At 33.1% G+C, this 57,671-nt stretch carries 56 protein-coding genes, 3 pseudogenes, 1 riboswitch and 2 other annotated features (1 of these 62 running past the window's edge); of the genes and pseudogenes, 40 read left to right on the top strand and 19 right to left on the bottom strand.

Annotated features, from left to right (window positions below):
* The 5 genes from BAU28_RS21275 to BAU28_RS21255 all read left to right on the top strand — a co-directional run.
* A protein-coding gene (locus BAU28_RS21275; RefSeq protein WP_071719884.1) for an amino acid adenylation domain-containing protein crosses the window boundary here: on the top strand, positions 1 to 4,844 show its 3' portion. It extends 2,317 nt beyond the left edge of the window; 4,844 of the gene's 7,161 nt are visible here — the last part of the coding sequence; its start codon lies off the left edge, out of view; its stop codon occupies positions 4,842 to 4,844.
* Entirely contained in the window at positions 4,841 to 5,065 is a 225-nt protein-coding gene (locus BAU28_RS21270) for an MbtH family protein (protein ID WP_002171891.1), read from the top strand. Before BAU28_RS21275 ends, BAU28_RS21270 begins: the two co-directional genes overlap by 4 nt.
* Entirely contained in the window at positions 5,065 to 6,507 is a 1,443-nt protein-coding gene (locus BAU28_RS21265) for an MDR family MFS transporter (RefSeq protein WP_071719883.1), read from the top strand. Before BAU28_RS21270 ends, BAU28_RS21265 begins: the two co-directional genes overlap by 1 nt.
* Before the next feature lie 64 nt (positions 6,508 to 6,571).
* On the top strand, positions 6,572 to 7,321 hold the full coding sequence (gene sfp / locus BAU28_RS21260) for a 4'-phosphopantetheinyl transferase Sfp (RefSeq protein ID WP_071719882.1): 750 nt from the start codon (positions 6,572 to 6,574) through the stop codon (positions 7,319 to 7,321).
* 35 nt (positions 7,322 to 7,356) lie between these two features.
* Positions 7,357 to 7,899, top strand: a complete 543-nt coding sequence (locus tag BAU28_RS21255; protein ID WP_071719881.1) for a cold-shock protein — start codon at positions 7,357 to 7,359, stop codon at positions 7,897 to 7,899.
* Between the two features lie 43 nt (positions 7,900 to 7,942).
* Here BAU28_RS21255 and BAU28_RS21250 read toward each other — a convergent pair whose 3' ends face one another.
* On the bottom strand, positions 7,943 to 8,215 hold the full coding sequence (locus tag BAU28_RS21250) for an HU family DNA-binding protein (RefSeq protein WP_001043905.1): 273 nt from the start codon (positions 8,213 to 8,215) through the stop codon (positions 7,943 to 7,945).
* Between the two features lie 209 nt (positions 8,216 to 8,424).
* Here BAU28_RS21250 and BAU28_RS21245 point away from each other — a divergent pair, with 209 nt between their 5' ends.
* The gene (locus BAU28_RS21245; protein WP_071719880.1) at positions 8,425 to 9,192 is read left to right on the top strand and encodes a DUF3891 family protein; all 768 of its coding nucleotides are present in this window, start codon (positions 8,425 to 8,427) and stop codon (positions 9,190 to 9,192) included.
* A gap of 62 nt (positions 9,193 to 9,254) precedes the next feature.
* Here the strand turns inward: BAU28_RS21245 and BAU28_RS21240 are convergent, their stop codons facing one another.
* A complete protein-coding gene (locus BAU28_RS21240; RefSeq protein WP_025150724.1) occupies positions 9,255 to 10,622 on the bottom strand; it encodes an alanine/glycine:cation symporter family protein in 1,368 nt (455 codons plus the stop codon).
* A gap of 107 nt (positions 10,623 to 10,729) precedes the next feature.
* Positions 10,730 to 10,850: riboswitch (glycine riboswitch) on the bottom strand.
* Positions 10,851 to 11,071: 221 nt separating this feature from the next.
* Positions 11,072 to 11,647 carry a hypothetical protein gene (locus BAU28_RS21235; RefSeq protein ID WP_071719879.1) on the bottom strand — a complete coding sequence of 192 codons (576 nt, stop codon included), beginning with the start codon at positions 11,645 to 11,647 and terminating at the stop codon, positions 11,072 to 11,074.
* Positions 11,648 to 11,718: 71 nt separating this feature from the next.
* On the opposite strand from BAU28_RS21235, the gene BAU28_RS21230 reads away from it, so the two are divergent.
* The 12 genes and pseudogenes from BAU28_RS21230 to BAU28_RS21175 all read left to right on the top strand — a co-directional run bounded on the left by BAU28_RS21230 (position 11,719) and on the right by BAU28_RS21175 (position 25,435).
* Positions 11,719 to 12,063: a hypothetical protein gene (locus BAU28_RS21230; RefSeq protein WP_071719878.1), complete on the top strand. Its 345-nt coding sequence runs from the start codon at positions 11,719 to 11,721 to the stop codon at positions 12,061 to 12,063.
* A gap of 160 nt (positions 12,064 to 12,223) precedes the next feature.
* Complete coding sequence (locus BAU28_RS21225) at positions 12,224 to 12,610, top strand: DUF4440 domain-containing protein (RefSeq protein WP_071719877.1); 387 nt, start codon at positions 12,224 to 12,226, stop codon at positions 12,608 to 12,610.
* 432 nt (positions 12,611 to 13,042) lie between these two features.
* Positions 13,043 to 13,862: pseudogene (locus BAU28_RS21220) on the top strand (nucleotidyltransferase).
* A gap of 60 nt (positions 13,863 to 13,922) precedes the next feature.
* Positions 13,923 to 14,801 carry a PhzF family phenazine biosynthesis protein gene (locus BAU28_RS21215; protein WP_071719876.1) on the top strand — a complete coding sequence of 293 codons (879 nt, stop codon included), beginning with the start codon at positions 13,923 to 13,925 and terminating at the stop codon, positions 14,799 to 14,801.
* A 12-nt stretch (positions 14,802 to 14,813) separates the two neighbouring features.
* On the top strand, positions 14,814 to 15,434 hold the full coding sequence (locus BAU28_RS21210; RefSeq protein WP_071719875.1) for a DUF4937 domain-containing protein: 621 nt from the start codon (positions 14,814 to 14,816) through the stop codon (positions 15,432 to 15,434).
* 185 nt (positions 15,435 to 15,619) lie between these two features.
* Entirely contained in the window at positions 15,620 to 16,327 is a 708-nt protein-coding gene (gene rluF, locus BAU28_RS21205) for a 23S rRNA pseudouridine(2604) synthase RluF (RefSeq protein WP_025150719.1), read from the top strand.
* A 123-nt stretch (positions 16,328 to 16,450) separates the two neighbouring features.
* Positions 16,451 to 16,674, top strand: a binding site (T-box leader).
* A gap of 36 nt (positions 16,675 to 16,710) precedes the next feature.
* Positions 16,711 to 16,933 (top strand) — a binding site (T-box leader).
* 44 nt (positions 16,934 to 16,977) lie between these two features.
* Positions 16,978 to 18,897: a threonine--tRNA ligase gene (gene thrS, locus BAU28_RS21200; protein WP_071719874.1), complete on the top strand. Its 1,920-nt coding sequence runs from the start codon at positions 16,978 to 16,980 to the stop codon at positions 18,895 to 18,897.
* Between the two features lie 251 nt (positions 18,898 to 19,148).
* Entirely contained in the window at positions 19,149 to 19,916 is a 768-nt protein-coding gene (locus tag BAU28_RS21195) for an ABC transporter ATP-binding protein (protein WP_071719873.1), read from the top strand.
* 12 nt (positions 19,917 to 19,928) lie between these two features.
* Positions 19,929 to 21,812 (top strand): ABC transporter permease, encoded by a 1,884-nt coding sequence (locus BAU28_RS21190; RefSeq protein ID WP_071719872.1) that lies wholly within the window; start codon positions 19,929 to 19,931, stop codon positions 21,810 to 21,812.
* A gap of 432 nt (positions 21,813 to 22,244) precedes the next feature.
* Complete coding sequence (locus BAU28_RS21185) at positions 22,245 to 23,507, top strand: MFS transporter (protein WP_071719871.1); 1,263 nt, start codon at positions 22,245 to 22,247, stop codon at positions 23,505 to 23,507.
* A 55-nt stretch (positions 23,508 to 23,562) separates the two neighbouring features.
* On the top strand, positions 23,563 to 24,429 hold the full coding sequence (locus tag BAU28_RS21180) for an ABC transporter permease subunit (protein WP_071719870.1): 867 nt from the start codon (positions 23,563 to 23,565) through the stop codon (positions 24,427 to 24,429).
* A 1-nt stretch (position 24,430) separates the two neighbouring features.
* Positions 24,431 to 25,435, top strand: a complete 1,005-nt coding sequence (locus BAU28_RS21175; protein ID WP_071719869.1) for an ABC transporter permease — start codon at positions 24,431 to 24,433, stop codon at positions 25,433 to 25,435.
* A gap of 49 nt (positions 25,436 to 25,484) precedes the next feature.
* Here BAU28_RS21175 and BAU28_RS21170 read toward each other — a convergent pair whose 3' ends face one another.
* Together BAU28_RS21170 and BAU28_RS21165 are read right to left on the bottom strand one after the other, a co-directional pair.
* Positions 25,485 to 27,185: a pyruvate oxidase gene (locus BAU28_RS21170; RefSeq protein WP_071719868.1), complete on the bottom strand. Its 1,701-nt coding sequence runs from the start codon at positions 27,183 to 27,185 to the stop codon at positions 25,485 to 25,487.
* An 82-nt stretch (positions 27,186 to 27,267) separates the two neighbouring features.
* On the bottom strand, positions 27,268 to 28,005 hold the full coding sequence (locus tag BAU28_RS21165; RefSeq protein ID WP_071719867.1) for a ZIP family metal transporter: 738 nt from the start codon (positions 28,003 to 28,005) through the stop codon (positions 27,268 to 27,270).
* A gap of 135 nt (positions 28,006 to 28,140) precedes the next feature.
* Here BAU28_RS21165 and BAU28_RS21160 point away from each other — a divergent pair.
* From BAU28_RS21160 to BAU28_RS21150, 3 genes and pseudogenes are all read left to right on the top strand, one after another.
* Positions 28,141 to 28,929 (top strand): annotated as a pseudogene (locus BAU28_RS21160) (class I SAM-dependent methyltransferase).
* A gap of 49 nt (positions 28,930 to 28,978) precedes the next feature.
* A complete protein-coding gene (locus BAU28_RS21155; protein WP_071719866.1) occupies positions 28,979 to 29,608 on the top strand; it encodes an immunity protein Imm33 domain-containing protein in 630 nt (209 codons plus the stop codon).
* Positions 29,609 to 29,720: 112 nt separating this feature from the next.
* Entirely contained in the window at positions 29,721 to 30,587 is an 867-nt protein-coding gene (locus tag BAU28_RS21150) for an MBL fold metallo-hydrolase (protein ID WP_071719865.1), read from the top strand.
* A 96-nt stretch (positions 30,588 to 30,683) separates the two neighbouring features.
* On the opposite strand, the pseudogene BAU28_RS31610 reads toward BAU28_RS21150, so the two are convergent.
* From BAU28_RS31610 to BAU28_RS21130, 4 genes and pseudogenes are all read right to left on the bottom strand, one after another.
* Positions 30,684 to 30,851: pseudogene (locus BAU28_RS31610) on the bottom strand (SMI1/KNR4 family protein); the annotation flags it as partial.
* The gene (locus BAU28_RS21140; protein WP_071719864.1) at positions 30,838 to 31,779 is read right to left on the bottom strand and encodes a nucleoside hydrolase; all 942 of its coding nucleotides are present in this window, start codon (positions 31,777 to 31,779) and stop codon (positions 30,838 to 30,840) included. The gene BAU28_RS21140 and the pseudogene BAU28_RS31610, both read right to left, overlap by 14 nt.
* Positions 31,780 to 31,812: 33 nt before the next feature.
* Positions 31,813 to 32,415, bottom strand: coding sequence for a DUF2441 domain-containing protein (locus BAU28_RS21135; RefSeq protein WP_071719863.1), 603 nt, complete (start codon positions 32,413 to 32,415; stop codon positions 31,813 to 31,815).
* 40 nt (positions 32,416 to 32,455) lie between these two features.
* The gene (locus BAU28_RS21130; protein WP_071719862.1) at positions 32,456 to 33,658 is read right to left on the bottom strand and encodes a serine hydrolase domain-containing protein; all 1,203 of its coding nucleotides are present in this window, start codon (positions 33,656 to 33,658) and stop codon (positions 32,456 to 32,458) included.
* Positions 33,659 to 34,019: 361 nt separating this feature from the next.
* On the opposite strand from BAU28_RS21130, the gene BAU28_RS21125 reads away from it, so the two are divergent.
* Positions 34,020 to 34,433, top strand: a complete 414-nt coding sequence (locus tag BAU28_RS21125) for a VOC family protein (protein ID WP_071719861.1) — start codon at positions 34,020 to 34,022, stop codon at positions 34,431 to 34,433.
* 147 nt (positions 34,434 to 34,580) lie between these two features.
* Here the strand turns inward: BAU28_RS21125 and BAU28_RS21120 are convergent, their stop codons facing one another.
* The 3 genes from BAU28_RS21120 to BAU28_RS21110 all read right to left on the bottom strand — a co-directional run bounded on the left by BAU28_RS21120 (position 34,581) and on the right by BAU28_RS21110 (position 36,398).
* Positions 34,581 to 35,402: a class I SAM-dependent methyltransferase gene (locus tag BAU28_RS21120; protein ID WP_071719860.1), complete on the bottom strand. Its 822-nt coding sequence runs from the start codon at positions 35,400 to 35,402 to the stop codon at positions 34,581 to 34,583.
* A 45-nt stretch (positions 35,403 to 35,447) separates the two neighbouring features.
* The gene (locus BAU28_RS21115; RefSeq protein WP_071719859.1) at positions 35,448 to 35,888 is read right to left on the bottom strand and encodes a MarR family winged helix-turn-helix transcriptional regulator; all 441 of its coding nucleotides are present in this window, start codon (positions 35,886 to 35,888) and stop codon (positions 35,448 to 35,450) included.
* A gap of 426 nt (positions 35,889 to 36,314) precedes the next feature.
* Complete coding sequence (locus BAU28_RS21110; protein ID WP_244158166.1) at positions 36,315 to 36,398, bottom strand: hypothetical protein; 84 nt, start codon at positions 36,396 to 36,398, stop codon at positions 36,315 to 36,317.
* Between the two features lie 198 nt (positions 36,399 to 36,596).
* Between BAU28_RS21110 and BAU28_RS21105 the strand changes: the two genes are divergently transcribed.
* From BAU28_RS21105 to BAU28_RS21095, 3 genes are all read left to right on the top strand, one after another.
* The gene (locus BAU28_RS21105; RefSeq protein WP_071719858.1) at positions 36,597 to 37,157 is read left to right on the top strand and encodes a class I SAM-dependent methyltransferase; all 561 of its coding nucleotides are present in this window, start codon (positions 36,597 to 36,599) and stop codon (positions 37,155 to 37,157) included.
* A 685-nt stretch (positions 37,158 to 37,842) separates the two neighbouring features.
* Positions 37,843 to 38,250 (top strand): GNAT family N-acetyltransferase, encoded by a 408-nt coding sequence (locus tag BAU28_RS21100; protein WP_071719857.1) that lies wholly within the window; start codon positions 37,843 to 37,845, stop codon positions 38,248 to 38,250.
* Between the two features lie 80 nt (positions 38,251 to 38,330).
* A complete protein-coding gene (locus BAU28_RS21095; protein WP_071719856.1) occupies positions 38,331 to 38,984 on the top strand; it encodes an MBL fold metallo-hydrolase in 654 nt (217 codons plus the stop codon).
* 227 nt (positions 38,985 to 39,211) lie between these two features.
* Here BAU28_RS21095 and BAU28_RS21090 read toward each other — a convergent pair whose 3' ends face one another.
* Positions 39,212 to 39,829, bottom strand: a complete 618-nt coding sequence (locus tag BAU28_RS21090) for a TetR/AcrR family transcriptional regulator (RefSeq protein WP_071719855.1) — start codon at positions 39,827 to 39,829, stop codon at positions 39,212 to 39,214.
* Positions 39,830 to 39,949: 120 nt separating this feature from the next.
* Between BAU28_RS21090 and BAU28_RS21085 the strand changes: the two genes are divergently transcribed.
* A complete protein-coding gene (locus BAU28_RS21085) occupies positions 39,950 to 42,181 on the top strand; it encodes an MMPL family transporter (protein ID WP_071719854.1) in 2,232 nt (743 codons plus the stop codon).
* A 52-nt stretch (positions 42,182 to 42,233) separates the two neighbouring features.
* Here the strand turns inward: BAU28_RS21085 and BAU28_RS21080 are convergent, their stop codons facing one another.
* Positions 42,234 to 42,419 (bottom strand): DUF4021 domain-containing protein, encoded by a 186-nt coding sequence (locus BAU28_RS21080; protein WP_025150700.1) that lies wholly within the window; start codon positions 42,417 to 42,419, stop codon positions 42,234 to 42,236.
* A 198-nt stretch (positions 42,420 to 42,617) separates the two neighbouring features.
* On the opposite strand from BAU28_RS21080, the gene catA reads away from it, so the two are divergent.
* The 4 genes from catA (at position 42,618) to BAU28_RS21060 (ending at position 45,646) form a co-directional block, all read left to right on the top strand.
* Entirely contained in the window at positions 42,618 to 43,268 is a 651-nt protein-coding gene (gene catA, locus BAU28_RS21075; RefSeq protein ID WP_071719853.1) for a type A chloramphenicol O-acetyltransferase, read from the top strand.
* 213 nt (positions 43,269 to 43,481) lie between these two features.
* Entirely contained in the window at positions 43,482 to 44,006 is a 525-nt protein-coding gene (locus BAU28_RS21070) for a GNAT family N-acetyltransferase (protein ID WP_071719852.1), read from the top strand.
* Between the two features lie 54 nt (positions 44,007 to 44,060).
* Complete coding sequence (locus BAU28_RS21065) at positions 44,061 to 44,987, top strand: GNAT family N-acetyltransferase (RefSeq protein ID WP_071719851.1); 927 nt, start codon at positions 44,061 to 44,063, stop codon at positions 44,985 to 44,987.
* 140 nt (positions 44,988 to 45,127) lie between these two features.
* Complete coding sequence (locus BAU28_RS21060; RefSeq protein WP_071719850.1) at positions 45,128 to 45,646, top strand: GNAT family N-acetyltransferase; 519 nt, start codon at positions 45,128 to 45,130, stop codon at positions 45,644 to 45,646.
* A 10-nt stretch (positions 45,647 to 45,656) separates the two neighbouring features.
* Here the strand turns inward: BAU28_RS21060 and BAU28_RS21055 are convergent, their stop codons facing one another.
* The gene (locus tag BAU28_RS21055; protein WP_071719849.1) at positions 45,657 to 46,544 is read right to left on the bottom strand and encodes a DMT family transporter; all 888 of its coding nucleotides are present in this window, start codon (positions 46,542 to 46,544) and stop codon (positions 45,657 to 45,659) included.
* Between the two features lie 171 nt (positions 46,545 to 46,715).
* Between BAU28_RS21055 and BAU28_RS21050 the strand changes: the two genes are divergently transcribed.
* From BAU28_RS21050 to BAU28_RS21035, 4 genes are all read left to right on the top strand, one after another.
* Positions 46,716 to 47,276, top strand: a complete 561-nt coding sequence (locus BAU28_RS21050) for a helix-turn-helix domain-containing protein (protein WP_071719848.1) — start codon at positions 46,716 to 46,718, stop codon at positions 47,274 to 47,276.
* Positions 47,277 to 47,310: 34 nt separating this feature from the next.
* A complete protein-coding gene (locus BAU28_RS21045; protein WP_071719847.1) occupies positions 47,311 to 48,258 on the top strand; it encodes a hypothetical protein in 948 nt (315 codons plus the stop codon).
* Positions 48,259 to 48,423: 165 nt separating this feature from the next.
* Positions 48,424 to 48,573: an aspartyl-phosphate phosphatase Spo0E family protein gene (locus BAU28_RS21040; protein ID WP_071719846.1), complete on the top strand. Its 150-nt coding sequence runs from the start codon at positions 48,424 to 48,426 to the stop codon at positions 48,571 to 48,573.
* A 209-nt stretch (positions 48,574 to 48,782) separates the two neighbouring features.
* A complete protein-coding gene (locus tag BAU28_RS21035) occupies positions 48,783 to 50,171 on the top strand; it encodes a protoporphyrinogen oxidase (RefSeq protein WP_071719845.1) in 1,389 nt (462 codons plus the stop codon).
* Between the two features lie 69 nt (positions 50,172 to 50,240).
* Here the strand turns inward: BAU28_RS21035 and BAU28_RS21030 are convergent, their stop codons facing one another.
* A complete protein-coding gene (locus BAU28_RS21030; protein WP_071719844.1) occupies positions 50,241 to 50,789 on the bottom strand; it encodes a hypothetical protein in 549 nt (182 codons plus the stop codon).
* A 231-nt stretch (positions 50,790 to 51,020) separates the two neighbouring features.
* A complete protein-coding gene (locus BAU28_RS21025; protein WP_071719843.1) occupies positions 51,021 to 52,361 on the bottom strand; it encodes a hypothetical protein in 1,341 nt (446 codons plus the stop codon).
* Between the two features lie 226 nt (positions 52,362 to 52,587).
* Here BAU28_RS21025 and BAU28_RS21020 point away from each other — a divergent pair, with 226 nt between their 5' ends.
* Complete coding sequence (locus BAU28_RS21020; RefSeq protein WP_002171934.1) at positions 52,588 to 53,139, top strand: GNAT family N-acetyltransferase; 552 nt, start codon at positions 52,588 to 52,590, stop codon at positions 53,137 to 53,139.
* Between the two features lie 42 nt (positions 53,140 to 53,181).
* Here BAU28_RS21020 and BAU28_RS21015 read toward each other — a convergent pair whose 3' ends face one another.
* Both BAU28_RS21015 and cspD read right to left on the bottom strand, forming a co-directional pair.
* On the bottom strand, positions 53,182 to 53,367 hold the full coding sequence (locus BAU28_RS21015; RefSeq protein WP_000286200.1) for a cold-shock protein: 186 nt from the start codon (positions 53,365 to 53,367) through the stop codon (positions 53,182 to 53,184).
* 86 nt (positions 53,368 to 53,453) lie between these two features.
* Entirely contained in the window at positions 53,454 to 53,657 is a 204-nt protein-coding gene (cspD, locus tag BAU28_RS21010; protein ID WP_000176365.1) for a cold-shock protein CspD, read from the bottom strand.
* A gap of 400 nt (positions 53,658 to 54,057) precedes the next feature.
* Here cspD and BAU28_RS21005 point away from each other — a divergent pair, with 400 nt between their 5' ends.
* The 5 genes from BAU28_RS21005 to BAU28_RS31335 all read left to right on the top strand — a co-directional run bounded on the left by BAU28_RS21005 (position 54,058) and on the right by BAU28_RS31335 (position 57,615).
* Positions 54,058 to 54,954 carry a CPBP family intramembrane glutamic endopeptidase gene (locus tag BAU28_RS21005; protein WP_071719842.1) on the top strand — a complete coding sequence of 299 codons (897 nt, stop codon included), beginning with the start codon at positions 54,058 to 54,060 and terminating at the stop codon, positions 54,952 to 54,954.
* Positions 54,954 to 55,616, top strand: a complete 663-nt coding sequence (locus tag BAU28_RS21000) for a nucleoside/nucleotide kinase family protein (RefSeq protein WP_116500438.1) — start codon at positions 54,954 to 54,956, stop codon at positions 55,614 to 55,616. The genes BAU28_RS21005 and BAU28_RS21000 overlap by 1 nt, the downstream gene beginning before the upstream one ends.
* A gap of 303 nt (positions 55,617 to 55,919) precedes the next feature.
* Positions 55,920 to 56,693, top strand: a complete 774-nt coding sequence (locus BAU28_RS20995) for a Cof-type HAD-IIB family hydrolase (RefSeq protein ID WP_071719841.1) — start codon at positions 55,920 to 55,922, stop codon at positions 56,691 to 56,693.
* Between the two features lie 103 nt (positions 56,694 to 56,796).
* Positions 56,797 to 57,402: a PRK06770 family protein gene (locus tag BAU28_RS20990; protein WP_071719840.1), complete on the top strand. Its 606-nt coding sequence runs from the start codon at positions 56,797 to 56,799 to the stop codon at positions 57,400 to 57,402.
* 87 nt (positions 57,403 to 57,489) lie between these two features.
* Positions 57,490 to 57,615, top strand: coding sequence for a hypothetical protein (locus BAU28_RS31335; RefSeq protein WP_255300139.1), 126 nt, complete (start codon positions 57,490 to 57,492; stop codon positions 57,613 to 57,615).
* Positions 57,616 to 57,671: the final 56 nt, after the last annotated feature.

The following is a 57,671-nucleotide window of genomic DNA, read 5'->3' as shown; positions in this document are numbered from 1 at the left end:
TACCTCCTATTGGAAAGCCAATTTGGAATACAGAAGTGTATGTATTGGATGCAGGGTTACAACCAGTTCCACCTGAAGTTGTCGGTGAATTATATATTGCAGGGAAAGGGCTTGCGAACGGATATTTAGGAAAACCTGAGTTAACGGCTGAACGGTTTGTTGCAAATCTTTATGGAAAACCGGGAGCACGTATGTACCGCACAGGTGATCTTGTAAAATGGCGTAACGATGGTGTGTTAGAGTACATGAGTCGCGCAGATCATCAAATTAAAATTCGTGGTTTCCGAATTGAATTAGCTGAAATTGAAACGGTATTACAACGACATGAAAATGTTCAACAAGCGGTAGTAATGGTACGAGAAGATCGCCCAAATGATAAACGAATCATTGCGTATATCGTTGCCGAAGAGAAGGAAACGATTAGTCTTTCAGAAATTCGTTCTTATGTTTCAGAAAGTTTAGCGAATTATATGGTGCCATCGGCATTTGTTGTGCTAGAAGAATTACCATTAACACCAAATGGTAAGGTTGATAGAAAGAAATTACCTGCTCCAGATTTTAATGGAATGAACAATGAGAGAGTTGCACGAAACCCGAAAGAAGAAATACTATGTGATTTATTTGCAGAGGTACTTGGTGTTTCGCATATTAGCATTGATGACAATTTCTTTGAAATGGGTGGCCATTCGCTTCTTGCATCTCGTTTAATGGTAAGAATTCGTGAAACGTTAAGTGTGGAATTAGGAATCGGAAAACTATTTGAATCACCAACTGTTGCTGAATTAGCGAGACAATTGGATCGTGCAAAAAATGCAAGACCAGCTATTAAGAAAGGAAGTAGACCAAGTGAAGTTCCGCTTTCATTTGCACAGCGCAGGTTATGGTTCTTAAATTGTTTAGAAGGTCCAAGTCCTACTTATAATATTCCGTTAGTCATTCGTATGTCTGGAAAATTGAACGAAGAAGCTTTACAAGGTGCCTTTTATGATGTAGTGAAGAAACATGAAACACTTAGAACAATTTTCCCTAACGTATTAGGTAGTTCATATCAGAAAGTTTTAGAGATGGAAAACTTAAATCTAGAAATGATTATAACAAAAACATGTAAAGATGAATTAGAAAGTGTGCTTTCAGAGGCGGTAAGATATAGCTTTAACCTCGATGTTGAGCCAGCGGTTCGTTTACAACTTTTTAAAGTGAGTGAAAACGAACACGTATTACTAATTCTTTTGCATCATATTGTTGGAGATGGATGGTCATTACAACCGTTAACGAGAGATTTTACAGCAGCTTATAAAGCAAGGTGTAAAGGTGATAGTGTCCAACTAGAAACACTTCCAGTTCAATACGCAGATTATTCACTTTGGCAACAGCAACTACTAGGTGATGAAACTACACCAGAGAGTCTTATTTCAACACAATTAGATTTTTGGAAAGAAGAGCTAAAAGGTTTGCCAGATCAAATGGAGTTACCTACAGATTTTCAGCGTCCAATTGAAACGAGTTATCGCGGGGAAACAATTCATTTTCATATAAATGAAGATATGCATAGTAGGTTAGTAGGGCTCGCTCGTAAAAATGGAGTTAGTTTGTTTATGGTGTTGCAAGCAGGACTTAGTGCGCTGTTTACACGATTAGGTGCTGGTACTGATATACCAATTGGAAGTCCAATTGCCGGAAGAAATGATGATGCGCTATCAAATATAGTTGGTTTATTTGTAAATACATTAGTGTTACGTACGAATACATCAGGAGATCCAAGCTTTAAAGAATTATTGAATAGAGTGAAGCAGGTAAACCTTGCAGCTTATGAAAATCAAGATGTTCCATTCGAACGACTCGTTGAAGTGTTAAATCCAGTACGTACTCGAAATAGTCATCCACTGTTTCAAGTTATGTTAGCTTTCCAAAATACGCCAGAAGCAACGTTTGATGTACCAGATTTAGAAGCGACCCTTGAAATTCAAAGCGTTGGCTCTGCAAAATTTGATTTAACATTTGAAATTAGTGAGAGTACCGGAGTTGATGGTATTCCAAACGGCTTACAAGGTTTGTTGGAGTTTAGTACTGATTTATACAAACGTGAAACGGTTCAAAAATTAGTAGAACGATTCATTCTGCTACTAGATGACGCAGCGAATCACCCGGATCAATCAATTGGCAGATTAGAAATTTTAACTTTAGCAGAGCGAAATACAGTTTTAGAAAAGTGGAATGGTGGTTTTCAAATTGTACCTGAAATGACATTGCCACAATTATTTGAAAAGCAAACTCATGTAAGTCCAAATTCTATTGCTGTCGTCTTTGAAAATGAAAAGTTAACTTATAAAGAGTTAAATAGAAAAGCGAATAAAATAGCTCGTTTGTTAATAGCAAAAGGAGTCGGTCCTGATCAACTCGTTGCTTTAGCGATGCCGAGATCTTTAAATATGGTTGTGAGCTTACTAGCTGTTCTTAAAGCTGGTGCCGGATACCTTCCGTTAGATCCGGATTATCCGTCAGATCGTATTTCATTTATGCTACACGATGCGAAACCATCATGTGTTTTAACAAATTCAGATGTGGAAATTGAATGTGATGAGGAACTAAAGATTTTAGTTGATGATGTGAAAGTAATAGGAGAAATAGAGAAATATAGTGAAGACAATATTGATGAAATGGAGCGCATTAAGCCTTTATCTCCTTCACATATTGCTTATGTTATTTATACGTCAGGCTCAACAGGTAGACCGAAAGGGGTTATGATACCACATCAAAATGTAGTAAGACTTTTAGGGACAACAGATCATTGGTTCCAATTTGATTCGGAAGATGTGTGGACAATGTTCCATTCATATGCTTTTGATTTTTCAGTTTGGGAAATTTGGGGACCTTTATTATACGGGGGACGCCTTGTTGTAGTACCGCACGCTGTTAGTCGTTCGCCGAAAGAATTTTTACAGCTCCTTGTTAAGGAAAAGGTCACTGTTTTAAACCAAACACCATCTGCTTTTTATCAATTGATGCAAGCGGATCGCGAACATGAAGAAATCGGTCAAAAACTATCTTTACGATATGTTGTTTTTGGAGGAGAAGCGCTTGAACTGAGTCGATTAGAAGATTGGTATAGTCGTCATCCTCATAACTCACCGAAGCTTATTAATATGTACGGTATTACAGAGACGACGGTACATGTTAGCTATATTGAGTTAGATGAAACTATTGTCTCTTTACGAGCAAATAGTTTAATTGGATGCAGTATACCGGATCTTAAAGTATACGTACTAGATAACTATTTACAACCAGTGCCACCAGGGGTAGTTGGAGAAATGTATGTTGCAGGTGCTGGACTAGCCCGTGGGTATTTAGGAAGATTCGGATTAACGGCTGAACGTTTTATCGCAGATCCATTTGGTAAGCCGGGTACAAGAATGTATCGAACAGGAGACTTAGCACGTTGGCGTCAAGATGGTACGTTAGATTATATAGGACGTGCAGATCATCAAATTAAAATTCGTGGATTCCGAATTGAATTAGGGGAAATAGAAGCGGTTATAATGAAACATCCTCAAGTTGAACAAGTAGCTGTTATTGTACGGGAAGATCAGCCAGGGGATAAACGATTAGTTTCTTATATCGTCGCATCAAATAATGAAACGATTGATACGAATGAAATGCGTCAGCATACTGGAGGTAGTTTGCCAGATTATATGGTTCCGTACGCTTTTGTGGTAGTAAATGAGTTACCCTTAACTCCAAACGGTAAATTAGATAGAAAGGCATTGCCTGTTCCAAAATTTATTGCATCGTCTTCTAGTCGCGGACCAAGAACACCACAAGAAGAAATGTTATGTGACTTGTTTACAGAAGTTTTAAGTGTGCCTCAAATTGGAATTGATGACGGATTCTTTGATCTTGGTGGTCATTCACTTCTTGCAGTGCAGCTTATGAGTCGCATTAAAGAGGCACTTGGAGTTGAACTGAATATTGGAACTTTATTTGCAGCACCTACTGTTGCAGGGCTTGCTGAAAGACTTGAAATGGGGAATGGTCAAAGTGCACTTGATGTGTTGCTTCCATTACGAGCAAGCGGAGACCAATTACCACTATTTTGTGTACATCCAGCAGGTGGATTAAGTTGGTGTTATGCAGGACTTATGAAATCTTTAGGAACAGATTATCCAATCTATGGTGTACAAGCACGTGGGATCGCTAAAAATGAAGAACTTCCAAAAAGCTTAGAGGAGATGGCGGCGGATTATTTGAAACACGTTCGTGAAGTACAGCCTCACGGACCATATCGCTTACTAGGCTGGTCGCTTGGAGGAAATGTTGTTCATGCAATAGCGGCGCAACTTCAAAATGAAGGGGAAGAAGTAGAATTACTCGTTATGCTTGATTCTTATCCTGGTCACTTCTTACCGAATACGGAGGCACCTACTGAAGAAGAAGCGTTAATCGCATTACTTGCTTTAGGTGGATATGATCCAGATAACATGGATGGTAAACCACTTACCATGGAAAGTGCGGTTGAAATACTTCGTAATGATGGAAGTGCGTTAGCGAGTCTTGAAGAAGAGACTATTTTGAACTTGAAAGAAACATATGTGAATTCGGTAGGGTTGTTAGGGAAATACGTACCGAAAGTTTACAACGGGGATATTTTATTCTTTAGATCTACTGTTATACCAGACTGGTTTGATCCTATTTCTCCAAATACGTGGCTAAATTATTTAGACGGGGAAATCGTGCAGTATGACATTAATTGTAGACATAAAGATTTATGTCAGCCAGGCCCGCTTACAGAAATTGGGCAAGTGCTAGCGAAATATTTGCAGAAAAAGAAAGGGGTAAGTAGAGTATGACGAATCCGTTTGAAAATGATAATTACAAATATAAAGTATTAAAAAATGAGGAGGGCCAGTATTCACTCTGGCCTGTCTTTCTTGATGTACCTATTGGCTGGAATGTCGTACATGAAGAAGCTAGTAGGCAGGTTTGCTTAGAATATGTTGAATTTAATTGGAAAGATTTGAGTCCAAAAAGTAATCAAGTTAGTGAAAAAACATTAGTAGGAAAACGATAATGAAAGCAAATATAAATCCAAAAGTAGTTGTAAGTATCGTTTATATAACAGCGATGTTTATGGCTGCAATGGATGCAACAATTGTGAATGTAGCACTGCAAACGATAAGTAAAGAACTACAAGTACCTCCATCTGCAATGGGAACGGTAAATGTTGATTATTTAGTTAGCTTAGCTATTTTCCTTCCGATTTCCGGTTGGTTAGGAGATCGCTTTGGTACGAAAAGAGTATTTCTAACTGCTCTTTTTGTATTTACAATTGCATCTGCATTATGTGGAATTGCAAATGATATTACTTCATTAAATATTTTTCGTATCATTCAAGGTGCTGGTGGAGGACTTTTAACACCAGTCGGGATGGCGATGTTATTTCGAACATTTTCACCAGAGGAAAGACCCAAAATTTCTCGATTTATTGTACTTCCAATTGCTGTGGCACCAGCGATAGGACCAATTATTGGCGGTTTCTTTGTAGATCAGATGTCTTGGCGCTGGGCATTTTATATTAATCTACCGTTTGGTATCGTTGCATTACTATTTGGTCTTCTATTTTTAACAGAGCATGTTGAAAAATCAGCTGGTCGCTTTGATTCTATCGGTTTTGTTCTTTCGGCACCAGGATTTGCGATGCTCATCTATGCACTTAGTCAAGGGCCATCAAAAGGTTGGATTTCTCCAGAAATTATGAGTACCGGGATAGCTGGGACTATATTCATTACATTGTTTATAATTGTAGAACTTAGAGTAAAGCAACCGATGTTAGATTTACGCTTATTAAAAGAACCGGTCTTTAGAAAAATGAGTCTTATTTCATTGTTTTCATCAGCTGGGTTACTAGGAATGTTGTTTATTTTTCCACTTATGTATCAAAATGTGATAGGAGTTTCCGCGCTAGAATCAGGTCTTACGACATTCCCGGAAGCGATTGGATTAATGATTTCTTCACAGATTGTGCCATGGTCTTATAAGAAATTAGGAACCCGAAAGGTAATCTCTATTGGATTAATATGTACCGCGGTTATATTTGTTTTATTAAGTTTTGTAAATCACGATACGAATCCATGGCAAATACGGGCATTATTGTTTGGCATAGGCATTTTCTTAGGTCAGTCTGTCGGTGCAGTTCAATTTTCTGTTTTTAACAATATCGCACCATCTTCTATGGGGAGAGCAACTACTATATTCAATGTGCAAAACCGATTAGGATCTGCTATAGGAGTTGCTGTTTTAGCTAGTATACTATCTGGTTTTGGAAGTAATAATGTACAGAATAATGCTCAATCAGATTTCTTGCCATATCAAGCGGCATTAATTGGATCAGCAATATTTTTACTCATAGCATTACTATTTTCTTTACGTATTTCCGATAAAGAGGTAATGTCAAAGAAGAATAAAAAGCCGTTATCTGTATTACAAGAAGAGAAAGAAGTTGTAAATAAATGAGTTGCAGCACGCTAATACTCTTTTAAAATAAAGCGATATTGGTATTTAAAAGGAGAGAGTTTACATGATAGAGAGTAAAGGTGTAGATTCTGTACCAACTCTAAATGAGAATGGTTGTCAAATTTGGTGGGCAAGAATTTCAGATTTACAATCATGGCACTACAATTTACTAAATGATGTAGAGCGAGAGAAAGCAAATTCATATCTTCATTCGGCAGATCGTGCACGTTTTATAATAGGGTGCGTAATTAGTAGATTAGTACTCGGAAAGATACTTTCCATGTCGCCAGTTCAAGTACCGATTGATCGAATGTGTCCGGTATGTAAGTTGCAACATGGTAGACCGCAATTACCAGAAGGTATGCCGCAATTATCAGTTTCACATTCAGGTGAGTGGGTTGTCGTTGCATTTACAAAATCTGCACCTGTTGGCGTTGATGTTGAACAAATGAATCCAAATGTAGATGTTATGAAAATGGCAGAGGGCGTATTAACAGACATTGAAATAGCACAAGTTATGAAATTACCTGATGAACAAAGATTAGAAGGATTTTTAACATATTGGACTCGAAAAGAAGCCGTACTGAAAGCGACTGGTGAAGGACTATTGATTCCACCGGTACATATTACAGTATCAGCTCCAAATGATCCTCCAAAATTGTTAGTTTTTAAGGATAAGCAAGAGATAGCGAAAAATACAATGATGGAAGATATAAGGCCAAGTGTAGATTATATGGCTGCAATTGCAATATTCAGTAAAGAAGTAACTGAAATTAAGCAGTTAGACGCGGTATCGCTTTTAAATAATAAATAAGTTTAATAAAACATTTTATAGAAGAGGTGTTCCTCATGTTAGTAGCGGAAAATAGAAAAAATGAATTAACTTATAATATACAAGCAATTAAAAATATTTTATTTTCTGGAGATACATCATCTATTCTTGCTTTAGAAAAGCTTTTGAATGATACAGTTCAGTTTGATGTTCTCGAACAAGAGGTACTTGATAGACAGTACATTCCGAAAGAAGCAAAGAATTTCTTTGATAAAAACGGAACATTTCTATACCGTGTATCTAATGTTATTTATAAAGGAAAGATTTTATCTGAAAATCTAATTTTTGCGGACACTTCGTTTTTACCGGATACAATAAAGAGTGAATTAGAGAGTGGAAATATTCCAGTTGAAAAGCTTATAGAAAAGATGGAAGTAAGAAGAAACGTATTATATGAAGGATATCAACCATCTGGAAATATTATCGAATTGTTTGATGGATGTTCTGTTGCGGCAAATGTATATCCAACTAGAAAATATCAAATTGTAAGTAACTGCAAATGTATATTTTATATTTGTGAAGTGTATCATGCAGAGAATATAAAGGAACTACTAAAATAAGAAATAAACAAGAAACCAGCCTATAAAATGGCTGGTTTCTTATTTATTTGACAGCTTCTTTTAATTCTTTACCTGCTTTAAATGCTGGAACTTTACCAGCAGCAATCTGAATTTCTTCTCCGGTTTGCGGATTACGCCCTGTACGAGCAGATCTTTCACGTACTTCAAAAGTTCCAAAGCCGATCAGTTGAACTTTATCGCCAGATTGTAATGCATTAGCAATTGTGTCAAATACGGATTGTACAGCTGCAGAAGCATCCTTTTGAGAAATATCAGCTGACTGTGCTACGTTTTTAATTAGTTCTGTTTTGTTCATTTTTTCACCTCATAATAAAATTTTTTGAATGAAAGTTTTAGTATAATAAGTAGAAAGAAAGGAATAAGTTTCACTAATAGAAAAAATGCTGAATCCTATAAGTATCTTAATTTCGTTGAAAGAAACTGAATCCCTGCAATTAAGGGGATTTATTATGATTTGATGTATACAAAAAGTTTTTAAATAAGGTTGAGGGGGAGAATATTTCTATGATCTTTCGTGAAAAGAATGAGAAAGAGATGATATTAATTCGCCAACACGATCATGGATTTTTAGCTGGAGAAATTGCCAGCTATATAAAAGATGACTTCTTTGAAGAAAAGTTATATTTTAAGGAAAGTATAAATGCGATTTATGAACATGATAGAGGATGGATTGGACTAGATAAAGTTCCGATTTTGAATGACGAAAAAAATATTCCATATACATTTATGGATTGTCCTAGTTCATTACGTTTTGTGTTCTATACAATCGGTTTGAATGAAATTGAAGCTTCAAATCTATACGGGGCGTTGCTTTGTAGTAAACACTTTTTGTCATTTCCACTAAATGAGGAAGATGAAGTGATGATGTCTTTTTATAAACAAGAATTGGATCGACAAAAAAGAATTCTGAAAATGCTAACAAAAAAACAACAGGTTATGTTTGATAAACATTATAGACTATTAAAGTTTTGTGATGAATTATCTTTATATACATGTATGAATAGGCCAGGTGTAAAAAAGGAAGATGAAATTGATTTATTTAAAGAGGGTTTTGAGGGAACAGAAATGTTCAATGAAAATAATGATAAGCGTTTAATTGCTGAATGGACAGATAAACAAACAATTCGAGTTAAGCCATTTCCATTTAAAAAGGAATTTGAAACATATGTGAAATATAAAGCTATAAGCAAGCGTTTAATTGAAGAAATAGGAATTGCAAAAGCTGATAGAGAATCGGAAGTTCAGAAGCAAACGATATATTTTATACAATAAAGAGGGGCATAACAAGAAAAAGGAATGATCTCACTTTATGAGCCATTCCTTGTAGAAATAAATTAACTTGCACGTTTTTTATTAAATTCCTTCAATTTCTCTGCTTGTAAAAAGCGATTGGTTTCAGCGACAACGATACCACTTAATCCAATTAGACCAATTAAGTTTGGAATCGCCATAAGTCCATTCGCAATATCTGCAAAAGTCCATACAACACCTAATTTTAAATTAGCACCAATAGCAATCATAACGATAAAGATTGCTTTATAATATCGTACAGCACCTTGTCCGAATAAATAAGCTACACACTTTTCACCGTAATACGACCAACCTAAAATAGTAGAGTAGGCGAATAATATAATGGCGATGCCGAGAATCATACTACCAGCAGTGCCGAATACGGATTGGAATGCTAATGTTGTAGCTTCAACGCCAGTTTTACCTGATTTCCACGCACCTGTTGTAATTAATACAAGTCCTGTTATTGTACATACAATAAATGTATCTAGAAAGGTACCAGTCATAGAAACTAAAGCTTGTTTTGCTGGGGAATCTGTTTTTGCAGCCGCAGCAGCAATTGGTGCACTACCTAAACCAGCCTCGTTAGCAAATACTCCGCGCGCCATTCCTATTTGAATTGCAGATGCAACAGTTGCTCCGATAAAACCACCAGCCGCCGCTGTCCCTTGAAATGCACCAGAAAAAATAAGTGAAAATGCTTCTGGGATTTGATCAAAGTGATAAAAGATAATAATAAGGCCAGCGATTATATAAAAGAAAGCTTTAATAGGAACGATATATCCAGTAACTTTACCGATCTTTTTTACACCGCCTAAAATAACGATAGCGATTAAGAATGACATGAGTATACCAGTTAATGCAGGAGGGAAAGAGAAGTTGATTCGCATTGCCTCTGCAACTGAATTAGATTGAACCATATTACCGATACCGAAAGAAGCAGTTGTACCGAATATAGCGAATAAAACAGCTAGCCATTTTTTGCCTAAACCACGTTCTAAATAATACATTGGTCCACCGGAGTATTCACCATTTTCATTACTAACACGGTATTTCACCGCAAGGATTGCTTCGGCATACTTTGTTGCCATTCCAAATAAAGCGGTAATCCACATCCAAAAGATTGCGCCGGGTCCACCGATTGTAACAGCAGTTGCTACACCGGCTATATTTCCCATACCAATCGTTGCGGCCATAGCTGTCATGAGCGCTTGAAAGTGACTAATATCTCCAGAAGATGATGTATCTTCTGATTTTTTAAATGCTAGTTTGTGAGCGTATAATAGTTTACTAAACTGTAAACCTTTTAAACGCATTGTGAGAATGATACCCGTACCAACGAGTAATAACAAAGTCGGTAATCCCCACACATACTGATTAATTTGTTCTAATACTTTACTTACTGTCTCCATCTTTATTCTCCTTTTTTAGAAAAAATAAAAACCACTTCAAGTAAATGAAATGGTCTCTGGAGAAACAAGGGATAGAAAAATAAACCGATACAAATCGGCATTTTCTTTCGCTTGTCTCTGTCCTTTTACCTGAGAGATTATCCGCTAATGTAGCGGATTTGCTCCTTCGGTGCTCGTTTTCCTCCGCGCTATACAAAAGCGAGAGGGAGTCTCTCCAGAGATTCGTCCCCATGCAGTTCTACTTGTAACCAAGACCTGAGAGTTTCAAAGTTGGTTCAGCAACTTTTTGCCCCGTCGGTAGATCAATAGACCTTCTCCTGAATGGTTCATCCGAATTATAAAATTAATAACTAAATGCATTGATTATAAGTATATATAATCAATAAACACATTATAGATACACAATAAGTGAATTGCAATCATTTTTTATTTTAAAATAGTAAACAAACTTATTTTTTTGATATCCCTAATTTATCTTCTATTTCATTTAATGTAGATAATGCAATGACAATATGTTGATCAGCAAGCCCTAAAGCATGTTTAGTATTTTCAATTGTTTCATTGACCGGAGTAGAGTTATTGTATCCATCTATGATCAAACCCGCTGCATTTTTCATGAAATTCGATGCAGCTTTAAATTCAGTTGTGAAATAAATTAGTTGTTCTTGTATATGTGCATCTGTTATGTTTTCCTCAGTCTTTATACTGTCTATTTCTTTAATTATTACTTCATATTGTTTGGAAATAGCATTCATTGTAACTAATAGTTTATTTTTGTTTACTGAATCTCCGTAAGTATTAATCTCTTCCCAAGCAGGCAACCAATCTTTTTCAATTACAGTATTATAATTAGTAGTCAATTCATTAATTTTAGGTTGCAATGTAGTCCGGAAAGTTGTTGTATCAACGGTTTCTACAGTTACTTTTTCATTGCTTTTTTGATTTTTAGTTGTGTAGACAATAGTACCGACAATAATAGCAATAGAAACAAAAAGCAACCATTTGTTAAAAAGTAATTTCTTCAAGGTGTAACGCCTCCAAATTATAAAAACTCATAATTATAATATATAACAATAATGTTGTTAAAAGTAGTAAAATGATAAAGATAATATGTGAAAAAAGGGGATTTAAAGTGGAAACGAAAAGAAAAAGACGAGCTTCGATTATTGCAATGGTCATTTTATTAGTTGGTTTATTTGCGCTCATATATATGAACAAAGAATCAATAATTGAAGATTTTCCAGTACCAATGTCTGCAATACATATTAACGATGATAACGAAGAGAATTATAAATATATAAGTGTAATGCCTATTACGAAGGCAAGTGGATGGGAGAACTTAGGGGAAAACGGGCATACTGTTAGTTTTAAAAAAGGGGATCGGATAGTAACTGTATTACATTATCCAGGAGAAATTACCTATTACTTATTTGAAAAGTAAATGGAATGAGCCATAGACAATGCGGTTTTACTAAGTTGTTTATGGCTATTTGTATTTAGAAAAACATTGAAAATTTAAGTTCAATCTATAATAAGAAGGTGTTTTGTTTTATAGAAGAGAATACAAAAATGGTATAAGAAAATATAAGGGGATATATTCTATGAAGAACGAAGCCATACGTGCGGTTGAGGAATATCGTAAAGATTTAAATGCTGGTAACATTGAGAAAATAAATAGTTGGGTATCAGATGATTTTATTGGTTACTTTGGGTATTACAGTGATAGAGACTATGAGGTATACCGAGGCGATACATATAAAGAAGATAATATTGAAACATTAAGAAGTTATGAAGGACAAAAACCTTATTGGAAATATAAAGATTTAACACATAGTTTAAGAATGGAGAACGAACTGATATTATCTGCTATTGTAGATTTTTATTTGCAGGATAAAAAAGTAGCATCAGTTTTAGCGATGGAAGTTTTTAAGAAAGAAATGGATGGGTGGAAGTTATATAGACAGCATATGGAAAGATATGCGGAATAATTTGAAAGATGCTGATTTTATGTAGATTATCAATATAAAAGTAGTATCTTGAACTATCTGTTACTTATCTACACTTGAAGTGGCGGACTTCTACGAATACTAACAAATTTGTCAGTGTACAACTCGCACATCTTTAATTTATCTTGTTTTTCGCTTTACTTCCATATGTGTAAATGTAGCTTAAGATTTTCCAGTACTAATATCAGTAATACATATTTACCAGGATAATGAAGATTTAATAATATCACATGATTCGGAACGGAGTAGTTATTATTTATTTGAAAAATGAATGATGATAAAAGGGATAGGACGTAAACGACCCTATAGGAGTGTTTACGTCCTATTTTTTGTTTTTAATTCTGAATTATTCGAATTATAATATATGTTATATGTGGAGTAAAACAATATTTTAAAGGGGAATGAGTTGATAAATTGCCAAGAATAAAAAAAATAGGGCATTTTTGTCCTGTGGATGTTGAAGGATTTATTATAAATGATGCACATGTTGATAAAATTCAGCCTGTGTTTTTGGAGGTAATACAAGAAATAAAGGATACTTGTTGTCAATTGTTGCGGGATAATTTGCATAGTGTTTATATTAGGGGTTCTATTCCAAGAGGGATTGGAATAGAAGGGGTTGCAGACATAGATATGATTATATTAGTTCGAAAGGACCCTAAAGCAATAAACCTAAGCTGGAGAAAGAAGTTAGAAGTCCAAATTGCAAAGCAGTTTAATTGTATATCAGGAGTGGAGTTAAGTTTTTATAGTGAAAAAGAAGTAACAAATTCAGAGTTTTTTTCTTTTGTAGGCTTTATGATCCAGACACATAGTGTATGTATATTTAGGTAAAGACGTAAAAGCATATTTACCTAAATATAAAGTAAGTCAGGAGATAGCGTATGAACATCTCATTCATTTACGGAAACAAATTGAACAAGCACACGAAGAGTTAATTCATAATAAGGACGTAGATGATATAGAGGATTGCTGTCGCTGGATTATGAAGATAGTAGTCAGAGCAGGTCTAGCATTAACAATTGATAGAGAAGGGCTTTATTCCAGGGACTTATATCCAGCATATAAGTTATTTAGTAAACATTTTCCCGAGCAAGAAAAGAATATGAGGAAGGCATTACAATATGTAATTGAGCCTATAAAAGATATAGAAGAAATTTCATCGTTTTTAGATACGTTTGGTGATTGGTTAATAGAAAGAGCGGAGGATTATTTGAATAATATACGATTTTAATGATTCATAATTTTATTATGTAAACAAAAGGTATTTAAGTAAAGAAGAGAGGCGAGGGATTTGGATTTTTATATTGTAGATGTCTTCTCACAAGGTAAGTATACAGGAAATCAACTTGCAGTATTTATGGATGGTCATCAAATTTCTAGTGAGGAAATGCAGTCAATAGCAAAAGAAATGAATTTTGCAGAAACAGCTTTTATCATATCTGGCAAGAGAAGAGATAATGGGTATGATGTACGTATTTTTACACCTAATGAAGAAATTCCTTATGCCGGCCATCCAGCTTTAGGAACAGCATTTGTATTACGAAAAGAAATTCTTCAACTTACTACAATGAAAAGTGTGATATTACATTTTCAAGGTGGCTCTGCCGAAGTCATATTTCATAATGACAACGGTGTGTTATGGATGAATCAAAATGAACCTAATTTTGGATCGGAAATTGATAAGGATATTATAGCTAACGTATTAAATATTAATGTTTCTAATATAGACTGTCGTTATCCAGTTCAAGAGGTATCAACTGGTTTACCTGTAATTGTTGTGCCATTAAAATCGTTAGCAGCAGTAAAAGAAGTAAATATAAACAAAGAAAAGTATTTTCATTTAATAGAGAATCTAGCGGCGAAAGGCATCATGGTATTTACTTCTGAAACGTATGAGGAAATAAATGATCTTAATGTTCGTGATTTTGCAGATTATTATGGTATACCAGAAGATGCAGCAACTGGAAGTTCGAACGGTTGTTTAGCAGCGTATCTTCTAAAATATCGTTATTTTGGAACAGAAAAAATAAATATGCGTGTTGAACAAGGACATGAGATAAATAGGCCTTCTTTAATACATATACAAGCTGAAGTAGTAGAGAGTAAAACTAATGTTCGTGTAGGTGGAAAAGTAGAAAGTATTGCAAGTGGGAAATGGATCGTATCATAAGGGGGATTAGAAATGTTACTAAAAACAATATTTTGCAAGGTGGAAGAAGAGAAAAGGGAAATGTTTTCGGAGGCGCAAGAAAAATGGCGTGATTTGCAGCATTTAGATGGATTTCATGGACAATTTGGTGGGTGGAATGAAGATGAGGCGTGTGTGTATACTTTATGGGAAGATAGAAATGCATATCACTCGTTCATGAATGATGCTCATGATACAATTTTTCTAAATAGTAATCAAGAAGGTACATATATTTCCTGTAATATTGAGATGTTTCAAACGTTGTATGATATAACAGAAACGCCTTTGAAAGATGTAATTACACAAGGATCATTTGTAAGAGTTGCAATTTGTGATGTGAAAGAAGGGAAAGAGAAGCATTTTTCATTTATACAAGAAACAATTTGGAATAAAGGAATGGAAAATGCAAATGGAATGTTAGGTGGAGTAGTTGGAAAGTCTTTAAAAAATGAAAATCGTTACATAGTGCTAACTTATTGGAAAAATGAAATGGCGCATCAAAATTATGTGGAAGAGATTTTTCCTGAGTTATATAAATTAGCTAACACTCATGAAGATATAGAAGAGATAAAAGGAAAACAAGTGGTTTGTAAGGAAGAATGGCTTGTATATTAAGTGCGCAAAAAGTGCATAAATGAATGTATAATAAAGATATTTTCTTATAAACAAGAAATTAATAGAAGACGTCATATACCCTTTCATGTTAATATATTTAAGTTAAAATAGGAGGCTTACCCTTTTGTATTGTACGGTAGAAGCAGTGTGAGCTTGAAATTTTTTATGAAAAGGATGTGCCTAACTTGCGTATCAATAAATTTATTAGTGAAGCTGGAAAAGCGTCTCGACGTGGAGCAGATAAGTTAATTAATGAGAGAAGAGTAATTATTAACGGTAAGGTTGCAAAAATTGGAGACCAAGTAAATCCAGGTGATGATGTACGAGTAAATGGAGAGCAACTTCGTATTGCTCGAGACCATGTGTATATCGCTTTAAATAAACCAGTAGGTATTACATGTACAAGTGAAAAAGCAGTAAAAGGTAATATTATCGATTTAGTGAATCATCCTTTACGAATTAGTCACATTGGACGTCTCGATAAAGACTCAGACGGTTTAATTTTGTTGACGAATGATGGTGATATTGTTAATGAAATTTTACGTGCTGAAAACAAACATGAGAAAGAATATATCGTTTCAGTAGATAAGCCGATTACACCTGAGTTTTTAGAGAAAATGGCAGCGGGTGTTAAAATTTTAGGAACAAAAACGCTTCCTTGTGAGATCACACAGTTATCAAAATATGAGTTCAAAATTATTTTAACACAAGGGCTGAATCGTCAAATTCGCCGTATGTGTGAAGCTTTAGGTTATCAAGTATACACGTTAAAGCGTACGAGAATTATGAATATAGAGTTGAATAATTTACCAGTTGGACAGTGGAGAGATTTAACGAAAAAAGAGAAAAAACGCCTATTTTCAGACTTAAATTACGAACCACAAGATTGGTAAAATTGAGAAGTGACACCAAAATTTTTTGGGTGTCACTTTTTTAAGTTAAATAAATAATATTATTTAACACTTGCAAAAATAAAATGAATAAGATATATTAAATAACAATTAATGGATGGACTTTTAAAAGCAAAGAAAAGGACACGAGTTATTTTAACCGGTTATACAGAGAAGGAAGGAAAGCTGAGAACTTCCTAACGCAGAAAAATAACTTACCACCTTAGAGCTGCACTGGGGAAATCAAGTATCTAGTGCCGTGTAAGCGACGTTATCGCAAAAGAAGCCATTATGTTTTTTGTGATGGGAATCTGGGTGGAACCACGGATATAAGCATATTCGTCCCTATATTTAGGGATGAATATGCTTTTTTGCATTCAATTTCATAATAAGCGAAGAAAAGGACACGAGTTATTTTAACCGGTTATACAGAGAAGGAAGGAAAGCTGAGAACTTCCTAACGCAGAAAAATAACTTACCACCTTAGAGCTGCACTGGGGAAATCAAGTATCTAGTGCCGTGTAAACGACGTTACCGTAAAAGAAGCCATTGTATTTTTACGATGGGAATCTGGGTGGAACCACGGGTATAAGCACGCTCGTCCCTATTTTAGGGATGAGTGTGCTTTTTATTATGAAATGGAGAGATGAAAAATGAAAGAACAGATGATTGAAATTAAATTTCCAGATGGTAGTGTTAAAGAATTTGTGAAAGGAATTACTTTAGAAGAAATTGTAGGCTCGATTAGCAGTAGTTTGAAAAAGAAAGCAGTCGCAGGAAAAGTTAATGATAAGCCTTTTGATTTATGTCGAAACATTGAAGAAAATGCGAAAGTTGAAATCATTACTATGGATTCAGATGAAGGGGTGAAAATTGCAAGACACTCTGCGGCACATATATTAGCGCAAGCTGTAAAAAGAATTTATGGTAATGTAAACCTTGGAGTAGGGCCTATTATTGAAAATGGATTTTATTATGATATGGATCTTCCAAGTAGTGTAAACGTAGAAGATTTACCGAAAATCGAAAAAGAAATGAAAAATATTATAAATGAAAATGTAAAGATAGAACGAGTTGAGGTCTCTCGAGAAGAAGCAAAAAAATTATTTCAAGAAATGAACGATCACTTGAAATTAGAGCTTTTAGAAGCAATTCCTAATGAGGAAAGTGTAACACTATATAAACAAGGTGAATTTGTAGATTTATGTAGAGGAGCACATTTACCATCTACAGGTTATTTGAAAGCATTCCAATTAACTCACGTTTCAGGTGCATATTGGCGAGGGGATAGTAACAATCAAGTGCTTCAACGTATATATGGTGTTGCATTTGCTTCTCAAAAAGAATTAGAAGAGTATCTGCATTTTGTTGAGGAGGCTGCGAAGAGAAATCATCGAAAATTAGGTAGTGAACTTGAATTGTTTATGTTTTCTGAAGAGGCTCCGGGAATGCCGTTTTATTTACCGAAAGGGCAGATTATTCGAAATGAGTTAGAATCGTTTCTAAGAGAAATTCAAAAAGAGTATGATTACCAAGAAGTGCGTACTCCCTTTATGATGAACCAAGAATTATGGGAGAAGTCAGGGCACTGGGGACATTACAAAGACAATATGTATTTCTCAGAAGTAGATCATAAAAGTTTTGCATTAAAACCGATGAACTGCCCAGGGCATATGCTTATGTTTAAAAATAAATTGCATTCTTATCGCGAATTACCGATACGCATGTGTGAGTTCGGTCAAGTACATCGACATGAATTTAGTGGCGCTTTAAACGGATTATTAAGAGTTCGTACTTTCTGCCAAGATGATGCTCATTTATTTGTAACACCAGAACAAATTGAAGATGAAATTAAATCAGTTCTGGCGCAAATTGATTACGTCTACAAAACTTTCGGGTTCGAATATGAAGTAGAGCTTTCTACTCGTCCAGAAGATTCAATGGGAGACGATAAATTATGGGAGCAAGCAGAAGCAGCATTAGAAAATGTATTACAATCATTAAATTATAAATATAGACTAAATGAAGGTGACGGTGCATTTTACGGACCGAAAATTGATTTCCATATTAAAGATGCTTTAAATAGAAGTCATCAATGCGGAACAGTCCAACTAGATTTCCAAATGCCAGAGAAATTTGATTTAAATTATATTGATGAGAATAATGAAAAGAGAAGACCAGTTGTCATTCATCGAGCAGTTTTAGGATCTTTAGACCGCTTTTTAGCAATATTAATTGAGCACTTTGGAGGCGCGTTCCCGGCATGGGTGGCACCAGTTCAGGTGAAAGTAATTCCAGTTTCAAATGCAGTCCATGTACAATATGCAAATGAGGTTGCAGATAAATTAGTTCAAGCTGGTATTCGTGTTGAACGAGATATGCGAGAAGAAAAATTAGGATATAAAATAAGAGAAGCGCAAATGCAAAAAGTTCCTTATGTTCTTGTTATTGGGGATAAGGAAATGGAAAACAAAGCTGTAAATGTGAGAAAATATGGTGAGGAGAAGTCAGAAATTGTTGCACTAGATGTATTTGTGGAAAGTATAAAAAAGGAAATAAAAAATAGAAAATAGAGTTGATAAGAAAACACACCATTATAAAGTGGTGTGTTTTCTTTTTTACCTTACAAAAATGTAAGGTAAATGTAAGAGAAATCGAATGAACGAGTTTTAGAAAAGTGAGAAGATGAAGTAGGAAAAAGGTTCATGCTACTTATGTATCTCTTTGTGTTTGAAAAGTTAAAAAATTCTTAAGGATTTACATGAGAAAAAGATAAGAAATATATGAGAAATTAATATTATACAAAAGGGATGGAGTGAAAGAGATGTCAACAAATGTAGTTACTGTAGAAAGTGTAGAAAAAACGTATGGAAAAAGGAATGAAAATCAGTCAAAAGCGTTAAGGGGTGTATCGTTAAGTATTAAAGAAGGAGAATTTGTCGGGATTATGGGTCCTTCTGGATCTGGAAAAACGACATTACTTAATGTGATTAGTACACTTGATCAAGCGACAGGTGGTAGCGTTACAATAGCTGGCACAAATATTACTTCTATGAAGGGTAATGCATTATCGGATTTTCGCTCTCAAAAATTAGGGTTTATCTTTCAAGATTTTAACTTACTAGAAAACTTATCAATTTATGAAAATATCGCTTTACCACTTTCTCTGCAAGGCGTACCGTCAAGTGAGATTACTGGAAAAGTAAATGAGGTTGCAAAGAAATTAGGGATTACTGAAATATTAACAAAATATCCGACTGCTGTTTCTGGAGGGCAAAAGCAAAGAACAGCGGCAGCACGTGCTTTAGTACATAATCCAGCAATTGTATTAGCAGATGAACCGACCGGCGCACTTGATAGTAAAAATGCAAAAAGTTTATTAGAGGCAATGCAAGATTTACATGAAAATCACAATGTAAGTATTTTAATGGTTACACATGATGCGTTTAGTGCGAGTTATTGTGAGCGTATTTTATTTATTCAAGATGGTCTTCTATATAAAGAGTTAAAGTGTCAAGGAACACGAGAAAATTTCTATCAAGACATTTTAGGTGTGCTTGCTCATATGGGCTCAGCTGCTGAGTCTAAGTAAGGGGGCAAGACTATGTTATTCAAATTATCACGTCATAGTATGAAAAAGATGTTAAAAGATTATATGGTTTTACTTATTGGTCTAGTCATTAGTATTAGTATATTTTACATGTTCCAAACGATGGCAATGAATAGTGAATTTACAAAAGATAATAGTCTCATTAGTAGTATTAGGCTCGTCTTCTGGGTTGGTGCAATATTACTTTCTTTCATTACAGTTTTTTATATCATATATGCCAATTCTTTTTTACTTACATTAAGAAGAAAAGAACTCGGTATGTATATGATGCTTGGAGCTAAAAAGAAAAAAGTAGCGCAATTATTATTTGTTGAAACTTTTGGTATGGGTATTGTCAGTATTATTATCGGTATTCTAGTAGGAATAGTACTTGCTAGTGTAGCGGGGAATTTTCTAATGAACGGAATGGAAATTTCAGCAAAAGGTAATTATGCATCTGTATACACACCAGCTATATTAGTTACATCTATTTTCTTCTTAATATTATTTTTCATTACTGGTTTAATGAATAGTTTCCGATTATTACGTAAAACAGAATTAGAGTTAATACGTGAAGATGAAACGCAAGATGAGGTTAAGAAAAGTAAAACCCGCACTGTTATTATGACAGTACTAGGTGTATTGCTAGTAAGTACAGGATATTATTTTATGGTAAATATAAAATTATTTGCTGAACTAGGATTTATAATAGCGACAATTGTTACGACATTAGGAACGTATTTCATTTTCAGCTCATTACTCCCACTTTTTGTGATGAAAATTAAGGGGAATAAAAAACGAAATGAAACGGGATTAAATAGTTTTACTTATGCACAGTTACGTTTTCGAGTAACTAGTTTATCGAGAGTACTAGGCACGGTTGCGATGTTAATTGCATTAGGCGCAGGTGCGATGACAGCAGGTATGGCGTTTCAAAAGAATGTAGGCATTATGACAGACTTTTCACGTGTATATGATGTCGTAATACATGATCCAAATGAAAAAGATGAAGCGGCATTAAAAGATATGAATATTATAGAAGAAGGGAAATATAAGTATAAAGTTGATGGAGAAGCAGTGTATTATTTACGTAACGATTTAACTGCGAAACCACCACTTGTTTCCGATCATTTTGATACAAAAACTTTAAAAGAGCCTGCTCGTAAACGTGTAAAGGAGCCTTTAACTGAACCTGTATATTCTGCTTTGGAAGCTCCGGATGTAGCAAATAAACTTCCGCGTATGCCAAAAGATTGGGAGGATGCAATTGTAAGAGAGATACAAATTACCCATAATCAATTTAACGGAAAACCTGTAAGAATTGCAGACGAAGAGCATTATAAAGGAATTCAAGGAACTGAACATACTGTAACGTTAGCAAAAGTAGATGATATGAAAAAATATAAACCGTTGTTGATTGATATAGATAAAAGACAAAAAGAAATGATTGAAAAAACAACTGGTGAAGAAGTAAATCTATTTACGAAAATGACGATATATCAATTCATGAATAGCTTCATGAGCGGAACAATGTTTATGGGATTTTTCCTTGGAATTGCATTTTTAGCAATGATGGCAAGTTCCCTTATGTTCAAAATATTAACGGGTGCTTCTCGTGATGTACGACGTTATGAAATGTTACGAAAAATCGGTGTGAGACGTAGTATGTTAACAAAAAGTATATATAAAGAGATTTCATATTTATTTATCTTCCCAGCGATCATTGGAATTTCCCACGTGTTAGTAGGTCTTAACTTATTTAGCTTTATATTAGTTGACCCGTTTGTAAAAGTATGGATGCCTATAGGAATCTTTTTAGTAATTTATTTCATTTATTACTGGATTACTGTCCAACTTTATAAAGGTATGGTAATGCCGAAAGAAGAGGTAGCGAAATAGTTTAATAAAAGAGTCCTTGTTATGAAAACAAGGGCTTTTTTATGTGTGTTTATATAAAGACGGGTACGTGAGATGTTATCAAGCTTTAATGATTTAAATCCACGAGTGATATTGAAAATTCGGAAAATATTAAGGATTATTGTAGTAAAAAGTTAAGAAGTGTATGGGAAATTAATAATGTACAAAAAGATTGGGATGAAATAAATAGTTAGAATAATTAGCAAAAAGGATCAAAGATTTTAGATAAATATCAACTACAAATTCGTGAAGCGAAGAAAAATGCAAAGACTCTTGTATTTATGAACAAGGGTCTTTTTTTAGGTTGTTTTTTATAAAGAAGGAAAAGACTGGATAATGGTCGAAAAAAATATAATATGACTTCCGAGAAATGACCGAAATAATAATATTTTGTCGATGGAAAGGATATTACGTATGAAAGAAATGCTACAGTTATTCCGCAACAAAGTTTATGCACGCTTTTTTCTAGCAAATATTTTAGAGCGACTTGGTTCTATGATTGCTGGAATTTCTTTAATGTTTTACTTGTTAGATCAATACGGAAAACAGCCAGTTTACGCAACGACGACACAAATTATGATTGCATTACCTGCACTAATCTTTTTTCTATTAGTAGGGACAGTAGTGGATAGATTTGATAGACAACGTATTTGTACGGTAAGTAATATATGTTGTTCTCTCTGTAATATTGGAATTCTAATTTCGCTTTATTACGGGATGATTATACTTGTCTTTATATTTTTATTTTTGGAAAATGCATGTATTCAATTTTTCTCCCCATCTGAGCAGGCTATGATTCAGGGCGTAGTGGAATCAGATCAATATGGTGCAGCAGCAGGTATTAATCAAATGGTAACTAGTTTGTATGCTTTATTTGGTGTAGGAATTGCAACAATGGTATATTGGACATTTGGAATTTATGGGAGCATTTTAGTTAATACATTCACCTTTATTGCGAGTGGTATTTTAATTCAAACAATTTCAATTCCAGAAAGTGTTCGTTTGCCGAATGGTAGAACAAAATGGAAAGAAGTTAACTTGAAGATGTTAATTACAGAGTTTAAAGAAGGTATCAAGTATATATATCAAAATGAAACTTTAAAAAAACTACTTTTAGGGTTTATCGTATTTGGATTATTAAATGGTATTTTAAGCGTATCCTCTACTTACATATTAAAATACAAATTAGCTCCAGAAACGTATGAAAGTTTAGCAATGGTTGGTGGAGTAGTTGGAGGAATTTCATTACTAATCGGAAGTGTAGTAGCAACGAGTATAGATAAGAAATATGCACCAAAATCTATTATTGTTTTTGGTATGGCGGGCTCAGGAGTTTTCTTCGGTATGTGCTACTTTGTAAATCACATATGGTCTTTTTATGTATGTATAGCTTTTGCGACTTTCTTTTTACCGTTTATTAATATTGCATTATCGGGCTGGATGTATAAAATTGTAGAAGAGTCATTTATGGGGCGCGTTCAAAGTTTACTTAGTCCATTAACGACTGGATTCCAACTGTTATCTCTTGGCGCAATAGCGATGCTGTTTCCGAAATGGATTGGTGCAGATACATTGTATATTATTTTATTTGGTTTATTATTATTTGTTACGTGTTTATATCAAGCTATTTTACCTAATGGGAAAAAGCGAGTGCAGGATGTAACTGAAGAGATGTAATATATCTGGTTTTTTGTTTCTGAATATTCTATCAATAAATCAAGGGGTAATAGTTATGTTGATGCGAATTGTTAGATGGTGTGGGATTACTTGTTTACAGTTATTTGCTGCAATTTTGTGTATAATCTGTCTAGGTGCACTCCCTCGATTATTTAAGGGATTGCAAATTGATTTAATCGGTTTTTGGAACACGATTGTGTTTCTTGGAGGGAAGTTACTTCGACCGGGTGAAATTACATTTGGATTTCGAGACTCAAGAAAATTATTTCCACAAATTTGGATTCATTATATTGAAACGATGATCGTATTTCTCTCAGCTTTTTTACTGTCTTTGCTTATAGCATATGTACTTGTCGTTTGGGTATTGCAGCGTTCTCATATGAAGCAGAAAGTATGGAATGGGGTTTTTCTTACTCTTGAAAGTATACCGGATATTTTACTTATTTTATTATCGCAACTTCTTGTCGTAATTGTTTTTCAAAAAACAGGATTTATGCCAATAAAACTTGCTGGAATAGGAGAAGAGAGAGTACGGTTGTTACCCATTATATGTCTTACGATACCAACAACGTTACTATTTATAAAACTATTGTTATTACGATTTAGAGAAGAAATGGAAAAAGATTATAGTATATTTGCGAAGAGTAAAGGGCTAAGTTTACGACATATTTTAACACATCATATTTCAAGAAATGTCTTGTTAACAACAATCTATTATGCAAAAACAAATATTTTATTCATGTTATCAAATTTATATATTATTGAATGGATATTTAATACGTACGGCATGTTTGTTTTTGTAAAAGAAAATTCAAAGTTAGAAATATTTACAGTAAGTTTAATAATATTATACGTACCGCTTTTTATACTATTTCGTTTATTACATACGTTCTTACAAAATGTTATAAAGGAGCGTGTATAATATGTGGCAAGTTGTAAAAAAAGATGTGAGATTTTGGCTAGGTATTACTTTTTTAAGCGCACTTATGATTGTTAGTATTGGGAATACGTTGTTTTTCGATGGGAATATTCGTGAACTTACGATGATGTATAACGAAAAAGGAGAACTAGAGGCAGCTCCGTTTTCACCATCGAGTAAATTTTGGTTCGGTAGTGATGCGAAAGGACGCGACCTTGTCCAGTTAATAATAGAAGGAGCGAAATGGACAGTCGGTGCAAGTATCGTTATCGCATTTTTACGTGTGGCAATTGGTGGAGTTATTGGCTTATTACTAGGAATGTACAGTAAAAGATCATTTCCAGTTATTTCATCTTTTTTTGATCCTTTTAGTATTGTACCAATGGTTATGATTTCCTATTTTATGTTAAATGAAGTTTTAACGTTTGATAGTGGAGAAGAAGTTGTGCCGTTGTATTTGCGAGTGGCATTTCAAATTATAGTTCTTGCATGTCTTGCTGTACCAACAGTTATGTTGTATATAGCGCAAGAAGTAAAACGTATTAAGAAAGAAGAATTTATATTGGCAGCCACTGTGCTCGGTGGAAGTAAGTGGCAGAGGTTGAAGCGCCATATATGGCCGCATATGTTACCATCATTTCTTTTATTAGTAGCCCAACAATTTGTGAGTACGTTATTACTTCTCTTACACCTTGGTTTGTTGCAATTATTTTTTGGTGGAACAATAACCTTCAGTGGAATGGATCCAGATAGTGTAACAAAAGAATGGACCGGCCTAATTGGTCAAAACTTCCGGCACTTAACTACTCATACATGGATTGTACTTATACCAATTGTTTTTTATAGTATGACAATTTTAGCAGGAAATCTAGTTAGTAATAGTATGCAAGATGCGATTAAGCTAGGAAATGTTAGAAGAGCGAATCGGAAGAAGGAAAAAGTGAAAGTAGAGAAACAAATACAGCCTACTGTGAATGATTTTTCTTTCTATAGAGAGGTACAAAAATAAAGAAAGATAGCTGAAGACAAATTGTTTTCGGCTATCTTTCTTTTATATTTTAAAGTGGTGGTAGATCAATCTTACCTTCTTCAAATAATTCTTTTATCATATGTTTCGTATAACCGGCCGCTTGACCAAATGTGATTTTTGCTGGCATTGGTGCTTCATTTACATCTACTACTACATCAATAATACACGGTTTATTTTGTTTTACTGCGTTTTCAAAAGCAGGGAGTAGTTCATCTAAATTCTCAACTCGATATCCAATTCCACCACAAGCCTCTGCGTATTTAGCGAAATCAGGATTCGTTAAGTCTGTGCCGAATTCGATATTACCCATAACTTCTTGTTCGAATTTAATCATGGCGATCTTATTATTGTTTAATACGATGACAACGATTGGCAGTTTATATTTAACAGCTGTTACAAAGTCGTTCATTGTCATTCCAAACCCGCCGTCACCACAAACTGCAAACACTTGTTTATCCGGGAAAGCAATTTTTCCAGCAAGTGCACCAGGTAAGCCACAACCAAGTGTGGCAAGCCAGCTAGAAATGATAAATTGCTGGTTTGTCATACGGAAGTGCCTTGCTGTCCACACTGTTACATTTCCGACATCGACAGATAAGATTGCATCATCTTCTGCTACTTTCTGCAGAGCATGCATAACTCGCTGTGGTTTAATTGGGGTCGAAGAATCTTCTTCTTGATTGTGTAATTTTTCTTCCCACTTTTTCATCATTTCTTGGTGGTGTTCTAAGAACGAATGGTCTTCATGATTTTCTACATTTGCAATTAACCATTTTAATGTCTTATCAGCATCACCAGCTAATCCGATATCTGTCGCATAACGTTTCCCGATTTGAGCAGGGTCTGTATCAATATGAAGTGTTTTTGCTTTTTCGGGTAAGAACCCAGTGAACGGATAAGAAGTCCCAACCATAATTAAAGTATCCGCATGTTTCATTGCTTCATATGAAGGTTTCGTTCCGATTAACCCTAATCCGCCAATACAAAGAGGGTGTTCATCAGGGATGATTCCTTTAGCGGGTAATGTAAGTACGATTGGAGCACCGATATGTTCAGCAAATGCAAGTAAAGACTCTCTCGCATGTTTTGCGCCTTTACCAGCTAAAATAACAGGTTTTTTCGCTTCGTTTAATGCGTGTTTTGCTAAAGTTAAATCTTCATTTTGCGGAAATAATTCAGGTAATGTGAAAGAAGAGTTTGTAATACGTGCTCCATTTTTTACTTCAAATTTTGGGACATCATCTGGAATGGTAAGAACAGATACACCTTTTTTCGTATATGCCATTCGAATCGCTTGATTCACTACAGCGGGTAACTGTTCAGCTGACATAATTCGTTGATTATAAACCGCAACATCATCAAACATTCTTTCTAAGTTTACTTCTTGGAAAAATCCTGTTCCAAGTAAATCGCTTTCAACTTGTCCTGTAATTGCTAGTACAGGAGCTTGATCGAGTTTCGCATCATACAAACCATTGAGTAAATGGATTGCTCCAGGTCCAGCAATAGCCATACAAACGCCAAGTTTTCCCGTTAACTTCGCATAGGCTGCCGCCGCAAGTGCGCCAGCTTCCTCATGACGAACTTGAATGAATCTGATTTTATCTTGTTTTTTTCTTAAAGGCTCAATAATAGAGTTAATGGAATCTCCCGGCATACCATATATATGCTCTACACCCCAATCAATTAATAGGTCAACTAGTGCTTCACCGGCTGTTTTTCCAAACATAATCGTTCCTCCTTGTAATAGGTAGATACTATTATGTTTTGGAGAAAAAGGAAAAATATACAAATAATAAAACATATTTGTTTTAATGATGACCAGTAAAAAGGGCGAAGACTGTTATAAGTAAAAAGCCACTAATAGACCATGATAGAAACGCAAGGAAAGTTAACTGTTTTTTTGCTTTCCAAAGCATTTCATGAATTGTGACATAACCTAGGGAACCAATTGCACTTCCCATAATCAGTCCTTGTAAAAGGGGAGCTTTCCCGTCCATCATAATGCCAAAAACAGTACCGGTACCTAGAATTAGGGAAAGTAATAAAGTTGTTAATAAAAATGAAATGTATTTATGCTTTGTAAAAAGAAATGGAATGATTAACGCTAATCCTTCTGGAATATGGTGAATAACAATCGCAAGTAAGAAAGGAATGGCAGAGTCATTATGATTTATAAAAGCTGTACCTAACGCAAAGCCACTCGGCATATTATGAATAAATATAGCGAAAGAAAGAAAAAGGAAGGTTTGCCATGCTTGTTGATCTTTTTTATGTATCATTGGATGATGGCAATAATTATCTAATAAGCTCATAACTAATACTCCGATAGTAATCCCGAGTATAGGACCAATTATTTCATAGCTTGAAAATGTTTCAGGAATAATTTCAAGCGATAATAATCCAAGTAAAATACCACCACATAATGCATATAAACGATGCATCTTTTCTTCAATTAGTTGACGTGTTGCAAATCCAACAGCGCCTCCTAATAATAACCCACCGAACGAAAAAAACGTAACGATCATTGGGATCCATAAACGTTCCATATTATCACACTCCGATTCTTCCACTTATTTTTAGCTTACGAAAAGGAAAGTTAGATTAGTCCAAGTAATTGTGTTTGATTATAGAGAAAAAACTAATAATTCGTTATAATTTATATATTAAATTTAAGTGGAAATATGAAATGGGGAATAAGTTTGCAAACTAAGTGGAGTCTATCAGAATATGAAAATCCAAAACGATATGATATAGAAAATAAAAGTTTGTCAGATTTTCCGTTTTTACTATCATGGGCACAAAAACTAAGTATACAAAATGAATGGATTCTAGATATTGCTTGTGGAACAGGAAGGGTTACAATTCCATTTATAGAAAGCGGATATCAAATGATTGGTGTAGATATACATGAAGGAATGCTTGCTGAAGCGAAGAGAAAATCTACGGAGTGTAAAAAAGTAAAATGGCTACAATAAGACTGCTTACAATTGAAGATTGAAGAAACGATTCCGTTAGCATTTATGGTTTGACATGGATTCCAGCACTTTCTTATGAATACAGATCAAAATAAGTTATTAACATCTATTCATCATGTGTTAACTGAGAATGGTATATTCATATTCGATACACGATTTCCTTCAAAAGAAGAATTAATACAACCATCTACAGAAGAATATTGGACAACTATTAGTGATGAAAAGGGAAGAAAATGTGATTTATATACTGAAATGACATATGATTCAATTCAGCAAATACAGCACTACATAACAACAAGAAGGTTTTATAAGGATGATGTGCTAGTAGAGGAACTGAAAACAACGATTGATCTTCGCTATACGTATCCGCAGGAGTTAGAAAGATTACTAGTAGCGAATGGTTTTGAATTATTACATATATATAATGATTGGGAAGGAAATGAGTTAGGGGAAGATTGCTATTCTATGGTAGTAGTTTGCCGGAAGAAAAAATAGTGTTATTTTAAAAATATGAGTGTAAAAAGCTTTTAAGGAGAGAAAAAAGATGTCTTGGTACTTAGATAATGTTTATGAATTAAATAAAGGAGCGCCATATACATTCTACCTTCCTAGCTCAGAAGTGTTGGAGAAATTAAAGGTTGGAGATTTGGTAAAGTTAATTTTTGTAACTAAAAATGAGGAAGAAGATGGGTTTAATGGTGAAAGAATGTGGGTGGAAATCACTGAAAGAAATGAGAAGAAGTTTGTAGGGAAACTCAACAATAATCCGTATCGTTTAGATTTAAAAATAGGTGATAAAATTTCATTTGGAATTGAAAATATATGTGATACGGAATATCACGATCCAGCTTCAAAAGATTGGGATTTTTATTTTGATACGAAGGTAATTGTTAGTAATGATGTACTTGAAAAAAGAGAATTTAACTTTATGCTTAAAGAGGATTCAAGAGAAGAAGGTGACTCTGGTTGGTCAATATTAAGTGGCTATGAAAGTGATGACTTTGTAAATGATCCTAAAAACTTTCAAATTATTTCAGTTGGAGTCATATTGAATATAGATGATTCTATTTTAAAATTTCTTGAGGAACCACCTTTATGTGCATATGAAAGAAATGATGAAGGTAGATTCTATAAAATTGAAGACTATGATTGGGATGCTTATTTAAATGGATAGAAGAAGTGACTACGTTTTAAAGAAAGCAATATATATTATTTCGTGCTATGTGCTGGATGAAGGTTTTACAGATAATAATTCAAGAGCGTAGTAGTAAATGGAGGAAATAGTTATGCAGCAAATTAAAAAAATTGGACACTCATTTTGGTATATGACACCTGTTTCGGAGACGGATAGACCTATCTTAGGAATGGTTGTTGGAAAAGAAAAGACTTTGATGATAGATGCAGGTAATTCAGAAGCACATGCACAATTGTTTTTAGAAATGTTAAAAGAGCAAAATATCTCAAATCCTGATTTTGTAGCATTAACGCATTGGCACTGGGATCATATTTTTGGATTGCCTGTATTACAAAAAGCATTGTCTATCGCACATTTTGAAACAAAAAAAGAGATGAACACAATTGTTTCTTATGAGTGGACAGATGAGGCATTGGACGCACGAGTGAAAGAAGGCACAGAAATTGAATTTTGTGCGGATTGTATAAAAAAAGAGTTCAATGAACAACCGAGAAATATTCAAATTATTCCGCCGTCCTTAACCTTTCAGAAACAACTTGAATTAGACCTTGGTGATGTGACATGTGTCTTAAAGCATGTGGGTGGGGATCATTCACATGACTCTGTTGTCATTTATATTAAAGAGGAAAAGATATTGTTTTTAGGAGACTGTATTTATGCAGATATTTTTTCTTCGAAGTGGAACTATACGACGAAACGAACGTTTAAATTGATACAAGAATTAGAGGGATTTGATGCCGAGACCTATATTCTTTCACATGGGAAAGCTATAGATCGAAATGAATTTTTGCGAGAGATTCGTTTGCTAAAAACAGTAGGAACATATACGGAAACTCATAAAGGCGATGAAGAGAAGATAAAGGCAGCGTATAAACAAGAACTAGATAGAGAATTAAATGAAGATGAGCTAGAAACAATAACGTACTTTGTAAATGGTTATGAAATGGTTAATCTGTAAAACCTAACTTTAATTAAATTGAAACTTATTTTGACCCAAAACAATTTAACTGCACAAAAAGAGTATTGAAAGTTAATTCAATACTCTTTTTTATAATTATAAATCTAGTCCCAACCAATTTCTAAATCGTTTTGCTGGCTCATCATCTGAATTTATACCACTTTCAGGACTGGTAGTGAAAGGTAACCACTGCCAATCCTCACATCCAACAAATGCTATCCTTGACCAATTCTCAATGAATTCAATGAAATTATTCGCAACTTTTTTTAGCTAATTCAGTAATATAATCGAAGAACAGATCACGTTTTACATCATAAACGACATTTACTGGTCGTCCATTATCAGTTTCCACTGTACGTCCTTGGCTGGGTCCAGATATATGAACGATACTATTAATCGTTTGAGTTTTTGCAAGATCAGTGTTTCCGACAAACGCAGTAGTCAATACATCCCACAAATAGTAGGTAGAGTTAGTTGAAAAGTGAACGAGAGGGGGGACCATCGCATAGCATTGACCAAGGAAGTCGACACCAATATATTTACGATCTTTTGCCCAGCGTTCACGTACGTCTAATGTTAGCGGAACTTGGTTTGTACTTTCTAGCGTCACTAAATCAATTTTTATTTTTGCTCCCCATACATGAGCTACTGCTTCAGGATCCCAAAATGAATTCCATTCGGCTGTTCCATCATGCTCAGGTTCATGTACATTGCCTGCAGTACGAAATGTACCCCCCCTCCAAACTAGACGTTCAATTTTTTCTTCGATTACAGGTGCTTCATATAATGCACGGGCAAGGTCAGTTAGGGGACCTGTAAATAATAAAGTTGTTTTTCCATCGGTTTGTAGAAGGGTCTCTATTATATGATGATGTGCAGGCTTAGCTGACGTGGGTGTTATCACTTTTCCAAACTCATTTAAAATTGGTAAAGCATCTACATAAAACGCATGCATCCGCCAGTCTTTTGGAAACGGATTTTTCCCACGAGAGTTTGATGCCGCTACTTCAATACTACTTTTACCAAAACGATCGATAATTTTACGACTTGCAGACATTGCGGGTTCTAAATAGCAATCTGCTGGTATAACAGAGACCCCGGTAAGTTCCACATTGTCCATCTGAAGTAATAAAAACAGTGAAACTAAATCATCTACACCACCATCATGATTGAAGTACACCTTTTTCATCATTGTAATCTCCGTCCTATAATATTTAGTCAAGAATTAAATGCGAATTGGTGAAAAATCATCTATAATTTCCATCACTTCAATTTTTCCATTAATCAGTAGCTCAGGAAGTTCATTTCTAACATTTCCTTGCCAATACTCTCTAGCTTGTTCAATTTTTTGAGAAAAAGGAATACCATCTTCTTTCGGTAAAAGGTTTCCGTCACCTTCAAAAGAACTGCCGATCACTCGTAGTTTAACAATCTGCAAAACTTCTCGATTGTAAGAATCAAAAAGCTCTTTCCATTTCAAAGCATCTTCATAGCTTTTGGAAGCATATAAGCAAGACAACCTTGAAGGATATTCAGGAAATTCTTGCAGTCTAACCATTTCCACAATCGTTTCTCTAACCGCTCTAATTGTTTGATCCATATAATTCATAACTACTTTAGCATTTTCATTATTTATATGTAATTCCTCATCGGTATAATGATTTTTTAAAATTTGAATAGAGTCTTCACCATTAGAATTTAATTGTTCTCTTTCAAAAAAGAAGGTATATAAGGTATTAGTTTGATTTTTGTCAAAGTTTATGATTTGTCCGAGATTCATTTTTTTTCTAGTAACAATGTGATAAACGTACAATTCGTTCTCTCTCATAATCTTCCTCCTAGCGTTTTTTCATATATCTAAACGGAAATTATAGAATTATTTTATAAAAAGCTTTACGGATTGCCGTTTCTCTAGGGTCATCAAACATTTGCATACCAACCCGTGTCATTGCATATGAAAAACCAACTCGATTTATTGGATCAGCAAAGCATAAAGAGCCACCTGCCCCTGGATGACCAAAGCATGAAGAATTTCCATAATTAGAACCAGTTGTTAACGGCTTGAAAAATCCTAATGAAAATGCCGTGTCGACGGTTTGGACAACATCACGCCAGCCATTTTTTGTTTGGATAGGTGGTTTGGACAATTCATCTAATGTATGTGGGATTATTTCTAAGTGAGGACCACCATTAGCAAATTCGCTATAAATTTTGGCCATATCACGTACTACCCCAATACCATTTCCAGATGGGAATTCTACTTCTCGTAATTCTCTTCGGTTGAAATTATCATGAGCTAATAATCCTTTTGGATCTAACATACTACGTTTTGCTAATGATTTTGGATTTATAAATGCCCATAGTAAGCTTTTAGGAAAAGAGCTGAAGTTTTTAAATATATCAAATATAGATTGGATTCCTTTAATAGTCGCAATTCGTTCATCTGGAAGAGAAGAGGGGATGCCAATATACATTTCGGCATGCAAGGGCCCTGAAATTTCTTCATTGAAAAATTGAGTAAGATTTCTTCCTTTTGGATCTACATGACGAATTAACTCACTTATAAACCAGCCTATTGTCCAAGTATGATAACCATGTTTTGTACCAGGTTCCCAAGCTGGCTTCATAGTTTCTAAATACGGGGCAACGTTTTTTGTATCAAAGTCACTAAGTGTATGTAATGGTAATTCATTAATACAGCATAATCCCGCTGTATGTGCAAGTAACTGCCGGACTGTAATGTTTTCTTTTCCATTTATCCCAAATTCATTCCAGTAAGTAGATACTTTTTCATCGTAATCTATATACCCTTTTGAATGAGCTAAAGCTAATGCAAGAGCAGCAAACCCTTTTGTCCCAGAAAATATGAGAACTGCTGTATCTTCTGTCCAAAATTCCTTAGTTTGGTGATCACGATAACCACCCCATAGATCAACAACACACTCACCATTGTAATAGATACAACATGCCGCCCCTAATTCTTCACGAGTTGTAAAATTTTCTATAAATGCATCCTTAACTTTTTCAAACCCAGGTTTGACGAAACCGTCAATATGAATGGTTTGTTCCATTATTTAATCTCCTTATTTTTAAGTATTGATATCGAAAAAATGTTATATGTAGTAATACAACATTGGGATATATAAAACCTTTATGAAAAATAAAGTTATTAAACATGAGAATTTTGAGTAAAAAAGGGAAGATGTCTGAAATCGCTTTGAGAACATTCACAAAATGTTCACTTACGAAGAGGTTGCTACTATCGATATAATGACAAAGACTTAAACAGAAAGGATTATATAAATTTGTTTTGTATGCCGTTGTGAAAAATTAAAATTTTTAAAGGATAATGTATGTGTAGAAAGAATATATTTAACAAGAATATACGTTCGGCGTTATTGTTAGCCCCATACTGTAAAGGGAGCGAATACAATGGATAATAAATTAATACGGATAGGAACTACATACTTACCTGTAATTGATACGGTTAATGCATCAAAATGGTATGTAGAAAAGTTGGGTGCGGAGTTAAGCTATCAGGATTCAGACAAAGCGATTATTAATCTAGTAAATATAAGTGTTTTTTTAGTGAAATCAAAAGAGAATCAAAGCTCGAATTTTTATGATATTAATGGTGAGGAACGATTTTCAATTACATTTGAAGTGGATGGATTAGATGCTTTACATGCATTGCATCTTGATTTTATTAAAAAAGGGATAAAAGTTGGTGAGATTGAAAATAGAGGTCATGTAGGTAGAAATTTTGTTTTTTATGATTTGGATGGTAATAAATTTGATGTATGGAGCGAGTTGAGTTCGAAATTTAAGAATAAACAAGGTATCTAGTCGTTAGAGGAATAAAAAGTATAGTGAAAAATGTTGTTTCTACATAAGTTAGCAATTAGCTTAGTTGAAAAATAAGTAAAAAAGACCTCGATTTTATTATATTGAGGTCTTTTTTGTATACGATATAATATATAAGCTATAGATTGATTATTTTTCAAATCGCAAATGAACAAACTTCAACATCTTTATTAAGTTTACAATTCGAATCATAATACGCGTACTACCATCCCAATCTTTATTTGTAGGTATATCTTTAAAGAAAGGGGAACAGCTTAACACTTTTATGTTAGAAGACCATTTTTCTATTGCCTTTGGATTATTTACGTAAAAATACATCATAGCGCTGTTATTACCGGATTTCTTTACAGTAGCATTCGAAAGATTCAGTGCGAATTTTGATTCAGCGTCAAAATATAGCTCTCCTCCAGGGAAACGTTTTGACAGAGTAACTATGATCTCTTTTAAATCTTCTTCTTTAAAGTAGTAAAACACACCTGCTGATATAAAAAGAATACCGTCGTTCGGATCATATTTAATATCGTCAAACCAAGAAGTATTAAAAAATGATTTAGCGATGCTTATATTTCGTGGTGAATCATCAATTAATATTTTACGAAAAGAGATTGCATCGGGCAAATCAAGGTTATACCAATGTATTGTACCGTTATCAACTCTTGAAAATGTAGTATCTAGTCCAGCACCGATATTTACAATAGTAGCATTCGGATGTTTACTAATAAATTGTTTTATAGTATCATCAATTTTTCGTGCGCGGGCAATGTAAGTTATGCATCCGTATTCACCAAAGGTGTCAGCTATTCTAGAGAAATCAAAATCGCAATCTTTAATAATTCGAATAGCCTCCATATCATCTAAAATATCTTTATTTTTTTCACTTCCGTTCGCTCGTCCCCAAAGTGGAATAAGCATAGTACCTTGGACTGAATGTAAATCTATTTCTTTAATCATGAAACATCCTCCGTTTAATAATAAACAATAAATTATTGTATCCGTTTAGTCGTTATTTAGCATTTTCGAGAGCATTTTATTTGTTTTATAAAGTCCGTAAGTTAAATCACGTTGATCTTCTTCATTTAGTTTTTCAAGACTATCTGTGAAATTATTATAAATTTGTTTCCATCTCTCATAATGTACTTTTTCAGCTTTTTCTGTTAGGGAAATTAAAACGGCTCGTTTATCTACTGTGTCTTGTTTTTTTACAATGTATCCATTTTGCTCTAAATTACGAACTGTTACACTTAATTGTTGCTTAGGTATGTTTAAGTAACTTGCAATCATTTTCAAATTTACAGCGACTTTTTGCTGGGCAATATACTCAACTACGTGTTGCTCTAAATGTGTAAATTCAGAAGATTTCATAGATAACAGTTTGAAAGTACCTGACATATTTAATAATAAATTCATGTATTCGTTTAATAATTCTTTATTGGTCATTATTTTTCGCTTCCTTTATTGATTTAGTAATTATTTTATTACTATTTTTATTTAAAATCAAATAATTTTATTGGTATTAGTAAATATTTATTTACTAATAAGATGTTATTTAAATCGTGAGAAATGCAGTAGAGGAAAAGTTAAAGTATTTTTATGTGAGGAGAATGTAAAGATTATAAAATATTACTTTATACATAAAAAACTAATGAATCTAATGTCTCTTTCAGATATTATGCTGTAAATAATTTTATGGTAAAATCTTTTACATAATTAAATAAAGGGGTAGTATTCTATGGGTCATTTCTCAAATAGTTTATTAGTGTTGTTTGTTCTTATAGTATGTAGCTGTATAGTTTTTGGTGGATAATATAATGATAGATTGATATAAAAGAAGGTATCTCACAAAGGTGAGATACCTTCTTTTTCTTATAATCTTGTATCTGGAATAGCTTTTATATTAGTAGCCATTTCTGCAGTTTGAATCGCTCTTGTTTGCGGGGAAGAAAACACATAGTCAAATTTAATATTTTGTAGTAATACCCAAATTGCTCGGCTTGTTTATCCTATCCTAAGCTCATTTAATAGTAATTTCGATTTTCATTGTAATTGATTTTTTCTTGAACTAGCCGGCAGCTTAGTTGAAGAAGGAAAATTTATAGTAAACATAGAAAATATTTAATGAATTAAAGTACATATGAGGTGAAAGTGATGGCAATAAAACAAACTGAAATTAAAGTAGTAGTTGGAGCTGGAGCATTTAACAATAATCCAGGTTGGATTCAAACTAAAGAAGATGAACTTAACTTATTAATTGAAACTACTTGGGAAGAACGATTTGAATATAATTCCATTACAGCCATTTTAGCTGAGCATGTATGGGAACATCTTACTTTTGAAGAAGGTGTAAAAGCGGCTAAAATTTGTTATGAATTTTTAAAACCATCAGGCCATATTCGTTGTGGTGTCCCTGATGCATTTTTTCCAGATGAAACCTACCAAAATATCGTTAAAGTAGGCGGACCTGGACCTAAAGACCATCCAGCTGCAAGCCATAAAATAGTTCATAATTATAAAACATTAACTGAAATGTTTGAAACTGCTGGATTTGAAGTAGTTTTACTTGAATATTGTGATGAAAATGGGCAATTTTATTACAACGAATGGGATGCTAAAGATGGTGTTATTTTCCGTTCAAAAAGGTATGACTCTAGAAATAAAGGAGATAAACTTGGTTTTCCATCGCTAATTGTTGATGCGATTAAACTATAAGTAATTCAACTAACGCATGCGTTAGTTCTATAAGTTCATGAGTCGCAAATGCGGCTTTTTTTGTTTGTGCTGTAATTATTGCGGTAAAGATTCCACCATTATGCTGCATTATTAATATCTCACAATATTATTGCCAATAATATTGTGCAATTTTTAAATATATAATCACCATATTAATACTAGGCGTACAAACGTGATAATTCTTGTCTTCTTCACTTTCGCATCCGTAGATATGTTTATACTAATTTCCTAAAAGATTGATTGTGTTAGGTTTGCTTTAGGGTCTACTTCAATTAAAAGCACTCGTTCACCATGAGAGGCTAGATAGTATCCAATTTCTTTACAAGGAGTCTTTTCCCTTTGTCACCTGTCATATTAAGAATGGTTATTACATGTCCCATATGTCAGTTTCGTTTATCTACTACTACTGAAACTAAAATTTCGTAAATCTTGATATACCTTTTTCACTAAATTAAAACTGATAATTACACTCACGATATACTAAACAAATTATAAATAAGGAAATATATGAAATCAATTGTATTTAGTCCATTGTTTTTTTACAGAGAAGGAATTTTATTTTTACTTATTGAAGTATTGTTCTAGTCAGTTTAATGCCGGCCAAAAGAGTTTTTACAGAGTAATTTAGTGGAATAGAAACCAAAGGATAATAGGGAGTATTTATATGAAAACTATTTTAAAGTACACAATTGAACCACCTAAAGATTTCAATGAATTATTAGCCTTGTATGAATCTTTAGGATGGAATTCTCTTAAATTAACGGTTAACGAGTTAGAACAAATGTGTATACAAAGTTGGTATGCAATTTATGTTTTTGATAACAAAAAATTAGTAGGGATGGGGCGCGTTATATCAGATGGTGTAATTACGGGCATTATTTGCGGAGTGTGTGTATTACCGGAATATCAGTACAAAGGAATTGGAAAGGAAATAGTGGAACGATTAAACAGGTACTGTGAGCAAAATAGGGTTAATCCTCAACTTATGTGTGTTGAGGATTTGAAGCCGTACTATGAATCTATTGGATTTGAGGAATTTTCGATTGGAATGACGAAATATATTAAACGATAGCAGGGCTTTATTCTTCTATTTTTTATGTAATCAAACCTATTTTAGACTTCAAAAACCTAATTATAAAGGGGACTAAAGTTATGGAGATTGCTAAGGGAGTAGAGATGTTGCATCTTGAATTTCATGGATTTATTATTCATCCAATTCTATTATGGGATGATGAGATGGCAGTTTTAATAGACACTGGATTTCTTGGACAAATTGAAGATTTACAAGCAGAGATGTATAAAGTAGGAGTACCGATTGATAAACTAAAAGTTGTGATTTTGACGCATCAAGATATAGATCATATAGGCAATATTCCTGAACTATTACAAAACTGTGGAAGCAATATTAAAGTTTATTCTCACGAGCTAGATAAGCCTTATATTGAGGGGGATTTACCTTTATTGAAGGGTGCAAATGTAGAGAATCCACCGAAAGGAAAAGTGAGTGATACTTTGATTGACGGTCAAGAACTTCCGTATTGTGGCGGGATTCTTATTATTCATACCCCGGGACACACTCCTGGGCATATTAGCTTATACTTGAAACAAAGTAAAATTCTTATCGCTGGGGATTCAATGTATAGTGTAAACGGTGTTCTAGGGGGAGTTCATGCCCAAACTACTTTGGATATAAAAGAAGCACAACAGTCTTTGAAGAAATATTTAGATCTAGATATTGAATCAGTAGTTTGTTACCACGGAGGGCTAAGTAGGGGGGGAATTAATGAGCAAATCCAAAGATTATAGGGACTGATAATAACAAATTATCATTTCTTGTGAAGTTATTATTAACAATGAACAACTTTTTATATAAAGAAACTTATTAATTACAATGAATAAGAGCATGTTTTGAACATTATTTTTCAATAACATGCTCTTTTATTTGAGTTAACAACATGTAATTAATCAAATCATGTTTTAAGCAAACAGTTACTTTTGTATTAAGTAAATCTTAAACTATTTTTAATTCGATATTAGTTACTTAATCCATTCCAATAAAACGAAACAATTTGTTTTGCTAAGTCATCTATATCTACAAGAATAGGATTGTGATTCTCATCCTTATAATTTCCAATCGATAATAATGCTACGAAAGCATGAGCAGCTAATTTAGGATTTCCTTTTTGTATTTCTTCATTGTGCATTGCGTTATAGATTACTTTTTCCAATACTTCATACATTTTATCTTCGGCATTTTTCAATTCTTTCAATTGTTCCTCAGATAAAGAGAGTTTTGCATCTTTCATAAAATTTTTCATATCAATGTCCATCGTTGCGTGTAAGTATGCTTTAGCAAAGTCTAATAATCTTTCTACCAAAGACTTATTTGTAGAGAGTATTTGATCCATATTTTCTCTTATACGAACCATCATTTGAATCATTGTAGCGGTAAATAAATCAGCCTTTGTTGAGTAGTAATAGTATACAGTTGCCTTTGTAACGCCACATTCTTTCGCGACCTCATCCATTGAAACAACTTGATAATTTTGAGTGAGAAATAATCGAGTTGCACCTTCTAAAATCAGTTCCTTTGTAGCCTTTGTATTTTTATTTTGACGGGGCCTTCCGAGAGGGCGTTGTTTTTGTTCCAAATACATTCGCTCCTGACATTAATTATTGAGGTTATTATAACATAATTTTTAGTCATTCTTGATTAATTAACTGACCAGTATATATAATTAATAGTGGGAGAAAAAGGAAGGTGGGTTTTTATGAAAAAACACCAGTTAAGCACGTTAGGGAAGCTTGTAGCAGTGAAGCATACGCAATGGATAACATTAGCGGTATGGATTCTTATTACATTAGTACTTTCATTTACGTTGCCCCAAGTAAATAGTACAAAGGATCCTAATCCGAAGAATCTACCTGAAACAGCTATGTCACAACAAGCTGAAGCACTTATGAAAAAAGAGTTTCCTAATAATGCAGGAAACCCGTTGTTAATTGTATGGCATAGAGATGGTGGATTGCAGTCAAAAGACTACAAATTAATACAGGACGTTTATAAAGAGTTAAAAACGGACCCTTTAAAAGAGCAATCATTGTTACCACCATTTGATACAATCCCTGAGCAAGTACTTTCGAAAAATGCATCAAAAGATGGTACATCATTTGTCACACCAGTATTCTTTAATAAAACTGCTGGAACGGATGTATTAAAAGGTAATTTAGAAGAGTTACGAAAAATAGTGAATAGTAAGGTGGATGAAGATCCATTCAAACGAAAAATTACCGACTCTGGCTTACATGTTCGATTATCTGGACCTGTAGGTATTCAAACGGATGCGGTAAGTTTATTTAGTCAAGCTGATGTGAAATTATTAGTTGCTACTGTACTACTTGTGTTGGTTTTATTAATTTTATTGTATCGCTCTCCAATTTTAGCAATCTTACCTTTACTTGTTGTTGGCTTTGCATATGGAATTATCAGTCCGACACTGGGCTTTTTAGCAGACAATGGATGGATTAAAGTTGATGCACAAGCTATATCGATTATGACAGTTTTACTATTTGGAGCAGGAACGGACTATTGTTTATTTCTTATTTCAAGGTATAGAGAGTACTTATTAGAAGAGAAAAGTAAATATAAAGCATTGCAACTTGCGATAAAAGCATCAGGCGGAGCGATTATCATGAGCGCACTAACTGTAGTACTAGGGTTAGGAACATTATTACTTGCACATTATGGAGCTTTTCATCGATTTGCAGTCCCATTTAGTGTCGCTGTTTTCATCATGGGAATTGCTGCATTAACAATTCTTCCGGCATTATTATTAATTTTCGGTAGAGCTGCATTTTTCCCATTTATACCGAGAACTGATGAAATGAATGAAGAGTATGCAAATAAAAAAAAGAAAGTAGTAAAAGTAAAAACTACAAAGGGGGCCTTTAGTAAAAAGCTTGGCGATATTGTTGTACGTAAACCGTGGACAATTATCATGCTAACCGTAGTTTTATTAGGAGGATTGGCTTCATTTGTACCACGTATTCAATACACATACGATTTGTTAGAATCCTTCCCGAAAGATATGCCATCACGCGAAGGATTTACATTAATTTCTGATCATTTTTCAGCTGGAGAATTAGCACCAGTAAAGATTGTAGTTGATTCAAAAGGAAAAGATTTATCTATTAAACAAGAATTAGAGAAATTATCTTTTGTTAATAAAGTGAAAGAACCAATGAGGGGAAAAGAAAACAATCAATTGCAAATGTATGAAGTTTCTTTAGTGGAAAATCCATATTCTATAGAAGCATTAGATCAAATCCCTAAATTAAAAAATAGTGTAGAAAAGGTATTAAAAGAAGAAGGCATTTCTAACGCTAAGAATCATTTGTGGCTTGGCGGAGAAACAGCTTCCTTATATGATACAAAGCAAATTACTGAGCGTGATGAAGCAGTAATTATTCCGGTTATGATTAGTATCATAGCTCTACTTTTACTCGTGTATTTACGTTCAATCGTTGCGATGATTTACTTAATTGTAACAGTTGTTTTATCATTCTTCTCTGCCTTAGGAGCAGGGTGGATTTTACTTCATTTTGGTATGGGGGCTCCTGCAATACAAGGTGCGATCCCGTTATATACATTTGTATTTTTAGTTGCCTTAGGAGAAGACTATAACATCTTTATGATTTCTGAAATATGGAAAAGCAGAAAAAAACAAAATCATTTAGATGCAGTGAAAAATGGTGTTATGCAAACAGGAAGTGTGATTACATCAGCAGGTTTAATTTTAGCGGGAACTTTTGCAGTGTTAGGAACATTGCCAATTCAAGTTCTTGTTCAATTCGGTATTGTAACTGCAATTGGAGTTTTACTTGATACATTTATTGTAAGACCATTATTAGTACCAGCAATTACAGTTGTTTTAGGGCGCTTTGCTTTTTGGCCAGGGAAACTTTCTAAAAAAAGAGAAGAAGTACAAAAAATGAATATATAATATAGAAGAGCCAAGGATATTTTCTTTGGCTTTTTTCTAAATGTAGATGAAGTTAGTTATTTTTTGAAGTAAGATCATCAGTTACAGCGTAGTCAACATCTTCAATAGTCGTTTCTGACATTCCGTATAAGCCGTTCATTGCTTGTACTTCCACATTAAGATTTACAGTATTATTATTTTGAATAGATGTAGTGTTTTTGATAACATTTGCTTTTTGATTTGCATTTTTGTCATTCAAGTATGTATCCTTCAAATATCATTTGATTTATTAATAGTATGTGGATGGATTTCCAGAAATATGTGAATGAATTTTGGCGGATGTTATATAATTAAATAAAAACTTGGGGTTAAATTTAAACTGTAAGGAGTGAATAGTTGTGGTGAAAGCAAGAAAATTAGCCTTCTAAAATAAAAAAATTTTAGGAGGCTATTAATAATGAAGTTTCATGTAATTGATAGAGAAAATTGGAATAGAAAGCATTATTTTGAACATTATTTAAAATTAAAATGCACGTTTAGTATGACTGTGAATGTTGATATTAAAATATTATTAGAGGAAATACATCAAAAGAAAATTAAATTTTATCCGACTTTTATTTATTTAATTTCTAGAGTGATAAATAAATATAAAGAATTTCGAACATGTTTTAATGAGGATGGAGTTTTAGGGTATTGGGAGGAAATGATACCTAGCTATACAATCTTTCATAAAGAAAATAAGTCTTTTTCAAGTATATGGACAGATTATTCTATTAATTTTCATGCTTTCTATAAAAACTATGAAGAGGATATAAGATGTTATGCTAATGTTCATGGTCTCTTCACGAAAGAAAATATTCCGCCAAATGTGTTTCCAATCTCTAGCATACCTTGGACTAGTTTTACTGGATTTAATCTTAATATTAATAATGATGGTGATTTTTTATTACCAATTATAACTTGCGGAAAATATTTCAATGATGGAAGCAAGGTTATGCTACCTATTTCACTTCAAGTACATCATGCGGTTTGTGATGGATATCATGCGAGTCGATTTATAGAGGATTTACAGGAGCAAGCTAATACTTGTAACGAGTGGCTTAAGTAATATCTAATTTTTAATTATATAAAATTGAAAATAAATAAAAAGAAGAGAACATGTTTATATTACATGTTCTCTTCTTTTTATTCATTGATACTAAGTAACAGTGGAAAATATAGGTTGATTTGTAGTTTAATAGTAAAGAGAGCGATTGATTTTAATTTTCTTTATTTTAAAACTATTTAAGGGTTCAAACGTTTTAGTAGGGGGCAAAGTAAAGTGAAATTCGTAAGTATTGAAAAAGATGAGATCCTAATTGATAATATGGCAAAATTGTATTGTAAAGCATTTGAAAAAACAAAATTCAATGAAATGATCGAGCGAATGAAAAGACATATAGAATATCCAGGTTTTAAAGGTATATTAGCAATAAATGATGAAAATGAAGTAGTTGGTTTTACTTATGGTTATCGCTCTATGGAGGGACAGTACTATAATCAATTAATGAGAGAAGCGTTAAATTTAGAGCAAGTAGAGGAATGGTTACAAGATTGTTTTGAATTTGTAGAATTAGCAGTTCACCCACAATATCGAAATGAAGGTCTTGGAACGAAATTACATAATGAATTATTAGAAGGGATTTCAAATAGAACGAGCGTTTTAACAACACAAATTAACAATGATAAGGCGCGTTCTTTATATGAAAGATTAGATTGGGTGAATGTATTGGAGCCATTTCATCCAAGTAAAAATGATGTTCCTTATGTAATAATGGGAAAAGTATTAAAAACTAAAGTAAATTAATAACGTTTTTGTTCACATAAGTTATTGGTTTGTAATGATAAAGGGGAAAATGAAATGACGATAATATCTATAGAAAAAGCTACAATTTTAGATGCTGAAAAGTTAACAAAAATAATGACAAAAACATTCGATGAAGAAGCAAAACGTTGGCTATGCGGACAAGATGATGTAATTGATTATAACATTCAGCCACCTGGATACTCTTCAGTTGAAATGATGAAATATTCGATTGAAGAACTGGATTCTTTCAAAGTAATAATGGATAAAGATATTATCGGGGGAATTATAGTTACAATCTCTGGAAAGTCGTATGGAAGAATTGATCGTATTTTTGTAGATCCTGTTTATCAAGGAAAAGGAATTGGATCAAAGGTTATTAAATTAATAGAAGAAGAATTTCCAAACATAAGGATTTGGGATCTCGAAACATCGAGTAGACAAATTAATAATCACCACTTTTATAAAAAGATGGACTACCAAACAATTTTTGAATCGGAAGAAGAGTATTGTTACGTGAAAAGAATAAAGACAGCTTTACACGAAGAGAACGTAGTTAAAAGTGAAGATATGAAAAATAGACAATACGAAAACTGTAATTTAGCAAATACAGAGTATTATCAAGTGAATTTAAAAAATAGTTCAATTGTTGGTAGTAATGTAATGAATATGAATATGAGTAATTGTAATGTAAGTCAATCAAAGTTTAGAAATATAAATTTTAGAGGGTCCTCATATGCAGATTTAAATCTTTCTGGTAGTAAGTTTAATTTGGTGACATTAGATGGAGTCCAATTTAAAAATACAAATCTTGGAGACGAGAAGGAACCTATTTCATTCGATACATGTGATTTGGAAGGTAGTACAATAAGTAATAGTAAGCTTCAAAATCTTAAAATAGAAAATTGTGATATAACTGGTATGAAAATAAACGGTATTCCAATAGAAAATCTACTTGAGTTGTATAATCAGGTGAAAAATTAAATAGACCCTTAAGTATGTTAGATGTTCAAATTTAAAATGTTTTGCTGAAATAATTATATAAAAATAACATAAAGAAAAACGTATGAGAAGGATTATAGCGAAGGATATTAGAATCTGTTATTTATAGGGAGGGAAGAAAAATGGGAATCAACGTTAGAGCAGTAGAAATACAAGATGCTAGAGCAATTCATCGTATATGTATACAGGATGACGTTTTACCTTATATGGTTTTCTTACCTAGCATGCGTGTAGACGCTATGGAAAATAGAATTCGAAACTTAGCACCAAATCAATTTGAGTTTGTTGCAGAGTATGATGGAGAAGTTGTTGGATTTGTTGGTTTAACCCAAAGTCCAGGACGTAGATCTCATTCGGGTGATTTGTTTATAGGGGTAGACAGTGAATATCATAATAAAGGAATTGGTAAAGCGCTTCTTACAAAAATGCTTGATTTGGCTGATAATTGGTTAATGTTAGAGAGAGTGGAACTTGGTGTGTTAGAAACGAACCCTAAAGCGAAAGCCCTATATGAAAAATTCGGATTTGTAGAAGAGGGGGTAAAGATAGGGAATTTAAAGGCTCACGGAAAGTTTATTAATGAAGTTATGATGAGTCGTTTTAGACCTGATGGTTTACTTGTACATAATGAAAAAGCATGACAATATAATGTCATGCTTTTTCATTACAATTCGGCTGTAATAAAAATAATGCTAATCCAATAAAAATAATTGTAATTCCAAGTGCTTGTTGTAAAGAAATTGTTTCACTTAAAATGAAATAGGCTAATATACAAGTCCCAATCGTTTCTCCTAAAATACTCATAGAGATCACAGTAGCACTCATCCATTTTAATAACCAATTAAAAATCGTTTGACCTAAAATTGTAGCAATGAAAGCTAATCCAATAAAGGACAACCAAGTTTGTGCAGAGTAATGGAAGAAAGATATTTGCTGCATGTAAGCAAATATACCGAGAAAGCATGCACTACTTCCATAACTAATTATCGAATACGGTATAAGAGATAAATCTTTACGAATGTGTTGACTAATGAAAAAGTAAGCGGTAATGATTCCGGCAGCAATAAACGCTAAAATATCTCCGTATAAAGCTTCTCCACTAATTTGGAAATCTTGCCATCCAATCATGATACTTCCTGAAATGGCAATGAGGCAACCAATAACAGCTCCTTTTGTAAATCTCTCCTTAAATAAAAAATAACCACCAATCATTGAAAATAACGGTTGTAACGTTACGATAACTGTAGAACTTGCTACAGAAGTATATTGTAAGGATTCAAACCATAGTACATAATGTGTAGCTAAAAATAGCCCAGAAATAAATCCGAATCCCCATTGTTTTTTCGTTAATGTTTTTAGCTCGTTTCGATTGTTTTTATTAAATAGTAATAATGGTAACAGAATCAGTGCGGCAAATAACAATCGATAAAAAGCAATGATTGCCGCAGGAGCATCTGCTAATTTTACAAAGATCGCTGAAGTTGATAAGGCGAATACACCGAAAAATAAGATGAAATATGATAGAGTAGGTGATTTCAAAGTTTGTCCCTCCAATAGGATGTTTATTATAATGAACTGAATGAGATATAATGTACAAAGGTAAGTATATAAGTCTCGGAGACGATAGAAAAGGATTATTTGCCTTTGTTTAGTAAGTCAGCACAAAGGCAATGAAATATACATTAAGATGGACGAAAGGGAGTAGTTACTTTGATTAACTATCGGCTTGGACAAACTGTTTTAAGCTATCGTAAAAAAAATAATATGACAATTCGTGAGTTTGCTGATTATGCAGGAATAAGCACATCTCTTATTAGTCAAATTGAAAGAGGGCATGCCAATCCTTCTTTAAGTGTTTTGGAATTAATAGCGAAAGCATTAAATGTACCGCTATTTACACTATTTATTAATGATATTGATACGGATTCACTTATTTCTAAGAAAAAAGATCGAAAAAAAGTATATCGGGAAAATAATGATCACATTGTATATGATGTATTAACACCGGATTTTATGAAAGCACGTATTGAAATGTTAATGATGGATTTAAATAAACAAGCAAATACAACGGAAAGCCACTATTCACATGAAGATAAGGAAGAGATTGCTGTTGTCATGAAAGGGGAAGTGTATGTGGAATTAGAAGGAAAAGAATATTTTTTAGAAGAAGGCGATGTTGTACGTATCCCGCCGAACGTGAGGCATCGGTTTTTGAATAAAAGTGATGAATCGAATTACATTTTATTTGTATTGACGCCATCCTTAGGATGAGTATTAAGTGATTTTTATTACGGGGGATAAAAAGATGGAAAATAAAAGTGTTTTAAAGGGTGGCCTTTCAATTATTTCTCAATGTAAAAAACAAACAAATGATATTTGGCATGCGCATTTCGGAGCAGCTGCAATTGCTAGTTATTTTTTCATAAAAGATAATAATATTGAAGAAGAGATATCTCGTAATATTTATTCACAAACAAAAATGATGCTGAACAAACAAAACTTAGGAGAAATAACTGATAATAAAGAAGAAAATGAATTTCAAAATGCTAAAGAAATGATTATAAAAACTCTGGAACATACGATGGATGAACTTCATTGGGTGGGGCATAACGTCATTTATGCAGCGCTAAGTTTATTAGCCATGAAAGAGTTGCGAAAATGGGGGAATCATCAAGATATTGAAGGGATAACTAACCTGATATTATCGTTTCAAAAAAAAATTCCCGGTAGATCATGGATTGGTTTTACGACGAAAGAAGTAAAACAATTAAGTATAAATGATGAGATTCAAATTGGATTAAGAAATCCAAAGCAATTATCTAAGTTCATTTTAAATGAGCTATCGAAGTTTAATATTATTTATCGAGCGGAATCACATCATGATTTAATTGGTCATATGCTTACTTTTTCCCACGCCATTAATATAATGTATGATTTAGGACATAGAGATATATTTCAACGAGGGATACGTCCACTTTTAAAACTAGTATACGTACTGCGTGCTAGTCAAAAGCTTATGCCGAATACTGAAATAAATTTACACTCACCTATAGATCGTTTACCTTTAATCGAATCTGAACGTGCTCATGTTTTACCAACAGAAAATAGATTTTGGCTAAAAGACTTTAGTAAATTGAATTGGGATTTTGGGCATGTTTTCAAATTTTCATATAGTTATTTTGATCATATAAAGAGGGATCCAGAATATAAAGATATAACATTAGAAAAATTTAGGTATGTTATTAATTCCTAATGTATTTTAATGATCTGTATAAAGAGGCTAAATTTAAGTTTCTTTGTTGGTAGTATATTATTTTTAAATATGTAAGATTTCACATGCGTTTTTCACTTTTACTAATTATGTAAGTAGGCTATACTAAAATACATACATTTTATTATTGGAGAGAAGTAAAACGACATGGAATTAGCGAAATTGGAAAAAGTAATTGAAATAAAAAAAGAAGAATTAATATATTTAGTATCGGATTATGGAATTCAACATGAAAAAGTACTGGCATTAAGTCAAGAAATAGACAAATTGATTAATTACTTTATGTTTTTAAAATAGAGAGAACTATGACTTCATTTGAAACTGTTATAGTTCTTTTTTATTTATTCATTTAAAATGATGGTTATTTACTGATTAAATTTATATAAATGTATTCGTATATAGTGTCAATTTTTTTACAGAATGATCAAGCTGCTAGTCGAATATAAGGACTTTTGGGTATAATAATAAAGGAATTATTAATTGTATCGGTTAGGAGCGCAGCAAATATGAAAACAGTCGTTGTCATCGGTGGAGGTATTACTGGACTTTCTACTATGTTTTATTTAGAAAAATTAAAGAAGGATTATAATATAGATTTGAATTTAATCCTTATTGAGAAAGAAGAGTATTTAGGTGGTAAGATCCACAGTGTGGAAGAAAATGATTTTATTATGGAATCAGGGGCAGATTCTATCGTTGCTCGTAATGAATATGTTATGCCACTTGTAAAAGAATTGAATCTAGAAGATGAAATGGTATATAACGAAACAGGTATTTCCTACATATATTCTAATAACATATTACATCCCATTCCGTCTGACACTATATTTGGGATCCCTATGAGTGTTGAATCATTATTTAGCAGTACGCTAGTCTCAACGAAAGGGAAAATTGTTGCTTTAAAAGATTTTATAACGAAAAATAAAGAGTTTACGAAGGATACATCACTTGCTGTATTTTTAGAAAGTTTCTTAGGGGAAGAGTTAGTTGAAAAACAAATCGCTCCTGTGCTTTCAGGTGTGTATTCCGGTAAATTGAATGAGCTTACAATGGCATCTACATTGCCTTATTTACTGGACTATAAGAATAAATACGGAAGTATTATTAAAGGTTTTGAAGAGAATAAAAAACAGTTTCAGTCAGCAGGAAATAAGAAGTTTGTATCATTTAAAAGTGGACTTTCTGTGATTATTAATCGCTTAGAAGAGGTGCTTAATGAAACTGAAATTAAAAAAGGTGTTGTAACGACAGCGGTAAGTAAAAAAGATGATCAATATGAGATTTCTTTTGCAAATCATGAGGCAATACAAGCGGATTATGTCGTTTTAGCAGCTCCGCATGATATCGCACAAACCTTATTACATTCTAATGAGTTAAATGAGCAGTTTAATAAGTTTAAAAACTCATCTCTTATTAGTATTTACTTAGGTTTTGAAATACCAGATGAACAACTATCAGCAGATGGTACAGGGTTTATCGTTTCAGAAAATAGTGATTTGCATTGTGATGCTTGTACATGGACGAGTCGGAAGTGGAAACACACATCTAGTAAACAAAAGCTGTTAGTAAGAATGTTTTATAAGAGCACAAATCCAGTATATGAAACGATTAAAAATTATAGTGAAGAAGAATTAGTACGAGTTGCTTTATATGATATTGAAAAGAGTCTCGGAATTAAAGGTGAACCAGAAGTAGTCGAAGTTACGAACTGGAAAGATTTAATGCCGAAATATCATTTAGAACATAACCAAGCTGTTCAAGCATTACAAGAAAAATTAGCAGCTCTTTATCCAAATGTATATTTAGCTGGCGCTTCATATTACGGCGTAGGAATTGGTGCTTGTATTGGAAACGGAAAGAATACGGCCAATGAAATAATTGCTAAAATTAAGTGAAACGCATAATGAGTAGTTTTAAAATACATAAACAAAAACATCCCTCCAGTAAAAAAAGGAGGGATGTTTTTATTTTACAGTAAGTATTATTTTTTTATTTGTTTTGTTATCTTGCTGAATTGTTAATGTTACCTTTCCAGATTCTTTAAAGGTGTATGGTGATAGTTGATAAATTTCTTCAATTTTATGTTTTTCTTTTAACGTACTTGTAGATATGGACGATATAGTAGGTGTCCAAATTTCTTGTTTACCTGAAGGATAGTCGATTTTTATTTGCGGGTGTTCTAAATGTATTGGTTCCCAAGAAACAAAATACACTTTAGTTTTTACATCTTTTTTCAGTAATTCTTCTGAGAAATAACCGAATTCGCCAACATTACCGAAAACAGTGTGATTTTGATTTTGTAATTGTATATCTAAATGACTAGGTTGATACGTTACTGCGTGATAAATCCCGTATGAAAGAGAAAGTGCGGCAGCGATTAAAATACCAACTGAAAATGTCTTAAAGCTATTTCCTTTAAAACTTGTCATCATGAATGAGTTTGGTGTGAATTTTTTTGCGAATAAAAAAATGAGTAAAATAAATAGAAGTGCTAAGCCAATGAAAATATACATAAAGTTTATACACCTCCGTAAGAAGAGTTACAACCTCCTAAATTATAACATAAAAGTATATGTTATAATTTAGGAGGTTGTTTTTGCAGGGGGAAAATACATCTGTGTCTATCTCTTCGTTAATGAGTTAGATACACTTCTCAGACTTACCGGATTTTTAAGTGAGAATGGAGACAAAAAGCACGTTGTTATTGGATGTTAGTTGCGTATAAAGAAAAAACAAAGAGAAAATCATCTCTTTGTTTTTTCTAATTTCCAAGAGCCAAATATTAATAAGCTACCAATAATAAAACAAATGACAATATTGACTGTTATTAAAACAGGGAACATCGGAATTTCGTTATGGATTCCTTTCCCAGTAAGGACTACGAATACGTCATTTAATGGTATACGATAAATGAAACTAAGTACTAATATAAACGTAATTAATAAAATTTGATTTATCATACTTCCTAGTTTAGACCAGCGATTACGAAGTAATAAGCTAGAATCTTTAAGGGAACTAGTAGCGGCGTATGCGAAACGATTTAATTGTCTTGCTTGTAAAGATGAGAAGAAACCGATTAGTAAACCACCGATTGGTAATGTCCATGATAGCATTGTACATAGTATACCTAATAATGCGCCCACATTTGTTACTATTATCGGGTGATAAGAGTTAAAGTGATGGAATAGTTTGGATCCTAAAAATAAGGATAAAATAATCCCGATTCCATATGGTAAATAAACGCCATAAATCATGAAAGTGCTGCTTTCCTGTGACAGTGCAAAGAATGTGCCGTACAATAAGAAAAAATTAACGATCATTCCTTGTGTAAATCCAAAGTAATAAATAAATTTAGGTAATTGAAACTGAAATTTTACTTTAGTGATGTATACAGTTAGTAGTGCTATTGCAACAAGGATGGTGACGATTAATAGTACAAGTAGCAGTTGTAAATTTATTTCACGAGTTGCTTTCATAAGGAAAAGTAGCGTAGTAAAGAGAATGAATAATAAAAATGAAGGCACTGAAAAATGGAATGAGTTCTCTACTGTGACTTCGTATGTTGGCATTTTTCTTAAGGATAAGTAACAAATACAAAGAGCGATTCCGTAAAATATAAAAGCTAAACTTGGATGGTTAGAGTTAGCAGTAAATAAAATAAGTGGAACAATCAATAAAACTGTTAATAGTGCAAAAAGATATTGATTCATTTTCATTTTACTACCAAATAAAAATTTTCCATGATATTGAGTTGTTGTATAAAGTGGTAATAAAATACTTGATGCGATTCCCATAAAAAGGGCAGAGAGTTCAATCCAAATTGTTGAAAAAGTAGCTAAAGACCCGCATAAAGTTCCGATTATCGCAAGCGCAAGAAAGTGTAATAATTGTTCACGTGCGTTTATTTTTGTTTTAAAAGAATGAATAAGAAAAGCGCCTGTATATTTAAAAGTGTAGAAGATAATGAGAGGGAACCAACCATTTAATAGTGTATTGTATGAATTTCCAATAATGATAAAAAGGAAATGAGGTAAAAAGATAATTGTGTTCATGAGAGCGTATGTAAAATAATTATATTTTGTCATAAAAATAACCTCTTTGCAGTTGTTAATGATTTGAAATTCAATTTATAGTAATTATAGCATAAGGCGAAAATGGTAATCAAAAAGCAAGAAGGTATATTCTTAGTTCATATAGAATAAAAAGGATAAGTGTCATTAGAAATGTTTGATTAGTGGGACATTTAGGACTTTCCTAATTATAAATATTTTTTCTGCTATAATAAATTAGTAGAGAGAAAGGAGCGATCCTATGGCATTTCCTGTGTTAGAAACAGAACGCTTGCGCTTAGTTGAAATAGAACAATCATATTGTCAAAAAATATATGAAATATTTTCATTAGATGAAGTAACGTGTTATTACGGTATGAATTCTTTTACTGAGTTCGGACAAGCTTCACGTATGATTGAATCTTTTTCGAAAAATTATTATGAGAAAAAGGCAATACGGTGGGGAATCGTATTAAAAGAAACGAATACTTTAGTAGGGACAATTGGATTAAATAATTTACAACTTTGGAGTAAACGATCTGAGATTGGATATGACCTACATCCTCGTTATTGGGGAAACGGCTATGCTTCAGAAGCAGCCAGGGAAATCATTACTTATGGATTTCAAGAGTTAGGTTTATTTAGAATTGGAGCTATTACATATCCTGAGAATATTACTTCTTGCAATATGTTATCTAAAATAGGCTTCCAAAAAGAAGGCTTGTTACGTGGGTACATTCATCAAGGTAATCAACAACATGATGCATTAATGTATTCTATTGTAAGAACAGATGTTGAGGATATTCATTATTAATAAAAAGCCCCTCTTATTTAAAATAAGAGGGGCTTGTAAAAATTAACCTAACTTAGGTAATAAACGTTCTCCGCTTTTCATGTTACTTTTACATAAAGGGCATTTAGGCTCTTCTTCAAATGAAAAGTTCTTTCTCATCCATCCTAAACAATCCTCTGATTCACATTCCCAAACAGGGGTTTGTTCTGGTGGTACTTCTGCTACATCGTTCTTTCGATTGCGATACATGTAACCACTCCTTTTATGTAAAAAATTTTAGTTATATATTAAAAAGGTTGTTAACCGAGCTGGTAACAACCTTTTTATTGTTTAAATTATAGCTTTACAACGTTTTTAGCTTGAGGTCCACGGTTACCGTCTTCAACTTCAAAGCTAACTTCTTGACCTTCGTCAAGAGATTTGAAGCCGTCGCCAGTGATAGCTGAGAAGTGAACGAATACGTCGTTACCGTCTGCAACTTCGATGAAACCGAAACCTTTTTCGCTGTTAAACCATTTTACTTTACCTGTTAATGTCATGGTAATGCCTCCTAAAATTTAAAAAGATTACAATATGATCGGCCTTATTTGAATGAAAATAAAAGTTCACATATTATCAAAAACCCATAAGGAGTACAAAATATCCCTGATTGATACTTGATAATATGCAAAGAAAGTATAGTGTTAAATTGACCTTAATTACTATCTTACAACAAATGGTGTGAAATAGCAAGTGTTGGAAAAATAAAGAAAAAATAGGGTAATTTATAGCAAAAGGCACAAAGACATCTCTTTTATTTATATATTATTCCTAATTTGGATTTATGCTAAAAATTGATGTAAGAAAAAATGTAGAGCAAATATTAATAATGTATTCTTTGTGGTAAAATATGGTTTATTCATTGATAGTAATTAAATATTATAAAAGGAGGAGAGAGAGTTGAAAAATGATTCATTTAATATAATTGAGGCAGCAAAAATAGGGAGGAGAAAAGTACACCCAATTTTTGCTGTAATATTAGCTATTATATTTTTGACTTTAGGCGAACTTTTTATGTTGTTTATGCTATTTTTACCGAAAGCTGAAACGACATTCATGAAAGGGATTTATGATAATGTTAGAATGCTGTTAACATTTGGAGGAGCTATATTCATTTTATTTATATGGGTTCGTTTTGTAGAAAAAAGACCTTTTTCGTCCATTGGTTTTTGGAAAGAGCAATGGATGAGAAAGTATTTGAAAGGTGCGTTAATAGGGTTTGTATTTATTTCAATACCAGTTATTCTACTACTATTAATGGGAACTGTAAAATTACAAGTACAACATATTACCTCAACAGTGATAGTAGGAATAGTAGGATCTTTAGTTGCATTTTTAATACAAGGGGCAACGGAAGAAATTATTGTACGAGGTTGGTTATTCCCGGTTCTTTCTGTTAGAAGTCGTATATGGGTTGGAATAATTGTTACTTCTTTTTTATTTGGTTTTCTTCATCTACTCAATCCAGGAATTACAATATTATCTATATCGAATATAATGTTAGTTGGTGTTTTCGCAGCTTTATACGTATTGAAAGAAGATGGCCTGTGGGGAATATGTGCATGGCACTCAATTTGGAACTGGGCTCAATATAATGTATATGGTTTTGCGGTTAGTGGTACAACTGTATATTCCACTCCAATTTTTAAGTCTATAACAAATGGACCAGAAATATTGCATGGAGGCTCATTCGGAATTGAAGGTAGTATTATTACAACAATTATGCTCTCTATCGCTTCAATTGTTTTATGGAGACAGTTATGGGGTAGAAAAGCGAAACAACGAGATTTTAGTTAATGAAAGTGGGAGAAACTATGGGGATTTTAGCGTTTGAAGGAGCGAGTGCTGTTGGTAAGAGTACAACGTGTCGTGAATTAGAAAAAAATTATGGTGCTTATATTATACCTGAGGTTAATTTTTTATTTGAAAGACCAAAAAATGAACATAGAACATGGTATTTTGAAAAACAAGTAGAGCGCTGGAATATAGCAATGCAGAAGTCGCAGCAATATGAGTTAGTAATACTTGATGGGGATATATATCAGCCGCTTAGCTATAATTGGTGTTTCTATTTTGATGTATTTAATCAACCGTTATCTTTAATAGAAAACTTTTATAAAGAAAAGATGATAAATAGGGAAATTGGTTTTCCAGATCAATATTTTTATTTATACACGAATGATGAAGAACTTAGAAAACGGAAAGAATCTGATGAGACGAAAAGAAGAAGGAACTTTGAAAAACATTTACATATATCAAAATCATTTCAGTGTTATTATGAAAATTTAAATAACGTTACAGAAGGATACTGCAAGTTAATCGAAGCGAAAAGCGTAAGAAATAATGAATTGGAAATTGTGAAAAGGTTAAAGGACTTGAAAGTGAATGAAGAAAGACGTTTTGATGTTTCGAGGCTAGCTGCTATTACGAAGTGGTTAAAAGAGAATCGTGCATATTAAAAAGCGACGGGTGCCCTATAAGGCACCCGTTGTTTTTTTATTTAAATGCCAGGTTAATACATCTACTTTATGTATTAACCTGGCATAAAGTTAAAGTAAATATAATTGTAAGAAATAAAATTTGGTTATTAGACAGAATAATCTTTTAATTTACTTAGAAAAGAAATACAATATAAGGAAATCTATAAAAGCTTTCCTATGTAGTTTAGGAGGAATAGGTGTATCAAAAGTGTTAAAAGGTTTATTGAAATAATTCTATTAAAGTAACTAATTATTACTGGTGAAAGGAGACTAAATTTAAGCATGAAGAAAGTTATTATTTCGGATCTAGATGGGACTCTATTAAGAAGTGATAAAACCATTTCAGAGAAATCTATTAATATTTTGAGGGAATGTAAAAATAAAGGGAGTGAACTGATTTTTGCCACGGCAAGACCTCCAAGAGCCATTAACCAGTATATTCCAAGTGTGCTAAAGAATGATATTATCATTTGTTATAACGGGGCTCTTGTACTTAAAGGTAATGATACTTTGTATAAAAAGGAGATTTCTAGAAATGTCATTTTAGAAATTATAGAAAAAGCAAAAAAGTATAACTTAAATAATATTTGCATTGAAATAAATGATAAGCTGTACTCAAATTTTGATGTTACTGATTACTTTGGCAATGTACCGAATGAAGTTATAGATGTAAGAGAGCTAGACTTCAAAGAAGCTTTTAAAGTGATTCTTTGTACGAAGGATTCAATAAATAAGAATTTAATTAAAGAACTTCCTGCCGAATGTAATGCAGTCATTACAGATAATGGAACATTGTGTCAAATTATGCATGCGGAAGTTTCAAAATGGAATAGTATTCAACATGTTCTTCAGCACCTTAATTACGAGGCATCTGACGTAATTGCATTTGGAGATGACTATAATGATATGGAAATGATAGAGAAGTGCGGTATTGGTGTAGCGATGAACAATGCTGTTGAGGAATTAAAATCAGTCGCTAAATTTATTGCAAAAAGTAACGATGAGGATGGCGTTACTACATTTTTGGAAAGTAATAATTTTATTTATGTTAATTAGTGTGAGGAAATGAATGGCAGTAAATTGTAAAAAAATGAGATGCTACACCTGTTTTTGATAGATATAAACTATGAATAGGGATATTTGGGAGGAAACAAGCGGGATGAAAACACTATTTAAAATATTAGGGATCATAGCTGGGATGGCGGTAGTTGGAGTAGGATTAACGTATGGTATGCTGTATTATATGAATCATAGTAAACCGACAGCAAAAAAGACATCGCCGGCAGCTCCGGCAGTAGAAGTGTTAGCTGATAGTAATGTGAAAGCGGAAGATGCAAAGCTTTTAGAAAATGGGAATTATTCGTTACCGAATAGTGGTTTTAATAAAAATTTTAAATGGACTGATGAGAACATACAGACTGCATTACATGAAATGACACATCAAAAAACGAAAGCAGATCAAAAGTGGGGCTATATTTTTATAACACAAGAACGTATTGAAAGTTTACTTGATATTGTAAATAGCAATGATCTTGTACAAAGAAGTGCATATATAGATATTTTAGAACGATGGAAACAAGGAAAATATGAAAAGGTCGATGCTGATCACAACAAGATTTGGAAATTGCAAAGCGGGAATTTAGGAGAAGGAAAAGGAATTATGTCACAAGCGGAACAAAAAGAATTAATTAATCAAGTATTTATGCAAAAAGGTACATATTCAGGTAGTAAATTAATTGCAGGTGGGGGACAACCTAATAAATAAGATACATATCGATTTTGAAACATCTTTGTTGTTAAAAGCGCAAAGGTGTTTTTTATTGACATTAGAAATAAATGGGAATATATTAGCGTGATGATATTCTCACTTTCTATAGAAAAGTTAGGAATTGCAATTGCTAGTTTACTTGTTTTTCCAATCGTATATGTTCTAGTTAAAGAAAAGGAAACATCTAATAAAAAGAAGATGAGTATCTAAGTTATCTTTTAGAAAAATGAGTTGATATTCTTCAAAGGGTATCAACTCATTTTTTC

Origin of the sequence: Bacillus paramycoides (assembly GCF_001884235.1) — a bacterium.
Taxonomy (GTDB): Bacteria; Bacillota; Bacilli; order Bacillales; family Bacillaceae_G; genus Bacillus_A; species Bacillus_A paramycoides.
The sequence above is the reverse complement of the archived record's forward strand: the minus strand, read 5'-3'. Positions and strand labels throughout refer to the sequence as shown.

Coding starts and splice junctions, on each gene's coding strand:
- BAU28_RS21065 (WP_071719851.1), top strand. CDS start 44,061: ATGACGATAATATCTATAGAAAAAGCTACAATTTTAGATGCTGAAAAG.
- thrS (WP_071719874.1), top strand. CDS start 16,978: ATGAAAGAACAGATGATTGAAATTAAATTTCCAGATGGTAGTGTTAAA.
- BAU28_RS21250 (WP_001043905.1), bottom strand. CDS start 8,215: ATGAACAAAACAGAACTAATTAAAAACGTAGCACAGTCAGCTGATATT.
- BAU28_RS21140 (WP_071719864.1), bottom strand. CDS start 31,779: ATGATGAAAAAGGTGTACTTCAATCATGATGGTGGTGTAGATGATTTA.
- BAU28_RS21130 (WP_071719862.1), bottom strand. CDS start 33,658: ATGGAACAAACCATTCATATTGACGGTTTCGTCAAACCTGGGTTTGAA.
- BAU28_RS21265 (WP_071719883.1), top strand. CDS start 5,065: ATGAAAGCAAATATAAATCCAAAAGTAGTTGTAAGTATCGTTTATATA.
- BAU28_RS21025 (WP_071719843.1), bottom strand. CDS start 52,361: ATGACAAAATATAATTATTTTACATACGCTCTCATGAACACAATTATC.
- BAU28_RS21150 (WP_071719865.1), top strand. CDS start 29,721: ATGCAGCAAATTAAAAAAATTGGACACTCATTTTGGTATATGACACCT.
- BAU28_RS21255 (WP_071719881.1), top strand. CDS start 7,357: ATGTTAGTAGCGGAAAATAGAAAAAATGAATTAACTTATAATATACAA.
- BAU28_RS21225 (WP_071719877.1), top strand. CDS start 12,224: ATGAAGAACGAAGCCATACGTGCGGTTGAGGAATATCGTAAAGATTTA.
- BAU28_RS21040 (WP_071719846.1), top strand. CDS start 48,424: ATGGAATTAGCGAAATTGGAAAAAGTAATTGAAATAAAAAAAGAAGAA.
- BAU28_RS21185 (WP_071719871.1), top strand. CDS start 22,245: ATGAAAGAAATGCTACAGTTATTCCGCAACAAAGTTTATGCACGCTTT.
- BAU28_RS21190 (WP_071719872.1), top strand. CDS start 19,929: ATGTTATTCAAATTATCACGTCATAGTATGAAAAAGATGTTAAAAGAT.
- BAU28_RS21125 (WP_071719861.1), top strand. CDS start 34,020: ATGGATAATAAATTAATACGGATAGGAACTACATACTTACCTGTAATT.
- sfp (WP_071719882.1), top strand. CDS start 6,572: ATGATAGAGAGTAAAGGTGTAGATTCTGTACCAACTCTAAATGAGAAT.
- BAU28_RS21020 (WP_002171934.1), top strand. CDS start 52,588: ATGGCATTTCCTGTGTTAGAAACAGAACGCTTGCGCTTAGTTGAAATA.
- BAU28_RS21165 (WP_071719867.1), bottom strand. CDS start 28,005: ATGGAACGTTTATGGATCCCAATGATCGTTACGTTTTTTTCGTTCGGT.
- BAU28_RS21240 (WP_025150724.1), bottom strand. CDS start 10,622: ATGGAGACAGTAAGTAAAGTATTAGAACAAATTAATCAGTATGTGTGG.
- BAU28_RS21060 (WP_071719850.1), top strand. CDS start 45,128: ATGGGAATCAACGTTAGAGCAGTAGAAATACAAGATGCTAGAGCAATT.
- BAU28_RS21195 (WP_071719873.1), top strand. CDS start 19,149: ATGTCAACAAATGTAGTTACTGTAGAAAGTGTAGAAAAAACGTATGGA.
- BAU28_RS21045 (WP_071719847.1), top strand. CDS start 47,311: ATGGAAAATAAAAGTGTTTTAAAGGGTGGCCTTTCAATTATTTCTCAA.
- BAU28_RS21035 (WP_071719845.1), top strand. CDS start 48,783: ATGAAAACAGTCGTTGTCATCGGTGGAGGTATTACTGGACTTTCTACT.
- BAU28_RS20995 (WP_071719841.1), top strand. CDS start 55,920: ATGAAGAAAGTTATTATTTCGGATCTAGATGGGACTCTATTAAGAAGT.
- BAU28_RS21095 (WP_071719856.1), top strand. CDS start 38,331: ATGGAGATTGCTAAGGGAGTAGAGATGTTGCATCTTGAATTTCATGGA.
- BAU28_RS21170 (WP_071719868.1), bottom strand. CDS start 27,185: ATGTTTGGAAAAACAGCCGGTGAAGCACTAGTTGACCTATTAATTGAT.
- BAU28_RS21120 (WP_071719860.1), bottom strand. CDS start 35,402: ATGATTAAAGAAATAGATTTACATTCAGTCCAAGGTACTATGCTTATT.
- BAU28_RS21210 (WP_071719875.1), top strand. CDS start 14,814: ATGTTACTAAAAACAATATTTTGCAAGGTGGAAGAAGAGAAAAGGGAA.
- BAU28_RS21155 (WP_071719866.1), top strand. CDS start 28,979: ATGTCTTGGTACTTAGATAATGTTTATGAATTAAATAAAGGAGCGCCA.
- BAU28_RS20990 (WP_071719840.1), top strand. CDS start 56,797: ATGAAAACACTATTTAAAATATTAGGGATCATAGCTGGGATGGCGGTA.
- BAU28_RS21000 (WP_116500438.1), top strand. CDS start 54,954: ATGAAAGTGGGAGAAACTATGGGGATTTTAGCGTTTGAAGGAGCGAGT.
- catA (WP_071719853.1), top strand. CDS start 42,618: ATGAAGTTTCATGTAATTGATAGAGAAAATTGGAATAGAAAGCATTAT.
- BAU28_RS21245 (WP_071719880.1), top strand. CDS start 8,425: ATGATCTTTCGTGAAAAGAATGAGAAAGAGATGATATTAATTCGCCAA.
- BAU28_RS21100 (WP_071719857.1), top strand. CDS start 37,843: ATGAAAACTATTTTAAAGTACACAATTGAACCACCTAAAGATTTCAAT.
- BAU28_RS21115 (WP_071719859.1), bottom strand. CDS start 35,888: ATGACCAATAAAGAATTATTAAACGAATACATGAATTTATTATTAAAT.
- BAU28_RS21270 (WP_002171891.1), top strand. CDS start 4,841: ATGACGAATCCGTTTGAAAATGATAATTACAAATATAAAGTATTAAAA.
- BAU28_RS21085 (WP_071719854.1), top strand. CDS start 39,950: ATGAAAAAACACCAGTTAAGCACGTTAGGGAAGCTTGTAGCAGTGAAG.
- BAU28_RS21175 (WP_071719869.1), top strand. CDS start 24,431: ATGTGGCAAGTTGTAAAAAAAGATGTGAGATTTTGGCTAGGTATTACT.
- BAU28_RS21015 (WP_000286200.1), bottom strand. CDS start 53,367: ATGTATCGCAATCGAAAGAACGATGTAGCAGAAGTACCACCAGAACAA.
- BAU28_RS21030 (WP_071719844.1), bottom strand. CDS start 50,789: ATGTATATTTTCATTGGCTTAGCACTTCTATTTATTTTACTCATTTTT.
- cspD (WP_000176365.1), bottom strand. CDS start 53,657: ATGACATTAACAGGTAAAGTAAAATGGTTTAACAGCGAAAAAGGTTTC.
- BAU28_RS21180 (WP_071719870.1), top strand. CDS start 23,563: ATGTTGATGCGAATTGTTAGATGGTGTGGGATTACTTGTTTACAGTTA.
- BAU28_RS21105 (WP_071719858.1), top strand. CDS start 36,597: ATGGCAATAAAACAAACTGAAATTAAAGTAGTAGTTGGAGCTGGAGCA.
- BAU28_RS21230 (WP_071719878.1), top strand. CDS start 11,719: ATGATAAAGATAATATGTGAAAAAAGGGGATTTAAAGTGGAAACGAAA.
- BAU28_RS21135 (WP_071719863.1), bottom strand. CDS start 32,415: ATGAGAGAGAACGAATTGTACGTTTATCACATTGTTACTAGAAAAAAA.